The sequence below is a fragment of the Oceanihabitans sp. 2_MG-2023 genome, assembly GCF_030547245.1.
GTDB lineage: Bacteria > Bacteroidota > Bacteroidia > Flavobacteriales > Flavobacteriaceae > Oceanihabitans.
In genome coordinates this window covers 120,344-178,014 of the sequence record NZ_JAUOQT010000004.1, presented here as the reverse complement: position 1 = coordinate 178,014, position 57,671 = coordinate 120,344, and the positions used below count along the sequence as shown (strand labels likewise).

53 protein-coding genes and 1 tRNA gene (2 of these 54 running past the window's edge) are annotated in these 57,671 nt (G+C 31.3%); 26 read left to right on the top strand and 28 right to left on the bottom strand.

What is annotated here, in order from left to right:
• Positions 1–97: the end of a hypothetical protein gene (locus tag Q4512_RS10270; protein ID WP_303424191.1), read on the top strand. Its footprint begins 494 nt before the window's first position; the window shows 97 of its 591 coding nt (coding positions 495–591); its start codon lies beyond the left edge, outside the window; its stop codon occupies positions 95–97.
• Here the strand turns inward: Q4512_RS10270 and Q4512_RS10265 are convergent.
• The 3 genes from Q4512_RS10265 to Q4512_RS10255 form a co-directional block, all read right to left on the bottom strand.
• Positions 92–1,330 carry an alpha/beta hydrolase-fold protein gene (locus Q4512_RS10265; protein WP_303424190.1) on the bottom strand — a complete coding sequence of 413 codons (1,239 nt, stop codon included), beginning with the start codon at positions 1,328–1,330 and terminating at the stop codon, positions 92–94. The two genes, Q4512_RS10270 and Q4512_RS10265, sit on opposite strands and share 6 nt — an antisense overlap.
• A gap of 35 nt (positions 1,331–1,365) precedes the next feature.
• Complete coding sequence (locus Q4512_RS10260) at positions 1,366–1,746, bottom strand: MotA/TolQ/ExbB proton channel family protein (protein WP_303424189.1); 381 nt, start codon at positions 1,744–1,746, stop codon at positions 1,366–1,368.
• A gap of 128 nt (positions 1,747–1,874) precedes the next feature.
• Entirely contained in the window at positions 1,875–3,194 is a 1,320-nt protein-coding gene (locus tag Q4512_RS10255) for a serine hydrolase (protein ID WP_303424188.1), read from the bottom strand.
• Positions 3,195–3,385: 191 nt separating this feature from the next.
• Between Q4512_RS10255 and Q4512_RS10250 the strand changes: the two genes are divergently transcribed.
• Positions 3,386–4,438: a sensor histidine kinase gene (locus Q4512_RS10250; RefSeq protein ID WP_303424187.1), complete on the top strand. Its 1,053-nt coding sequence runs from the start codon at positions 3,386–3,388 to the stop codon at positions 4,436–4,438.
• Complete coding sequence (locus Q4512_RS10245; RefSeq protein WP_303424186.1) at positions 4,439–5,155, top strand: LytTR family DNA-binding domain-containing protein; 717 nt, start codon at positions 4,439–4,441, stop codon at positions 5,153–5,155.
• Positions 5,156–5,565: 410 nt separating this feature from the next.
• On the opposite strand, the gene lpdA is transcribed toward Q4512_RS10245, so the two are convergent.
• The 5 genes from lpdA to Q4512_RS10220 form a co-directional block, all read right to left on the bottom strand.
• On the bottom strand, positions 5,566–6,963 hold the full coding sequence (lpdA, locus tag Q4512_RS10240) for a dihydrolipoyl dehydrogenase (RefSeq protein WP_303424185.1): 1,398 nt from the start codon (positions 6,961–6,963) through the stop codon (positions 5,566–5,568).
• A 269-nt stretch (positions 6,964–7,232) separates the two neighbouring features.
• Positions 7,233–8,003, bottom strand: coding sequence for a LuxR C-terminal-related transcriptional regulator (locus Q4512_RS10235; protein WP_303424184.1), 771 nt, complete (start codon positions 8,001–8,003; stop codon positions 7,233–7,235).
• 52 nt (positions 8,004–8,055) lie between these two features.
• Entirely contained in the window at positions 8,056–8,682 is a 627-nt protein-coding gene (locus Q4512_RS10230; protein WP_303424183.1) for a CPBP family intramembrane glutamic endopeptidase, read from the bottom strand.
• A gap of 11 nt (positions 8,683–8,693) precedes the next feature.
• A complete protein-coding gene (locus Q4512_RS10225; protein ID WP_303424182.1) occupies positions 8,694–10,286 on the bottom strand; it encodes a S41 family peptidase in 1,593 nt (530 codons plus the stop codon).
• A 114-nt stretch (positions 10,287–10,400) separates the two neighbouring features.
• Positions 10,401–10,859: an Lrp/AsnC family transcriptional regulator gene (locus tag Q4512_RS10220; protein WP_303424181.1), complete on the bottom strand. Its 459-nt coding sequence runs from the start codon at positions 10,857–10,859 to the stop codon at positions 10,401–10,403.
• A gap of 165 nt (positions 10,860–11,024) precedes the next feature.
• On the opposite strand from Q4512_RS10220, the gene Q4512_RS10215 reads away from it, so the two are divergent.
• The 6 genes from Q4512_RS10215 (at position 11,025) to Q4512_RS10190 (ending at position 16,459) form a co-directional block, all read left to right on the top strand.
• Positions 11,025–12,239 (top strand): aminotransferase class I/II-fold pyridoxal phosphate-dependent enzyme, encoded by a 1,215-nt coding sequence (locus Q4512_RS10215; RefSeq protein ID WP_303424180.1) that lies wholly within the window; start codon positions 11,025–11,027, stop codon positions 12,237–12,239.
• Positions 12,240–12,350: 111 nt separating this feature from the next.
• Entirely contained in the window at positions 12,351–13,817 is a 1,467-nt protein-coding gene (nhaC, locus tag Q4512_RS10210) for a Na+/H+ antiporter NhaC (protein ID WP_303424179.1), read from the top strand.
• Positions 13,818–13,964: 147 nt separating this feature from the next.
• Positions 13,965–14,609 (top strand): peroxiredoxin, encoded by a 645-nt coding sequence (locus Q4512_RS10205; RefSeq protein ID WP_303424178.1) that lies wholly within the window; start codon positions 13,965–13,967, stop codon positions 14,607–14,609.
• Positions 14,610–14,615: 6 nt separating this feature from the next.
• On the top strand, positions 14,616–14,924 hold the full coding sequence (locus Q4512_RS10200; protein ID WP_303424177.1) for a co-chaperone YbbN: 309 nt from the start codon (positions 14,616–14,618) through the stop codon (positions 14,922–14,924).
• 46 nt (positions 14,925–14,970) lie between these two features.
• Positions 14,971–15,228 (top strand): DUF6952 family protein, encoded by a 258-nt coding sequence (locus Q4512_RS10195; protein WP_303424176.1) that lies wholly within the window; start codon positions 14,971–14,973, stop codon positions 15,226–15,228.
• A gap of 133 nt (positions 15,229–15,361) precedes the next feature.
• Entirely contained in the window at positions 15,362–16,459 is a 1,098-nt protein-coding gene (locus tag Q4512_RS10190; protein ID WP_303424175.1) for a polysaccharide lyase family 7 protein, read from the top strand.
• 85 nt (positions 16,460–16,544) lie between these two features.
• On the opposite strand, the gene Q4512_RS10185 is transcribed toward Q4512_RS10190, so the two are convergent.
• From Q4512_RS10185 to Q4512_RS10175, 3 genes are all read right to left on the bottom strand, one after another.
• Positions 16,545–17,015: an ankyrin repeat domain-containing protein gene (locus Q4512_RS10185; protein ID WP_303424174.1), complete on the bottom strand. Its 471-nt coding sequence runs from the start codon at positions 17,013–17,015 to the stop codon at positions 16,545–16,547.
• Positions 17,016–17,084: 69 nt separating this feature from the next.
• Positions 17,085–19,259 (bottom strand): catalase/peroxidase HPI, encoded by a 2,175-nt coding sequence (gene katG, locus Q4512_RS10180; RefSeq protein WP_303424173.1) that lies wholly within the window; start codon positions 19,257–19,259, stop codon positions 17,085–17,087.
• A gap of 215 nt (positions 19,260–19,474) precedes the next feature.
• Positions 19,475–20,053, bottom strand: coding sequence for a fasciclin domain-containing protein (locus Q4512_RS10175; protein ID WP_303424172.1), 579 nt, complete (start codon positions 20,051–20,053; stop codon positions 19,475–19,477).
• Between the two features lie 233 nt (positions 20,054–20,286).
• Here Q4512_RS10175 and tpx point away from each other — a divergent pair, with 233 nt between their 5' ends.
• The 6 genes from tpx to ribB all read left to right on the top strand — a co-directional run bounded on the left by tpx (position 20,287) and on the right by ribB (position 27,458).
• A complete protein-coding gene (gene tpx / locus Q4512_RS10170; protein ID WP_303424171.1) occupies positions 20,287–20,787 on the top strand; it encodes a thiol peroxidase in 501 nt (166 codons plus the stop codon).
• Positions 20,788–20,826: 39 nt separating this feature from the next.
• Positions 20,827–21,195, top strand: coding sequence for a diacylglycerol kinase (locus Q4512_RS10165; RefSeq protein WP_303424170.1), 369 nt, complete (start codon positions 20,827–20,829; stop codon positions 21,193–21,195).
• A 157-nt stretch (positions 21,196–21,352) separates the two neighbouring features.
• Positions 21,353–23,770, top strand: a complete 2,418-nt coding sequence (locus Q4512_RS10160; RefSeq protein ID WP_303424169.1) for a DNA translocase FtsK — start codon at positions 21,353–21,355, stop codon at positions 23,768–23,770.
• A 25-nt stretch (positions 23,771–23,795) separates the two neighbouring features.
• Positions 23,796–24,431 carry an outer membrane lipoprotein carrier protein LolA gene (locus Q4512_RS10155; RefSeq protein WP_303424168.1) on the top strand — a complete coding sequence of 212 codons (636 nt, stop codon included), beginning with the start codon at positions 23,796–23,798 and terminating at the stop codon, positions 24,429–24,431.
• A gap of 30 nt (positions 24,432–24,461) precedes the next feature.
• A complete protein-coding gene (locus tag Q4512_RS10150) occupies positions 24,462–26,285 on the top strand; it encodes an LptF/LptG family permease (protein WP_368389417.1) in 1,824 nt (607 codons plus the stop codon).
• Between the two features lie 15 nt (positions 26,286–26,300).
• Positions 26,301–27,458 (top strand): 3,4-dihydroxy-2-butanone-4-phosphate synthase, encoded by a 1,158-nt coding sequence (gene ribB, locus Q4512_RS10145; protein WP_303424167.1) that lies wholly within the window; start codon positions 26,301–26,303, stop codon positions 27,456–27,458.
• A gap of 146 nt (positions 27,459–27,604) precedes the next feature.
• Here ribB and Q4512_RS10140 read toward each other — a convergent pair whose 3' ends face one another.
• The 4 genes from Q4512_RS10140 to Q4512_RS10125 form a co-directional block, all read right to left on the bottom strand.
• Positions 27,605–28,357: a hypothetical protein gene (locus tag Q4512_RS10140; protein ID WP_303424166.1), complete on the bottom strand. Its 753-nt coding sequence runs from the start codon at positions 28,355–28,357 to the stop codon at positions 27,605–27,607.
• Between the two features lie 143 nt (positions 28,358–28,500).
• Positions 28,501–29,697, bottom strand: a complete 1,197-nt coding sequence (locus Q4512_RS10135; RefSeq protein WP_303424165.1) for a DegT/DnrJ/EryC1/StrS aminotransferase family protein — start codon at positions 29,695–29,697, stop codon at positions 28,501–28,503.
• A gap of 102 nt (positions 29,698–29,799) precedes the next feature.
• On the bottom strand, positions 29,800–30,261 hold the full coding sequence (locus Q4512_RS10130) for a thioredoxin family protein (RefSeq protein ID WP_303424164.1): 462 nt from the start codon (positions 30,259–30,261) through the stop codon (positions 29,800–29,802).
• Between the two features lie 68 nt (positions 30,262–30,329).
• Positions 30,330–30,965, bottom strand: a complete 636-nt coding sequence (locus Q4512_RS10125) for an NAD(P)H-dependent oxidoreductase (RefSeq protein WP_303424163.1) — start codon at positions 30,963–30,965, stop codon at positions 30,330–30,332.
• 178 nt (positions 30,966–31,143) lie between these two features.
• On the opposite strand from Q4512_RS10125, the gene Q4512_RS10120 reads away from it, so the two are divergent.
• The 11 genes from Q4512_RS10120 to Q4512_RS10070 all read left to right on the top strand — a co-directional run bounded on the left by Q4512_RS10120 (position 31,144) and on the right by Q4512_RS10070 (position 39,216).
• Positions 31,144–31,228 (top strand) — tRNA-Ser (locus tag Q4512_RS10120).
• 288 nt (positions 31,229–31,516) lie between these two features.
• The gene (locus Q4512_RS10115) at positions 31,517–31,684 is read left to right on the top strand and encodes a Lacal_2735 family protein (RefSeq protein ID WP_303424162.1); all 168 of its coding nucleotides are present in this window, start codon (positions 31,517–31,519) and stop codon (positions 31,682–31,684) included.
• A gap of 10 nt (positions 31,685–31,694) precedes the next feature.
• On the top strand, positions 31,695–32,096 hold the full coding sequence (locus tag Q4512_RS10110) for a DUF2452 domain-containing protein (protein WP_303424161.1): 402 nt from the start codon (positions 31,695–31,697) through the stop codon (positions 32,094–32,096).
• Complete coding sequence (locus Q4512_RS10105) at positions 32,097–33,215, top strand: FAD-binding domain-containing protein (protein ID WP_303424160.1); 1,119 nt, start codon at positions 32,097–32,099, stop codon at positions 33,213–33,215.
• The gene (locus Q4512_RS10100) at positions 33,212–34,669 is read left to right on the top strand and encodes a cryptochrome/deoxyribodipyrimidine photo-lyase family protein (RefSeq protein WP_303424159.1); all 1,458 of its coding nucleotides are present in this window, start codon (positions 33,212–33,214) and stop codon (positions 34,667–34,669) included. The genes Q4512_RS10105 and Q4512_RS10100 overlap by 4 nt, the downstream gene beginning before the upstream one ends.
• A gap of 1 nt (position 34,670) precedes the next feature.
• The gene (locus tag Q4512_RS10095) at positions 34,671–35,297 is read left to right on the top strand and encodes a flavin reductase family protein (RefSeq protein WP_303424158.1); all 627 of its coding nucleotides are present in this window, start codon (positions 34,671–34,673) and stop codon (positions 35,295–35,297) included.
• Between the two features lies 1 nt (position 35,298).
• Positions 35,299–35,427 carry a DUF2256 domain-containing protein gene (locus Q4512_RS10090; protein ID WP_303424157.1) on the top strand — a complete coding sequence of 43 codons (129 nt, stop codon included), beginning with the start codon at positions 35,299–35,301 and terminating at the stop codon, positions 35,425–35,427.
• The gene (locus Q4512_RS10085) at positions 35,424–36,905 is read left to right on the top strand and encodes a cryptochrome/photolyase family protein (protein ID WP_303424156.1); all 1,482 of its coding nucleotides are present in this window, start codon (positions 35,424–35,426) and stop codon (positions 36,903–36,905) included. The genes Q4512_RS10090 and Q4512_RS10085 overlap by 4 nt, the downstream gene beginning before the upstream one ends.
• Before the next feature lie 9 nt (positions 36,906–36,914).
• Positions 36,915–37,346: a hypothetical protein gene (locus Q4512_RS10080; protein ID WP_303424155.1), complete on the top strand. Its 432-nt coding sequence runs from the start codon at positions 36,915–36,917 to the stop codon at positions 37,344–37,346.
• Positions 37,336–37,884 carry a CIA30 family protein gene (locus tag Q4512_RS10075; protein WP_303424154.1) on the top strand — a complete coding sequence of 183 codons (549 nt, stop codon included), beginning with the start codon at positions 37,336–37,338 and terminating at the stop codon, positions 37,882–37,884. The genes Q4512_RS10080 and Q4512_RS10075 overlap by 11 nt, the downstream gene beginning before the upstream one ends.
• A gap of 531 nt (positions 37,885–38,415) precedes the next feature.
• Positions 38,416–39,216 carry a hypothetical protein gene (locus tag Q4512_RS10070; RefSeq protein WP_303424153.1) on the top strand — a complete coding sequence of 267 codons (801 nt, stop codon included), beginning with the start codon at positions 38,416–38,418 and terminating at the stop codon, positions 39,214–39,216.
• A 69-nt stretch (positions 39,217–39,285) separates the two neighbouring features.
• On the opposite strand, the gene Q4512_RS10065 is transcribed toward Q4512_RS10070, so the two are convergent.
• The 13 genes from Q4512_RS10065 to Q4512_RS10005 form a co-directional block, all read right to left on the bottom strand.
• Positions 39,286–40,860 (bottom strand): RNA repair transcriptional activator RtcR family protein, encoded by a 1,575-nt coding sequence (locus Q4512_RS10065; RefSeq protein WP_303424152.1) that lies wholly within the window; start codon positions 40,858–40,860, stop codon positions 39,286–39,288.
• Positions 40,857–42,341, bottom strand: coding sequence for a phosphatidylserine/phosphatidylglycerophosphate/cardiolipin synthase family protein (locus tag Q4512_RS10060; protein WP_303424151.1), 1,485 nt, complete (start codon positions 42,339–42,341; stop codon positions 40,857–40,859). Before Q4512_RS10060 ends, Q4512_RS10065 begins: the two co-directional genes overlap by 4 nt.
• 10 nt (positions 42,342–42,351) lie before the next feature.
• Entirely contained in the window at positions 42,352–43,422 is a 1,071-nt protein-coding gene (locus tag Q4512_RS10055; protein ID WP_303424150.1) for a hypothetical protein, read from the bottom strand.
• Positions 43,419–46,262: an AAA domain-containing protein gene (locus tag Q4512_RS10050; protein ID WP_303424149.1), complete on the bottom strand. Its 2,844-nt coding sequence runs from the start codon at positions 46,260–46,262 to the stop codon at positions 43,419–43,421. The genes Q4512_RS10055 and Q4512_RS10050 overlap by 4 nt, the downstream gene beginning before the upstream one ends.
• 2 nt (positions 46,263–46,264) lie before the next feature.
• Entirely contained in the window at positions 46,265–46,555 is a 291-nt protein-coding gene (locus tag Q4512_RS10045; protein WP_303424148.1) for a hypothetical protein, read from the bottom strand.
• Between the two features lie 212 nt (positions 46,556–46,767).
• Positions 46,768–48,729, bottom strand: coding sequence for a P-loop NTPase fold protein (locus tag Q4512_RS10040; RefSeq protein WP_303424147.1), 1,962 nt, complete (start codon positions 48,727–48,729; stop codon positions 46,768–46,770).
• 3 nt (positions 48,730–48,732) lie between these two features.
• A complete protein-coding gene (locus Q4512_RS10035; RefSeq protein ID WP_303424146.1) occupies positions 48,733–49,032 on the bottom strand; it encodes a hypothetical protein in 300 nt (99 codons plus the stop codon).
• Positions 49,033–49,038: 6 nt separating this feature from the next.
• Entirely contained in the window at positions 49,039–49,542 is a 504-nt protein-coding gene (locus tag Q4512_RS10030; protein ID WP_303424145.1) for a hypothetical protein, read from the bottom strand.
• Between the two features lie 15 nt (positions 49,543–49,557).
• A complete protein-coding gene (locus tag Q4512_RS10025) occupies positions 49,558–50,565 on the bottom strand; it encodes a hypothetical protein (protein WP_303424144.1) in 1,008 nt (335 codons plus the stop codon).
• Positions 50,565–52,958 carry an AAA family ATPase gene (locus Q4512_RS10020; protein WP_303424143.1) on the bottom strand — a complete coding sequence of 798 codons (2,394 nt, stop codon included), beginning with the start codon at positions 52,956–52,958 and terminating at the stop codon, positions 50,565–50,567. Before Q4512_RS10020 ends, Q4512_RS10025 begins: the two co-directional genes overlap by 1 nt.
• 3 nt (positions 52,959–52,961) lie before the next feature.
• Positions 52,962–54,389 (bottom strand): restriction endonuclease subunit S, encoded by a 1,428-nt coding sequence (locus Q4512_RS10015; protein WP_303424142.1) that lies wholly within the window; start codon positions 54,387–54,389, stop codon positions 52,962–52,964.
• On the bottom strand, positions 54,390–55,793 hold the full coding sequence (locus Q4512_RS10010) for an N-6 DNA methylase (protein WP_303424141.1): 1,404 nt from the start codon (positions 55,791–55,793) through the stop codon (positions 54,390–54,392).
• A protein-coding gene (locus Q4512_RS10005; RefSeq protein WP_303424140.1) for a DUF262 domain-containing HNH endonuclease family protein crosses the window boundary here: on the bottom strand, positions 55,794–57,671 show its 3' portion. It continues 57 nt past the right edge of the window; the window shows 1,878 of its 1,935 coding nt (coding positions 58–1,935); its start codon lies off the right edge, out of view — the gene reads right to left on this strand; the stop codon is at positions 55,794–55,796.

Genomic DNA, 57,671 nt, shown 5'->3' with positions numbered 1-57,671 from the left:
TAATAAAAGCATAAGCATCTATTGTTTTGTTAGAGATGTAAATGAATATAATTACAATAAACGCTTACGCATTAGAGATTTAATTAAAGAGTTATAATTTTTTAGCATTTAGGGATTCTATTCTTTTTTTATGATAATCGCTTCCACTAATTTCAAAAGCTTTTGTGGCTAGTTCTATTGCTTTATTATAATCTTTTTGTGTTTCGTAATATTCAGAAAAAGAATCATAAGCATTAGCACTATTAGGAAAATATTTAACAGCAAACTCAAAGTACATTTTTGCTTTTTCAATTTGATTCATTTCCATATTCATATAACCAGACATGTTTAAAAGATCTTCTGGATAAGGAGCTTCAAAATACCCGAAATTATTTTTAAGCTTATTTTCTCTATGTTTTATAATACTATACAGTTCTTCCTTTGGTGTATCAAATGAATTTATTCTATCTGTGTCTTCCATCTGAAACCATTCAAAAACAGAAATCAAACCATCTTTTATTGATGGAAGCGGAATAGTACCATGCAAATCATTAGGATAAAACTGCCATTTATGAAACAGTTTACTTTGCTTTGCTTCTTTAATGCTATTAGATAGTAATATATTAGAACGTGCAAAAGCAGTATAATCGGTAGTATCTTGCATGACATTATCAATTGTAATTTCAGAATTTTGCATGTGTAGTTGACCACCTAATGACATATATAAGGCTTTGCCTTCAAAACTATTTGTTGCAAGAGCTTCTTCAGTTTGTTTTACTATTTTTTGATTATCCCAATCTAAACTTGGATCGATTGCTAAATAATTTGCAAATAATTCTGGTTTATTAATTAAAGAATATACTGTAAATAAGCCGCCATAGGAATGGCCAATTAAAGTTCTATAATTGCTAACTGGGTACTTATTTTCTATAAAAGGAATAAGCTCTTCACTTATAAATTTCAAGAAATTATCTGCCTCACCATTTTCTTCATTATAAGGCATACCACGTCTAAAACTAATTTTTGAAATGGTTAAATCTCTTGTTCTATTCTCTGCATTAGAAATACCAATCAATACCATTTCTGGCATAAAACCACCACTGTAATATTCTAGCACATTACGAACTGTTGGTAAAAATACGTCACCATCAATAATATATGCTACAGGATATTTTCTAGTTGTATCAGAAATATAACTTTCTGGTATTTGCACATAAATAGACCTAGTTTCATTTAATATTTTAGAATGTATACTATCTAGTGTACTTCCTTGAAATATAAATCTGCTTTCTTGAGCATTTGCTGCAAGATGACTCATAACAAAGAAAATTATTAATAAAATTGTTCGCATTTTGATTGATGTTTAAAATTAGTTCGTTAAAAAAATTAGTCTTTATGTAATGCTCTTAAAACAAGAATACCAATTCTTGTAATAATAAAAGTAAATAAGCCAAAAGTGGCAGTTAACAAAGAGATTTTAAGTCCTCCTGCAAAAACGGAAGGGTCTGGATTTCCCATAGCTTCAACAGAATCAAAAGCAGTTATTAATCCTAAAACAGAGGCAAAAAAACCAATTACCAAACCTAACAAGCTACTATCTGCAGCAAGTTTTAACATTTTTTTAGATGTTGTAATATCCTTATTAAGATTAATAAACCCTTTAATAATAAAGAATAATGATACTAGTAAGCATATTAAAATAAGTGACATCATAAAGGATCCTCCTTCTTGAAAGCGATCGACAAATTGAAGAGATAAAAATTTCATACGTAATTTGTTTTATAAGTTAGATATATAACAAACTTAAATTAGTTTGTTAATTTAAAAATTAAAATGCGACAAATAACCAATTTAGCTCCTTAAATAACCAAAACTAAAAAATGGCTATTTAGTCTTTACTCTTTTTTTAAGCATTTTTTTGGTGTTTCACCAGATTGCTCAAACAACAATAATTTTTCTTTTACATTAAATTTTAAAACAGCACCTAAATCTAGTTTAAATTGGTCTTTACTAGTAGCATCTAATGTTTTTAAATCTCTTCCTTCTGGACCTCCTTGTAAAGCGGTACCATTAGACTTAAAAACTAAATTAAATGGTAGACCTTCGCAAGTATAAACCCCTTCATATAGTTGTAATTCCTTTTCTGTTAAACTAATAGAATTAAAACTTGGGATAAATAATTCTTCTCCTTGCAATGCTGCCATAGCGTTAAACATTATTGGCATTAAACCAAAATCTAAAGCATTCGCAGTAAATGCTATTGCTGTTTTTGAAGCTGGAATATACATAACCATAGACTTAAAAAAATCGATACTTCCATTATGTGCATAAATGGTTTGCCCTCCTTTTTCTGCACTCATAATTCCGCTTCCATATTCTCCTTTAATAGTTGTCATGGCTTTAAAACTCTTAGAAGACATTAGTTTATTATTAAACAAAGCGTCCATAAAAACCACTAAATCTGTAGTGTTAGAAACAATTGCCCCTGCTCCGCCAGGATTGCTTAAATGCGCTTGTTTGGCCTGGTATAAAGAACCATCTTCTTCGTAAGAATAAGATAGACACTCATTATTTGTAATATCTATCACATCTCCATAATAGGTGTTTTTTAATTGCAGCTTGCTAACAATACGATTTTCTAAAATACTTTTATAAGTTGTTTTATCTATCTTTTCTAAAAGATAACCTAACAAAATATAGTTGGTATTACTATATTCGTTTTTTTCATTTGGTTGAAAATCTACAGCATGCGATTGAATTAGATCTAACATTCCTTTTTGTGTTATAGGTTTGTGTTCATCAAAATTATCGTCTCTAGGAATATTAAATAAGCCACTACTATGATCTAATAAATTTGCAATAGTAATTTTATTAGCATTAGGTATTTTTGGAAAATAATTAGATAATTTTTCATCTAATTCTATCTTACCTTCATCTACTAACTGAAAAATCATAACTGCAGTAAAGGTCTTCGTTACAGAACCAATTCTAAATTTAGATTGGCTTGTTATAGCGGGTTTTTCATTTTCATTTATATACGAATTACCAACCTGTTTATTATAGATAATTTCTCCTTCTTTTAAAATAGATAAACTTCCCATAAATTTATTATTCTTATTTAAAGTATCTAAAAAGGAATCTAACGGTTCCAGGTTTTGAGCTTTAGAAACATTAGAAACTATAAAAACCAGTAATACTAATAGTGTTCTTATCATTTATATTGGTGTTAATTTAAACATGCTACAAACGTAAAAAAGAAAGAACAAGATTGTTTTTTTTTGCGATGAACGACTTGTTTTGCTATTAAAACAACCATAATGTTAAAACAAGCGTTAAAACTGTTATTCGTCTACAAAAAATATAAACGCGCAAAAATTATAGTATTATTGTAAATTAATTACCAGTTATGTTCTCTAGAAAAGACATTTTAAATAAAATAGGACAAATTACACTTCACATTATTTTCTGGTGTGCTGTACTTTTATTTTTTACCTATTTTTTTGGTGTTGGCAGCAAAAATTACAAAGACACTTTAACCTTTGCCTTGTTTTTAATGCCTATTACCATTGCTACTACCTATATTTCTATTTATAAATTAATTCCAGAATATTTAATAAGTAAACAATATTTTAGATTTTGCTTATACAGTTTATATACCATAATAATTTCGGGATATTTAATCATGGTTTCCGTTTTTTTTAGCCTAATTTATTTATCAAATTTTAGCTATGCCGATATGAATCCTTTAACACGGAATATTATCTTAATTACAACAGCTGTATATATTGTAGTGGTTTTGGTTAGTGCTTTTAAGCTTTTAAAACTTCATTTAAAACATGCCGAAAAAACCAAGATATTAGAAACAAGAATTCTAGATGGTCAGTTACAGTTAAAAGAACAAGAATTACATTATTTAAAGATGCAAATTCATCCACATTTCTTGTTTAATACTTTAAATACAATGTATGGTTTTGCTTTAAAAAAAGCAGATGAAACACCAGAAATGATATTAAAGTTATCCAATTTACTTGACTATTTATTGTATCAAGTAGATAAGCCATTTGTATTATTAGTAGACGAAATAAATCACATAAAAGACTATATAGATTTAGAAAAAATGCGATTTAATAACACCTTGGATATTTCGTTTACTAGTGAAGACATAAATGAAACAACACAAGTAGCACCAATGCTTTTACTTCCTTTTATAGAAAATAGTTTTAAACACGGAAGCATAAAAAACGGCGTTTTAAAAATTAAAATTGACGTATCTTCTACCAAAGAAAACATTCTCTTTTCTATTGTAAACACAAGCTCTTTCTCTGAAACATCCAATGAAGGCATAGGTTTGCAAAACATAAAAAAAAGGTTAGATTTACTCTATAAAAATAAATACGACTTAAAGATAGACGCTTCAGAAAATCTTTTTAAAGTAGATTTAAAATTAAATAATAATTAATTGCAAAACACAAAAAACATACACTGTTTAATAATAGATGACGAAGCAATTGCTAGAGAAATTATTGCTACACATCTTTCAAAAATAGACAATATTAATGTTGTAGCTAGTTGCAGTAATGCCATGGAAGCTTTTAATATAATTAGCAACCATACTATTGATTTGGTTTTTCTAGATATTAATATGCCCGAAATTTCAGGCATCTCCTTTGCTAAATCGATAAATAAAGACATTAAAATTATCTTTACCACTGCATATAGAGATTATGCTGTGGAAGGTTTTGAACTGCAAGCTGTAGATTACCTTTTAAAACCGATTTCTTTTGCTCGTTTATTAAAATCGGTAAACACCTATTTTGAAGTATATAGTAATATGAAAACGATTACAACTGAAAAAACTAAAACTGCAGATTTCATGTTTATTCGTTCGGAAAGACGTATGCTTAAAATAGATTTTGAAGCTATATTATATGTAGAAAGTTATAGCGATTATATAAAGATTCATTTGCAAAAGGAAACGATTGTAACTAGAGAAACAATAAGTGCTATTGAAGCAAAGCTACCTTCTAATAAATTTATTAGAATACATAGATCCTTTATTATTTCTATACGTTATATAAGTTCTTTTACCAACGAGTATATTACCATAAACAAAAAAGCATTACCTATAAGTAGGAGCTATAAAAAAGAGGTTTTAAGCGTATTAGATAAATATTAAAAACCCCCTTTCATAAAAAATGAAAAGGGTTTTCTAGTAGCGTGCTTTAAAAAATCCAAGCCCTTTCTAACAAAACTTAATTAACCATAAACACTATTTGTTTAATCTTGAATTTCAATTTCACACGCTACTATATCTTTAACTCATTTAAATATCATTTTTACTGCGCTTACTCCAATATTTAAAACTTCTTAAATTTCGCATATAGACAAATAATCTTGATATTTTAAAAGTAGAAATAAGAAGTAATCGATTAAAAGTAATTATATAAGTTATAATCACTATTCTTGTAAGAAAACACATAAAACAAAAGCGAAACATCTAGTTAGAAATATAACCAAATGTTTCGCTTTTTTATTGAGGCACTTCGACAATAATCGTAGTGTAATATTTTGATTCTCCTTTTAGGATTAGATATGAAGTGCTCTATCATTTGCAGCAAGTGCTGCTTCTTTAATAGCTTCAGTAAATGTTGGGTGTGCATGCGACATACGTGAAACATCTTCTGCAGATGCTCTGTATTCCATTGCTACAACTGCTTCAGCAATCATATCTGCAGCACGAGCACCAACCATGTGCACTCCTAAAATTTCGTCTGTAGTTTTATCTGCAAGAATTTTTACAAATCCGTCTAAATCCATACTAGCTCTACTTCTACCCAAAGCGCGCATTGGAAACTGACCTACTTTGTATGCTACTCCAGCTTCTTTTAATTGCTCTTCGGTTTTACCAACAGCTGCAACTTCTGGCCAAGTATAAACTACTCCAGGAATTAAATTATAATCAATATGTGGTTTTTGTCCTGCTAAAGTTTCGGCAACAAATACACCTTCTTCTTCTGCTTTATGAGCAAGCATTGCTCCTTTTATAACATCCCCTATTGCATAAATATTAGATGCACTTGTTTGTAAATGTTCGTTTACATCTACCAAGCCTCTATCTGTTAATTTCACTCCAGCAGCTTCCGCATTTAAACCGTCTGTATATGCATGACGACCAACCGATACTAAACAATAATCTCCAGTAAAAGTTACTTCTTCTCCTTTTTTGTTATCTGCTTTTACAATAACTTCATCTCCATTTCTTTCTACAGATTTTACTTTATGCGAAGCGTTAATTTTGAATTTTTGCTTCTTTAAAACTTTGTTTAATTCTTTTGAAACTCCAGAATCCATTGTTGGTACAATTCTGTCCATATACTCAACAACAGTTACTTCTGCTCCTAATCTTTTATAAACTTGACCTAGCTCTAAGCCAATAACTCCTCCTCCAATTACAATTAAATGTTTCGGTATTTCTTTAAGTTTTAAAGCTTCGGTAGAAGTAATAACTCGTTCTTTATCTAATGCAATAAATGGTAATGTAGATGGTTTAGATCCTGTAGCAATAATGGTGTTTTTTGCTTCAATCTCTGTAGTTTCATCACCAGTAATAGTAATATGGGTTGCATCTTTAAAACTTCCTACACCAACATAAACATCGATTTTATTTTTCTTCATTAAAAAATCAATTCCTCCAGTCGTTTGGTCTACAACAGATTGTTTTCTTGCAATCATTTGTTTTAAGTTGACTTTAATTTCTCCAGGAATATCAATACCATGCGCTTCAAAATGTTTGATTGCATCTTCGTAATGGTGTGAAGAATCTAAAAGTGCTTTACTTGGTATACAACCTACATTTAAACAAGTTCCGCCAAGTGTAGCATATTTTTCAATAATTGCAGTTTTCATTCCTAATTGTGCGCAACGTATTGCTGCTACATATCCTCCAGGTCCTGAACCTATTACTGCTACATCATATTTACTCATAATAATTTCTTGTTTTTATTTAACAGATCTCCACTTTCGTGGAAACGAAAACAAAAGTACAACTTTGATTTATGTTTTACGAATTACGATTAACGAAATTTAATAGAATTTGATTTTATATAAGAGGAATAGAAACTAAAAAAGCCTATCCCTTAGTTTTAAAAAAAACTTTAGAATAGGCCTATTACCTAAAACTGATTAATAGCAATACAAATTTGAAGGTTTTAACCATAACCTACAATACTCAAATTGAGTAAATTTAAAATATTTTAGATTAAATTTTTATTTGTTTTTAACATTCCTATTAATTCTCCTGTAGAGGATATATTTAATTTTTTAAGAATATTTCTTCGGTGTGTATCAACAGTATGTGAGCTTATACTTAATTTTTCAGAAATTTCTTTACTGGTATTATTTAAAACCAATAATCGAACAACATCTCGTTCTCTTTTACTAATTCCGCCTTCTAATAGTTTTTGAGAGTGGTTATTAAAGTAAATGGTTTCGTATTCATTTTTTGCATTTAACAACTTAGCAGATGCTGTAATTTGCATTTTAATATTAGCATCTAAAACCGTGTAATGTGCTAATCCTATAATAGGTTTCATATCTGAATCGAATGCTAAAGGGGTTGTATTTTGAATAATATTTACATACACATCGTTTGCATTTTTTAATCTATAATTCCATGTATAGTTTGCACTTTGTCTTTTTTCTGCTGGTATTTCGGTTATCGTAAATTCCATTAAACTATTTAAAGCACTTAACCATATATCAATATCATCCGGATGAATTCTACTCCAAAAATATCGCATCCCTTTGACTTTTAATTCGTTTGCATCTAAACCCAAACAGGAATTAAAATTTTTACTTATATATTCAAAAGTAAGATCTTGTGTATTTGTTATGCAAAAAAAGGTAGAACTGTACGGCAAATAAAAGTCTAACTCTATAATTTTTTTGATGTGCGTTTCTAATGTTGGCGTATCATAAGACTCGAAAATAGATTTATACAGTTGTTTAATTTGGGAATATTTCATAAAGATAATTAACTAGGGATTTAATTATAACGTGCAATTTAATTAAAATATTTTATGTAGGAAAACCTAACATTTCTCCCATTCCTACTGTAAACAACCAACAACCATAGATAGCATGTTCTATAGATACTAAAAATGTAGATTTGGTTTTATGAAATGTAAAAGCAAATAATAAACCACCTACAAAAGTGAGTAGAATTACTAAACTGTTTTTAAAAAACAAATGTGCTAACGAAAACACAATAGCATTTACAAGCATTAAAATTTGATGATTAACAAACAAATTTTTGTAGCGCTGAAAATAAAAAGTCCGATAAATCAATTCTTGCGGATAAACCGAGAAAACACTGTAAACAAATAAAATAGCCAACCATAAAAAAGGCTTGTTTAATACCACATTAAAAAGACTATCCTTACTGGTGTACCAAACAAATATTGTGGTTAACACCCCAATGATAATTGTTTTAAAAAAAGTTACTTTCCAAAAGTGTTTCCAATTTAAATTTGGATTTATTTTAAATGTATTCCCTTCTACTTTTAGTAAAATATAAATTACATAAACAAAGCCTATCACTCCTAAAATCAACTTTATAACAAAAGAGTAATTAAAAACAAAACTTACAGGAAGTAATATAAAAAGAATAAAAAACTCGGTATATCTATGTATGTTTGATTCCATATTTATAGCAACTAATTATTTTTATTTTCAATAGTATTTAAAACAAAATTTAGTTCTGGATCGTTGTTTTCTTTTCGATCTTTAATTGTTGGCAATATTATATAATCTGGTTTTACACCATAACCTTCCGGTTTTTGTTTGTGAGGTGTTTCTAATTGCATTACACCTATTCTTATTTTTAACTTAGATTCTGGTAATTCATAGATTTTAAAAATTCCAGCAACAGTAGAATTGTATGCTCCTCCTGTTTCTTCACCTACAAAAACAGCTCTTTTATTGGCTTGTAATTGGTTAGACAAAACAGAAGATGCAGAAAAAGAATGCCCGTTAATTAACACATAAACAGCTCCTTTAAAACTTTTTTCTTTAGGCGTTACTTCTTTAGTTTGTTTAAACTTATAATATAATTTCCCCGCTTCTTTTTTTGTTTTAATCCAATTGTGAGTGATTATAAAAGGAGAAAAAGTACCAAGCAAAATTTTAATTCCTGTAGATTCTGTATTCGACATAAATGCCTTTAAAAAAGGAATTCTACTATTCACTTCTGCTGGCTCTAAAAAACGATATGGTTCTTCTGCTAAATACGAATAGAGTTGAGCAATTTCGGCTAAACTTCCTCCTCCATTGTCTCTTAGATCTATTATAAGATTTTCTGTTTTAGAGGAATCTATCTTTTTAAAAATTTCTTCGTAAAATGTTTTATATCTTCCGCCCATAAAACCTCTTATTTTCATATAAGCAACAGTACTATCTTTTCCTATAAACTCTAAATTTCGAGTATATTCTTTTCTAGATTTCACATAACCATACACTAAATTATGCTTTCTAATTAATTTTTCCTTTTTCTTTTTTGCTTTACGTTCTTCTTTTGAAAGTTTAACAATGATATCTTTTTGTAAACTATCTTTTATTATAGTATCTGCTTGTTTTTCATCTTTTTCAATGCGTTTAAAATTGCGGTTAAAAACAGAATCCTTCTTTTGGAAAGTAATTTGTAAACTATCGATAAAAAATTTATCACTATAGTAATAGTTTGCAAATCTTTTCCCTAAAACTCTATCATACAAGGTTGTATTAAAGCCATCAGAAGCCATTCTAGATTTATACGTATTTATTAATTCGTTAATATCTTGACCGTCTACTTTAATAACTTCACTTCCTATTAAAAAAGAATCTTGAGAACGAATATTAGTTACTATTAACTCCTTTTCAATATAATCAAAATCTAAATCGTTTATCGTAAAATCCTTTTTAATCAATGCTTTATATGCCTTTCTCTTGAACTGTTTTTTTGGTGTATATACATTAATATGCCCTTGTCTTATACTAGCAATAACTGGAGATATTTTAGCGTAAAAAGCATAACTTGTAAGTGGTTTATCTATACTCTTTTTTAAACTATCAAATTTAAAATCTAAACGTTCTTTAGCTATATATAAATTAATATTTGGATGATGTTTTTTTAATTGCGTATATGCTTTATCTACATCTTTTTGCAAAGCTGCAACTGTATGTAAAGATGTTATATGTTCATTATGTTTTTTAACACTAGAACAGGAAGCACAAAATAAAATTAAGAATAAAAGTAGTAGTTGTTTTTTCATAAAAATCATAATTAACTAAATAGCAGCAAGATAAATATTAAAGCATTCTATTTTACTTTAAATATAATATTAATCTATTTCTGCTATCTAGAATTTCAGAAAGATTTATGAAAATTAAATAGTAATTGCCGTAGTATGTTTTACTTCATTAATCATAAACATACTATGCGTACTACCAATATGGTGTATTTTTGTTAGTCTATTTACCATAAACTCTCTAAAAGCCGCCATATCTTTTACTAGCACTTTTAAAAGGTAATCATAGTCTCCACTTATATGATAACACTCTAAAACCTCTTGTAAATTAGCCACCTCGTTTTCAAACTTAATCACATAATCTTGGGAATGCTGAATAAGCTTTACATGACAAAAAGCTACAAAAGATTTAGCTACTTTTTCTTTATTAACCAAAGCTACATACTTATTTATAACGCCCTGATTTTCTAGTTTTTTAATTCTTTCATAAACCGCAGTAACAGAAAGGTTTAATTTATTAGATAATGCTTTATTGGTTTGCTTACTATCCGCTTGTAAAAGTTGAAGTAGTTTTTGGTCTATTACATCAAAAGTCATATCGAAAAATTTTCAGTAAAAATAGAAATAACCTAAAATTATACCATTATTGAACTGCTAATTTAAATAAATACAGAAAAAATATCTAAATATTACAACATATATTGATTATTAATCTAATACTTCTGAAATTTACATCAAAATAAACTAATTCCATATACAACTATGTCTTTTAAACCAGCAAACAACATTCAAGATTTACAATATTTTGGAGAATTTGGAGGTGTGAATCCTTCCATTTCCGATTCGTCTACATACACCTTTCTTTCTGCTAAAACCATGTTTGATACTTTTGAAGGTAATGCAGATGGATGCTACTTATATTCACGCCATTCTACACCTTCTAATTTATATTTAGGTGAAGCGCTTGCGGCAATGGAAGGCACAGAAACTGCGAATGTAACTGCTTCTGGAATGGGAGCTATTACTCCAGTAATTATGCAACTTTGTGGTACTGGAGATCATATTGTTTCTAGTAGAACCATTTATGGAGGAACCTACGCGTTCTTAAAAAATTTCACACCTCGCTTTAATATTACAACTTCTTTTGTAGATATTACAAAAATGGATGTAGTTGAAGCTGCTATTACTCCAAACACAAAAGTTATATACTGCGAGTCTGTTAGCAACCCCTTATTAGAAGTTGCAGATATTAAAGGCTTAGCAAAACTAGCAAAAAAATACAATCTTAAATTGATTGTTGATAATACGTTTTCCCCATTATCTATTTCTCCTGCGCAATTAGGTGCAGATGTAGTGATACATAGTTTAACCAAATTTATTAATGGTTCTAGTGACACGGTTGGTGGTGTAATTTGTGGTACTCAAGAGTTTATTAATGATTTACGAAATGTAAACGATGGTGCTTGTATGCTTTTAGGAAGCACAATGGATAGTTTACGAGCTGCTTCGGTATTAAAAAATTTAAGAACACTTCATATTAGAATGCAACAACATAGTTTGAATGCAACTTACTTAGCCGAAAAATTTGAAAACTTAGGGCTTAAAACAGTATATCCAGGTTTAACTTCGCATCCTTCGCATCACATCTTTAAAAGTATGATGAACAATAAATATGGTTTTGGTGGCATGTTAACTATTGATGTTGGTGCTTTAGATAAAGCCAATGCCTTAATGGAAATGATGCAAGAAAAAAACTTGGGTTATTTAGCAGTAAGTTTAGGCTTTTATAAAACATTATTCTCTGCTCCAGGAAGCTCTACATCTTCTGAAATCCCAGAAGAAGAACAAGCAGCAATGGGATTGAGTGATGGACTTATTCGATTTTCAATAGGATTAGATGCAGATATTGAACGTACTTTCAATACGATGAAATCTTGTATGGAAGCACTAGGTATTCTAAAACAGGAAATCGCATAATTACATTTGTTTTAATAAAGGAAAAGGTCTGAAAAAAAATTCAGACCTTTTTGGCATTTGCATACTTTTAATGAAAATCGTAACATTACATTTCTAAAACCAACTACATTCATGCAAGAAAACGATAATCTTTCCGAAATTAACATTCAAGATCAAAAAATAATAGATAATAAAGAACTTAATATTTGGGAGGCTCTTATTCCTGTAGTTATTTTAATGGGACTATTGGCATACAACATATTTTTTGCTGATGGTGCAATGTTTGGAGATTATTCTAATCAAATCATTTTATTAATTGGTGGTTTTGTTGCTTTTATGGATGGTTTATTTAATAAAGTTACTCCATTAACAATGTTTAAAGAAGTTTTAGAAAACCTTAAAAGTGTTTTTGTTCCCATCATGATACTTTTTCTTGTTGGTGCATTAGCAGGAACTTGGCTAGTTAGTGGCGTGATTCCTGCAATGGTTTATTATGGTTTACAAGTATTAAGTCCTGCTATATTTTTACCAGCCTCGGTAATTATTTGTGCAATCATTTCTATTGCTACTGGTAGTTCATGGACCACCTCTGCAACCGTTGGTATTGCACTAATTGGTATTGGTTCTGCTCTTGGTATAAACCCAGGAATGATTGCTGGAGCCGTAATTTCTGGGGCGTATTTTGGAGATAAAATGTCACCGCTTAGTGATACAACAAACCTTGCTCCTGCAATGGCTGGAACCGATTTGTTTACTCATATTAGATACATGACCTTTACAACTATACCAACCGTAATCATTACACTAATAGCGTTTGCTATTATGAGTGCTACAATTGATACTAGTGGTAGTGCAGATATAAGTGGTTTATTAACTAGCATAAAAAGTACTTTTAATATTACTCCATTATTATTTATTGTTCCTGTTGGAGTAATTGCACTTATATTATTAAAAACAAAACCTTTAATAGCTTTAACTTCCGGTGTTTTACTTGCCGCTGTTTTTGCTTTTATTTTTCAATCGGATGTCCTAAAAGCTTTATCAGATTCCAGTTTTACAGCAATAATTAATTCTGTTTTTACAGACACACAAATTTCTACAGACAATGAAAAACTAAACGATTTGTTTTCTGCTGGTGGCATGAAAGGTATGCTATGGACCATCTATTTAATTTGTTGTGCCATGGTATTTGGTGGTATTATGGATGCCATTGGTGCCTTATCTAGAATTACGAAAGAACTTTTAAAATTAGCGACAACTGTATTTGGTTTATTTGCAAGTACCGTAATTAGTTGTTTAGGTTTAAATGCAATTGCATCCGACCAATATTTAGCATTAGTAATTCCTGGGAAAATGTTTAAAAAAGCATATGAAGATAAAGGTCTTGCTCCAGAAAATTTAAGTCGAACATTAGAAGATTCTGGTACAGTAACCTCTGTTCTTATCCCTTGGAATACTTGTGGTGCATACCAATCTGGTGTTTTAGGTGTTGGCGTTGGTGAATATTTTGTTTACGCTATATTTAATTGGCTCAGTCCTTTTACAACCTTATTTTTTGCTGCACTTAATATTAAAATAAGACAACTCAAATCGAAATAACAATAAATAATTCCTTTTTCTATTTACTATAACAAAAATTTATAGCCTAATAAGATTTTAAAATTTTATTAGGCTTGTTTTTTTGTTGTTCCAATGTATCTTTGCACACTGAAAAAACAATATAATAATTATAAAATTTTTAAAGTAATGGCTATAGTAGGAAAACAATTTCCAGATTTAAATGTAGATGCAATGAACGAAATGGGGGACACCTTTAAATTAAACGTTCTTGAAGAAGCAAAAAACAACAAGAAAAAAGTATTATTATTCTGGTATCCAAAAGATTTTACTTTTGTTTGTCCAACAGAACTTCATGCTTTTGAAGCTGCTAAAGCAGAATTTGAAAAAAGAAACACTATCGTAATTGGTGCATCATGTGATACTCCTGAAGTACACTTTGCATGGTTAAACACACCTAAAGATAATGGCGGAATCGAAGGTGTTACTTACCCTATTCTTGCAGATTCTAATCGTAATCTTGCTTCTACTCTAGGAATTTTAGATATCACAAACGAAAAATATAACGAAGAAACAGGTGTTGTAACTGTTGAAGGAGACAACGTAACCTATAGAGCTACTTACGTTATTGACGAAGATGGTGTAGTACAACACGAAGGTGTAAACAATATGCCAATTGGTAGAAACGTAAACGAGTTTTTACGTATTATCGATGCATTAACGCACGTACAAGAAAAAGGAGAAGTTTGTCCTGCAAACTGGGAAGAAGGTAAAGATGCTATGAGCGCTAACCGTATTGGTACTGCAGCATATTTAGCAAATCACGTAAACTAATACATCATGGTGCAAGAATTAAGTCAAGATAATCTAAACGAAATTATTGCTGCTAACGAAACCGTTGTTGTGCAATATTCAGCAACTTGGTGTGGTAACTGTCGTATTATGAAACCAAAAGTTAAGAAATTAGCTGGCGAGTTAGAAAATATTACGTTTGTTATCGCTGACGCGGAAAAATTTCCGGAATCTAGAAAATTAGCTACAGTAGATAATTTACCAACATTTGCAACTTTTAAAAAAGGTGATTTTGTGAATCAAGTTCAGACTAACAAATTCGACGTTTTAAAAGAATTAGTAAACGAAGTAGTATAACAACTTAATTAGGTTCCGTTTTCACGGAAACAAAAATAAATTATCAATGAAATTACCAGTAATAAAACACTTAGCGCAATTTATAGAAGACAATGACGAAGACTATATTGTAGAAACCATTGAAACGCTAGAAGCATTAACCGAAGTTTCCTCTTTAAAGGATGAAGAACTAGATGTTATTGGAGAATTAATCTCTAATATGTATGGCGCAATAGAAGTAAACAAAATGATTAAAGAAGGAACTCCTAAAAAAGAGGCCGTTAATTCTTTTATGAAACGTGTTTTAGGATCCATTGATAAATAAGCATAAGAAAAAGAAAATTAGTTCAAAAAAACCACTTTATGAAAATTAGGTGGTTTTTTTATGTCTAAAAATTAATTGGTTAACCAATTTTTATATACCTTACATTCTATTAAAAAATAAAAAACCATAAATCATGATCAAAAAACGCTTGTCATTTCTTTCAACTTGCTTTGTACTTAGTTTATTTATTGTATTAAATAGCTGTAAAAGCGAAACTAAAAACTCGAAACAAAAAGAAGAAATTGTAACCTCTAAAACCGTTTACGCTAATGACGTTATTCCATTTTTTGACCAATGGAAATTAATCTTAGGAGATGGTTCAAATGCTGGTATTGTAAATAATTTTGAGAATAAAGATTTCTTTTACACTACCAATGATGGCACCAATGATTGGGTTGTTTTTAAAGCCCCAAATGGAGGAGACACACACGGAACTTCAAACAATACAAGAACCGAGTTAGCGCAAACCAAAAAATGGTATCCAAAAACGGCGAACGATAAATTAACAGCTACACTTAAAGTAATGAATGTATCTGCAACTGGTGATGCGCGAGTAGCAGCATCTCATGCTGTTGTTGTAGGTCAGATTCATAGTGCTGATGCATTTGAAAATGAGCCGCTTAAAATATTTTACAAAAAATTCCCTGGGCACAGTAAAGGTTCTGTTTTCTGGCATTATGAAATTAATACAGCTGGAGACGATAACGCAAAACGTTGGGACTATTCTTCCGCCGTATGGGGTAACGACTTTTCTGTGGTTGGTAGTGATGCAAACACCTATCCTGAAGAAGCTAAAGATGGTATAAAGTTAGGCGAAGAGTTTAGCTATTCTGTGGAAGTAAAAGACGGAATTATGAACTTAATTTTTACTAGTCCAGGACATGAGACAAAAACGTTTACTAAAAACTTAGTAGTGTCGGAATACGCTAAAAAAGCAAACATACCAGAACAAACACAAAAATTATTTTTCCCTATTGGTCAAGATGGTGTAGAGCGTCCGGAAGCCTATACAGGAGAAGGTTGTTTTTTTAAACTTGGTTGCTATAACCAAACCAATGGGAAATCTCCAGACGTGAACAAAAACTGGTGCTCAGGCGCAGAAACACATGGTGGTGATATTCAAAAACAATATGCAGATGGAAACTATGCAGAAGTTTGGTTTAAAAAGGGAAGTATTTCTGTAAGTGAAGCTGCTGTTTCTAACGAAGGTTATTTCACAAAAAATGATTAACTAAAATTATACCTAATATTAAAAACCACTTTGTTCTTTCAAAGTGGTTTTTAAGTATAATAGCAGCTTGTGTTTAATAAAACAACTACATTAACAAAGAAATAATCTCACTAAATCCTTTCGCTTTAGCATATTCTAAAGCTGTTTTACCTTCGTTATCTTTAATGGTTACATCTGCTTTCTGTTCTAAAAGCAACTTCACAAGAGCTACTTTATTATATTGAGTAGCAAAGGTCAAAGCAGTCGTTCCATGGTTATTTACAGCATTTATATCTGCTCCGTTTTCTATTAAATACTTCGCAAAAGGAGCATTCCCTTTAAAACTTACACCAATTAATGCGGTATTTCCGGAGGCATCTTTATCATTTATAGGTGCATTATTCTCAACTAAGATTTTAGTAGCAGCTTCGTTATCAAAATAGGTGGCCAAAATTAATGGTGTAAATCCACGTTGATCTTTAGCTTCAGCCAACCTAGAATTTTCAGACAACAATGCATTTAAAGTGCTATTATCGTTATTTTTTATGCTTTCAAAAATCTGATCTATATTTTTCATGCTATACTTTTTCAATAAAAAAGGAATGAATTTTTAAATCCATCCCTTTAAAATCTATATGTTTTATTATTATTTTAAATCAAAACGGTTTGCATTCATTACTTTAGTCCAAGCTGCAACAAAGTCAGTTACAAACTTCTCTTTACTATCGTCTTGTGCGTATACTTCTGCATAAGCACGTAAAATAGAGTTCGATCCAAACACTAAATCTACCCGAGTTGCTGTGAATTTAACAGCTCCTGTTTTGCGATTTATAATTTCATAAATACCGTTATCAAGATGCTTCCATTCGTAAATCATATCGGTAAGATTTACAAAGAAATCATTAGTTAAAGCGCCTTCATTTTCGGTAAACACACCATGTTTTGTTCCTCCATAATTGGTTCCCAATACACGCATTCCTCCCACTAAAACTGTCATTTCGGCTGCTGTTAAACCCATTAATTGTGTACGATCTAAAAGCATTTCTTCTGGACTAACCACATATTCTTTCTTCTGCCAGTTTCTATAACCATCTGCTAAAGGCTCTAAAGGCTCAAAAGATTCTACATCTGTCATTTCTTGTGTAGCATCTCCTCTACCTGGAGCAAAAGGTACACTAACATGCATTCCTGCATTTTTAATTGCTTTTTCTACTCCAACATTACCAGCTAACACAATAGTATCCGCAAGGCTAATACCAAAGTCTATAGCGATAGGTTGCAAAACAGCGAGTACTTTTTGTAATTTTTCTGGTTCGTTACCTTGCCATTTATTTTGTGGTTCTAATTGAATACGCGCGCCATTTGTACCACCTCTAAAATCAGATCCTCTGTAGGTTCTAGCACTATCCCAAGCAGTGGTAACCAATTCTGAAATACTTAAATCTGTACTTGCTATTGTATTTTTAACAGCTTCTGCATCATAATCGTAATTTCCTTTTGGCACTGGATCTTGCCAAATTAAATCTTCTTGAGGTACATCTGGTCCAAACCAACGATCTTTTGGCCCCATATCACGATGCGTTAATTTAAACCAAGCACGAGCAAAAGCATCCGAAAATGCGTCAAAATCATTCTTGAATTTTAAAGAAATCTCTTTATATATAGGATCCATTTTCATGGCCATATCTGCATCCGTCATCATAGGGTTATGCTTAGTAGTCATATCCTCAACATCTACAGGCATGTCTTCTTCTGCAATACTTACTGGTTCCCATTGTAAGGCTCCTGCTGGACTTTTACGTAGTTCCCACTCATGGTTAAATAACATTTCGAAAAAACCATTATCCCATTTTGTTGGGTGTGTTGTCCATGCTCCTTCTAAACCACTAGTAACCGTATATCTACCTTTACCAGATTTTGTTGGGTTAGACCAACCTAAACCTTGTGCATCTACATCTGCACTCTCAGGGTCTGGTCCCAAAATACTTGCATCCCCATTACCATGTGTTTTCCCAACAGTATGTCCGCCAGCAGTTAAAGCAACCGTTTCTTCATCATTCATTGCCATACGCTTAAATGTTTCTCTAACTTGTAGCGCTGTTTTTAAAGGATCTGGTTTCCCATTTACACCTTCTGGATTCACATAAATTAACCCCATTTGTACTGCAGCTAATGGGTTTTCCATTGTTGCAGGATTCTCCACATTTCCATAACGTTCATCACTAGGTGCTAACCATTCTTTTTCTGCTCCCCAATACACATCTTTTTCTGGATGCCATATATCTTGACGTCCAAATGCAAATCCATAGGTTTTTAGCCCCATACTTTCATAAGCAATAGTACCTGCAAGAATTATAAGATCTGCCCAACTTACTTTATTTCCATATTTTTTCTTAATTGGCCAAAGCAAACGTCTGGCTTTGTCTAAACTAACATTATCTGGCCAAGAATTTAGTGGAGCAAAACGCTGGTTTCCTGTACCTCCACCTCCACGTCCATCGGGTAATCTGTAGGAACCGGCAGCATGCCAAGCCATTCTAATCATTAATCCTCCATAATGTCCCCAATCGGCAGGCCACCAATCTTGACTGTCTGTCATAAATACATGAAGATCTTTTTTAAGCGCATCAACATCTAATTTTTTTAATTCTTCGTGGTAATCAAAGTCCGCACCAAGTGGATTTGTTTTGGTATCCTGCTGGTGTAGAATCTCTAAATTTAAGGTGTTTGGCCACCAATCTGTTACAGTTTTTTCGGTTGTAGTAATAGCACCTTGCATAAAAGGGCATTTACTAGCATCGCCATTATTAGTATGATCCATATTTTATATTTTTTTAAATTAACATTTTAAATCGAAAATAAAATTAGTTATTTATCCTCTAAAATTAAGATATAAAAAATTGATTGTCCCTATTTACCGATAGCTTAAAACTATTGTTTTTCATTTACCCATAAACACACACTATGTTTAAATATAAAAAAGCCACTTCAAAAGAAGTAGCTTTTCATTAACCAAACTTAATTAATCCCCAAAAACTAAGATTTTGGTAATAATACGGTATCAACGACATGAATAACGCCATTAGATTGATTTACATCGGCAATTGTAATTTTTGCTGAATTTCCATTTGCATCAGTAACATAAACGTCTTTTCCTTTTAACCAAGCGGTAATCATACCACCACTAACGGTTTCAATTACAGCTTTTCCTTTTCCTTTTTTAATCAGCTCTAATACATCTTCTGCATTCCATTTTCCAGCAACTACGTGATAGGTTAATACGGTTTGTAGTGTTTTTTTGTTTTCTTTCATTAATAATGTTTCTACTGTACCTTTTGGTAATTTTGCAAAAGCTTCATTTGTAGGAGCAAATACTGTAAAAGGCCCTTCACTAGATAATACATCTACTAACTCTGCAGCTTTTACTGCTGCAACTAAAGTGGTATGGTCTTTAGAATTTACTGCGTTTTCTACTATGTTTTTACTTGGATACATTGCCGCACCACCAACCATAACACTTTTCTCTTTCTTCATTTTTTCTTGCGAAAAACCACTAATAGAAGTAAATAATACTATTGTAAATAATGTGGACTTTAATACTTTTGAAATTTTCATAATTTTTGGTTTTTAATACTTGTTATTTTATTGTTTACAGTTATATAAACGAAGATTAATAAAAGCCGGTTTTTTAAATAGCACGGCTTTAACAAGAAATTAACGAGCCTCTTATTGCTAAACACATTAAATTCAAGCAGTTGATAATTTCAAAAAAAATAAAAAAAAAAGGAACTAGATAGCATTAGCAGGTAATTATTCTTAATTTTATACTTTAATAAAAAAACTTGAAAATGGCTAAAATAACATTAGGTGGTGCACCTGTAGAAACGAGTGGTAGTTTACCAACAGTTGGAGACAAAGCTCCAGAATTTACATTAACAGTAAGTGATTTATCTTCGCAAAAACTTTCAGATTTAAAAGGAAATAAAGTCGTATTAAATATTTTTCCTAGTGTAGATACAGGTACTTGTGCTACATCTGTACGTACTTTTAATAAAGAAGCTTCCGAAGTCGAAAACACTAAAATTCTTTGTATATCTAGAGATTTACCTTTTGCTCAAGCACGTTTTTGTGGAGCTGAAGGTATAGAAAACGTTATCATGTTATCCGATTTCAATACAGGACAGTTTGGTAAAGACTATGGTTTAGAATTTGCTACTGGAAAATTTGAAGGATTACATTCTAGATGTGTCGTAGTTTTAGATGAAAACGGAGTAGTAAAATACACTGAGCAAGTACAAGAAGTTGCTGATGAGCCAAATTATAAAGCTGCACTAGAAGCATTAAAATAATTTGATCTATAATAAGGAGGCAGTTTTAAAAGTTTTAAAATGACCAAAAAAGAATCTTTTCTTGTAAACAGACTTAAAAGTGTAAAATATGCTTTTAAAGGTGCCTTTTTATTAATAACTACAGAAAACAGTATTAAAGTACAATTTTGTATTGGTACTATTATGACCATTCTTGGATTTTATTACCAACTTTCTGCAACCGAATGGATTATTCAAATATTTTGCATTGCCCTTATTATGGCTTTTGAAGGGTTAAATACTGCTATTGAAGAAATTGCAAATTTTATTCATCCAGAATACCACAGCAAAATAGGACTCATTAAAGATCTAGCAGCAGGGGCTGTTTTTATTTTTGCTATTGCAGCATCTATTATTGGTTGTATTATTTATTTACCAAAAATTTTTTAATACCTCCTTCCGAATTCATTTTCTTGAAAACATTGTTTACAATTTTTTAGAATAAAGTTTCGTTACCATTTGTAATTTGTATTTTTGTTTTCCATCTATACAAAATATATAGATCACAATTAGAAATTAAAGATTTTCACTTTCGCGGAAAATAAATATGGCAAAAAAGAAAACGAAGACGACAAAAGCTACAACCAAAAAGACTAAAACTTTAAAAGCACCAAGTTTTGAACTTTCTAACCAACAAAAATTGGTTTTAGGAAGCTTATTAATTATACTTGGCTTATTACTTTTTATCGCTTTTTTATCTTTCTTTTTTACAGGAAAAGCAGACCAAAGTACATTAACCGAGTTTGGATCAAGAAACGTAGAAACTCAAAACTGGCTTAGTAAATCTGGAGTTTGGTTAAGCGACTTTTTTATCCAGCGTGGTTTTGGTATTGCTTCCTTTATATTTTCTGGCCTCATCTTTCTTTCTGGCGTTTACGTTTTACTAAACCTAAAAAAAGAAAAACTAGGAAAACATTGGTTTTGGGGAACTTTAATAGTGATTTGGTTATCTATTCTCTTCGGATTTTTTGCGCATAAAAATGATATATTAGGAGGTGTTATTGGTTTTGAAATTAATTCCTTTCTACAAGATTATATTGGTAAAATTGGAACCATACTTTTACTTGTTTTTGGGCTAATCACCTATTTAGCGACACGTTTTAAAATGACTGTAGAAACTTTTGCTAAAGTCTTCAAAAAAGCAAAAAAAGAAATTAATGAAGAAATAGACGATTTTAAAGAAGAGTTTATTCCTTTAGATAATGATTTAACAGCAGAAGCGGAAGAAATTAAAGCAGCGCATCAAGTTAATGTCCAAAAAGAAGCACCTATTGTAGTTCAACAAGAGATTAAACCAGAAATAAAAAAAGAACCTAAAACCAAGATTAAAACAGACGACTTTAAAGTAGAGATAGCAAAAGAAGAAGAGGAAGAAGAAGTTGCTATGGAAGTAGAAAAAGTAGCTGAAGAAATTTCGGAAACCGACAATCTAGCGAACAAACTCGTAGAAGATTTTGGTCAATTCGATCCAACCTTAGAACTTGGTAATTACCAGTTTCCTCCTTTAGACTTATTAAAAAAATACGACAACGAAGGTATTTCTATAAACCAAGAGGAGCTAGAAGAAAATAAAAACAGAATTGTTGAAACCTTAAACAATTATAAAATTGGAATTTCTAGTATCAAGGCTACCATTGGTCCTACAGTCACACTTTACGAAATTGTTCCAGAAGCAGGAGTACGTATCTCAAAAATTAAAAACCTAGAAGACGATATTGCCCTATCTCTTTCTGCTTTAGGTATTCGTATTATTGCGCCAATTCCTGGAAAAGGAACTATTGGTATAGAGGTGCCAAACAAAAGTTCTACTATTGTTTCTATGCGATCGGTAATTGCTTCGCAAAAATTTCAAAAATCGGAAATGCAACTACCTATTGCATTTGGTAAAACCATTAGCAACGAAACCTTTGTTGTCGATCTAGCAAAAATGCCACACATGCTTATGGCTGGAGCGACAGGACAAGGTAAATCGGTAGGTTTAAATGCAGTCCTTACTTCCTTACTATATAAAAAACACCCTGCAGAAGTGAAGTTTGTTTTGGTAGATCCTAAAAAAGTAGAACTTACATTATTCAATAAAATAGAACGTCATTATTTAGCAAAATTACCAGACGAAGCAGAAGCAATTATTACTGATAACACCAAAGTAATTAACACCCTTAACTCGCTTTGTATAGAAATGGACAATCGTTACGAAATGCTTAAAAATGCACTTTGTCGTAACATTGTAGAGTATAATACTAAATTTAAAGCACGTAAATTAAATCCTAATGATGGCCATGCCTTTTTACCATATATTGTTTTAGTGGTAGATGAGTTTGCTGATTTAATTATGACTGCTGGTAAAGAAGTCGAAACTCCGGTTGCCCGTTTAGCACAATTAGCTCGTGCAATTGGTATTCATTTAATTATAGCAACACAAAGACCATCTGTAAATGTAATTACAGGTATTATTAAAGCCAATTTCCCAGCAAGAATCGCATTTAGAGTAACGAGTAAAATTGATTCGAGAACTATTTTAGATGGCTCTGGAGCAGACCAACTTATTGGTCGTGGAGATATGCTTTATACACAAGGAAACGAGTTAGTGCGTATACAATGTGCTTTTGTAGATACTCCCGAAGTAGAAAGAATTGTAGATTTTATTGGTGCGCAAAAGGCTTATCCAGATGCACATTTACTTCCAGAATATGTTGGTGAAGAAAGTGGCACAAGTCTTGATATAGATATAAGCGATAGAGACAAACTATTTCGCGAAGCGGCCGAACTTATTGTAATTGCACAACAAGGATCTGCTTCCTTATTACAGCGTAAACTAAAATTAGGATACAATCGTGCAGGACGATTAATCGATCAATTAGAAGCTGCTGGAATTGTAGGTGGGTTTGAAGGTAGTAAAGCAAGACAAGTTTTGGTTCCAGATTTAGTTGCTCTAGATCAATTATTAGAAAACGAAAGTTTATAACAAAAAAGAAAAACAAGTATTTATTATGAAGAAGTTAATTTTCATATTCACCATTTTATTAAGTATTACAAGCTTTGCTCAAAATGAAGCTAAAACCTTATTGGACGAAGTTTCCCAAAAAGTAAAAAGCTATGATAATATAGCTATAGACTTTAAATATATGCTACATAATACTGCCGAGAATATTAAACAAGAAACACGTGGTGATGTAGTAATGCAAGGTGAAAAATTCAAACTAAACATTCTTGGTATAACCAGAATATATAACGGAAAAACACTGTACAGCATAAGTCCTGAAGACGAACAAGTAACTATTTCTTCGGAAAGTATGGACGACGAAGGAAGCATAACACCAAGTAAAATGTTATCTTTTTATGAAGACGGATTCACCTATGTTATGGACATCGTTCAAAATGTACAAGGAAGAAAAATACAATATGTAAAATTGACTCCTATCGATTCAAATTCGGAAATAAAATCAGTGCTTTTAGGAATAGATGCGCAAACAAAACATATTTACAATTTAATTGAAACAGGAAAAAACGGAACAAAAACTACTTTAACCGTTAATTCTTTTAAAACAAACGAGACTATTTCAAAAACCTTATTTACCTTTGACGAAAGTAAGTTTAAAGACTACTATATAGAAAAGTTAGATTAGTACATTAAAAAATAGTAATACAATTAAAGTGTGAAAATATTAGACAGATACATTTTAAACACTTACCTAAAGACCTTTATCAGCGTGTTTTTAATACTCATGCTGATTTTTGTTTTACAAACAATTTGGCTATTTATTAAAGAATTAGCGGGTAAAGACTTAGACCTAATTGTCGTTTTAAAGTTCTTACTTTATTATTCACCAAAGCTAATTCCTTTAGTATTACCACTAACTATACTACTTGCGTCTATAATGGTATTTGGTAATTTTGCCGAAAACTATGAGTTTGCAGCCATGAAATCTACTGGTATCTCATTACAACGTGCCATGGCTGGTTTAGGTATATTTATTGGTATACTTGGTGTTACCACATTCTTTTTTAGTAACAGCGTAATACCTTGGGGAGAATACAATTCTTATAACCTTAGAAAAAATATTCAAAAATTAAAACCTGCAATGGCTATTGCAGAAGGGCAATTTAACGATGTTGGCAACTTTAATATTAAGGTGGAAGAAAAAAGTGGCTTAAATGGCAAAGACCTTAAAGGTGTTGTAATACATGTAAAAAGCAGCTCGACAAGAGGAAATAAAAATTATAGAACAATTGTTTCAAAATCTGGAGAACTTATTGGTAACGAAAAATCTAGTGTATTAAAACTAATATTGCATGATGGCTACTTTTATGATGATACGCCTCCTAACAACTTTAAAGAAAGAGAAAAAAATCCTCTAGTAAAGAGTGCCTTTAAAAAATACACCGTCAACATAGATTTATCGGAAGAAAATAGTCAAGATTTAGACGAAAAAAATGTATCCGACAAATACAGCATGCTTAATATTGCAGATTTAAACTATACCATAGACTCACTAACCGTAGAAAATAAAAAAGACTTTGATATCTTTTCTGAAGATTTATACAACAGATCTCAAGTAGCCTCACTTGATAATGGTTTACGCTTAAAAAAGGACACCATTTTTAATGGAGATGTATTAAGTTTATATGAAACTAAAAAGAAAATTCAACTAATAGATTTAGCATTAAACAGCACGAACAGTACGAAGCAAATGATGAATACTAAAGTGAAATTTATTGCAAACAAACAAACCAATTACAATAAGCATATTGTAGCATTTCATGAAAAATTTGCTTTAGGTTTTGCCTGTATCATTCTATTTTTTGTAGGTGCGCCACTAGGGGCATTAATTAGAAAAGGAGGAATAGGCTTACCAATGGTTATTGCTATTTTATTATTTTTAACCTATCACTTTATTGGTATTTTCGCAAAAAATAGTGCAAACGACGGAAGTATAAACCCAATGATTGCACCTTGGATTTCCACAATGATCATGTTTCCTCTTGGCGTTTTCCTAACGAAAAGAGCAACTGCTGATAGAGGTTTATTTGAGTTTGATCATATTATTGAACCAATAAAAAAAGTATTTAAAATACAGTCGGATACTGAAAAAGATTCGGTAACTGAAGAATATGAAGTAAAACCGGAAAATAAAGAGAAAGTAAAATCGATGTTTAAAAACTATAGTTTTCATTCTAAAACGGCATTAATTTTTTATATCTCTGGACTCCTTTTAATTATTTTATACCTCGTTTTTAAAAACAATAAACTTCCTAATTTTGCTTCCGCAGCAGTACAATTAAGTATCATCTCTTTTGCAATGACACTTATCTACTATGTAAAATCATTTTTAAACACCAATGCTCTTTATGCTTTATTAGAGAAGAAAACAAATTCTAAAAACCCAATAATATTACTTCTTGGTTTCGTTTTTTATCCTTTAACACACTTTTTAAAACGAAATAAAATTAATGAAGACTTTTCAAATACATTAAAATAAGAATATCTTTGCAACATGATAACAAAAGTAGAAAACAGCAATAAAAAAAGTTATAAACTAAACACTATTGAAGATGCCATTAATGACATTAAAAATGGAAAAGTAATTATTGTTGTAGACGATGAAGATAGAGAAAATGAAGGCGATTTTTTAGCTGCAGCAGAATTAGTAAGCCCTGAAATGATAAACTTTATGGCTACACATGGTCGTGGTTTAATTTGTGCACCTTTAACAGAAGACCGTTGTAAAGAATTAGGGTTACACATGATGGTAACCAATAATACAGATCCTATGGAAACTGCATTTACAGTTTCGGTAGACCTAAAAGGTCAAGGAGTAACTACTGGGATCTCTGCTAGCGATCGTGCTTTAACTATTAAATCTTTAGTACAAAAGGACACGAAACCTTTCGACCTAGCAAGACCTGGACATATTTTTCCTCTTGTCGCAAAAGAAGGTGGTGTTTTACGTAGAACAGGCCATACAGAAGCTGCTATCGATTTTGCTCGTTTAGCTGGGTTACAACCTGCTGGAGTTATTGTAGAAATAATGAACGAAGATGGAACCATGGCACGTTTACCACAACTTTTTGAGGTAGCTGAAAAATTTGATTTGAAAATTGTTTCTATTGAAGACCTAGTCGCTTATAGAATGGATCACGATTCTTTAATAGAGAAAAAAGAAGACTTTAACATTGAAACTCGTTTTGGTAGTTTTAGATTACGAGCATACCAACAAACAACAAACGATCAAGTTCATATTGCACTTACTAAAGGAGATTGGACAACAAATGAACCTGTTTTAACAAGAGTAAATTCAACACTAATAAACAATGATATTCTTGGTACGTTAACTAATAATGCAGATGAGAAGCTAGACGATATGTTTCGTGTTATAAATCAAGAAGGAAAAGGTGCCATCTTATTTATTAACCAACAATCGCAATCTTTAAATTTATTAAAACGTCTAACGTTACTAAAAGAAAATCAAACCGAAGGATCCATAGCTAAAGCTCCGGCAATAGCAATGGATAATAAAGATTTTGGTATTGGAGCTCAAATACTACATGATTTAAACATTCATAAACTTAAATTAATATCTAACACACAACAAACAAAACGTGTTGGTATGATTGGTTATGGATTAGAAATTGTAGAATACGTAGGCTATTAATAACAATCTATAGCATACGAAAAGAGAAACCATCTAGCCTTAGCTTAGGGTTTCTCTTAACATCGATTAATAGCATCTTTACTATTTTACCAAAAAATAAATATGCGATGTATTTCTCGGTTTATTGTATTTTATGTAGCTCTTGATTATTGTCTTACCCACTTCTGAATATTACCAGAACCATTATAACCAACTGAAATGCTTAAAGTATCTGCAACTCCAAGTTCCATAAATGAATTATAGTAATTATAATCGCTACCAAGCTCTTCGTAAATAAAACTATTAGCATCAATTGCATATATATCTTTCCACTTAACATCTCCAATATTAAATCCAGATAATGCCGCATCCGTTATAGTACCAGTTGTATTAGTTACAGCTATTACAAGATCATTATTTGTTGTATTGTTACCTCCTACTCGAATCCAACTTCCTTCAAGTACTTCTAAAAAAACACTTTGTGGAGTATAATTGGATTCTCTAACCCATTTTTGAATATTCCCAGCACCAGAATGGTTTACATCTACACGCAAAGTATCGTCTACTCCATATTTTATGGTAGCTGGATAATAGTTGTAATCACTACCCAACTCTTCATGTGTATATTCTCCAGCGCCTAATCCAAAAATATCTATCCACTTTTCATCCCCAATAGCATAACCAGATTGTTGCGGGTCTGTTATCTTTCCAATATTGTTATCGACATGTATTTTTACACCATTATTAATTGGGTTATTGCCACCAACTCGTATCCAGTTTCCCTGTAAGTCATTTAAAGAAGTAGATTGTTGTTGCTGTTGTTCGTTATCTTCTAATCCATCTATGCTACAAGACACAGATACAATAGCAAGAATTGTAAAAAGAAAAAAATTTTGGTTAATTGTTTGTAATAATTTCATGATTAATAGACTTTTAAATAATTAGATTTTAACATTTATACTCTAAAAATCAAAAAGGTTAACATTATGAAAATAATTTTTTAAGCAAAAAAAATCCCTTTTAAGCATTTGCTAAAAAGAGATTTTTTACATTTTATTTTTTTCTACAGAATTGCTGTTCTTATAACTTGTTGCATTTTCTTTGCTCGTTCTTTAACCTCAGCCTCTGTCCAAGATAGTTTTATTAAACAAGATATATTTCTAGCAATAAAAGCATCAGACACAGAATAATCTGCTTTTTCCAGATATTTTAATCCTTCTTTTACTTCGGCAGGAATAGGATACAATGTCTTTAAATCTTTAAGGTGTTGCCATTTTCTAATATAATGCCATTGGTTATCATAATAATGAAAACAGGCATCGATACCATTTTCTTTTAGTGCAGTCGAAGCTTTTCTAGACGTTTCTAAATCTGGCAAAAAGAAACTTAAAAACGAATAACTTTCCACTCCTCCTTCTGGAACGGTTCTAAAAGTAACTTCTGGTATTTGTGATAAAGCATCTTGAAGTATGCTATAGTTTTTTTTCTGTATCGCAACAAACTCATCCAATCTATTTATTTGTGCTAAACCAACTGCTGCATGTAATTCGGAAATTCTAAAGTTGTAGCCTAAAAAAGGATGTGTTTCTGCACCTCTATCGTTTCCTTTATGATCGTGACCATGATCACTAAAATGATCGGCATGTAATGCGTATTTAGGATTGTTGGTAAGTACAGCTCCTCCTTCGCCAGCAGTAATAATTTTCACAAAATCTAAAGACAAGCAACCTAAATCACCAATACTACCAAGTGGTTTTCCTTTGTACGTTGCACCAGTTGCTTGCGAAGAATCTTCAATTAAGATTAAATCATTAGCATCACAAATTCCTTTTAAGGCATCTAAATCGGCCATACTTCCGCACATATGCACAGGCATAATTGCTTTTGTATTTGGTGTAATTGCTTTTTTTACTGCTTCAGGATTTAAAGTAAGTGTATCGTCAATATCTACTAAAACCGGAACAGCGCCAAGCATCATAATCGCTTCAAAACTTGCAACAAAAGTAAATGTTGGCATAATCACCTCATCTCCTGCTCCAATTCCTGCAGCAGCTAATGCAATAGAAACTGCAGCTGTACCACTTGATACTAATTGTGCGTGTTGTACTTGTAGTTTGTCTTGTAAGGCTTGTTCTAGTTCTTTTGCTTTCCAATGTCCATTTCGCATGGCATCGAATCCATAACGCATGAGCACGCCGTTTTCTAATACGTCGTTTACTTCTTTACGTTCTTTATCTCCAAAAAGTTCAAATCCTGGCATATACTTATATCGTTATTAAAAAGCAAATTTACGATTAATCTTAGGAATAAAAAAAGCGCTAAAACTATAAGTTTTAACGCTTTTTAATAGGTTTACATTTTATTAGTAATTCTCTAAAACAGAATCTACAAATGCATTGTGTCTATCGGTTTCACGCAAGAAAGTATATCCTGAAATTTCACCAATTACATTCCCCTTATCGTTTAAAGCTACAATATTAGGATAGCCTCCACTTTTATTATATTTATTAACTAATGCTGTGTTTTTTTTCTTTTGTTCTGGAGTAATAATATCCACTCTTCTTGGCATATCTACCATTAATAAAACCATATTATTTGCTTTTTCTTCAAACTCTGGAGTATTAAAAAAATCCTCCTTTAACATCTTACATGGAGGACACCAATCGCTTCCTGTAAAATATACTAAAATGGGTTTCTTTTCTTTAGATGAAATAGATTTTGCTTGGTTAAAATCTGTTAACCAATTAAGATTAGATATTGCTTCTTCTTGAGCAAACACAGTGCTTACAAAGGCAAAAGCTATTATTAAGATTAGATTTTTCATTTTGGGATTTGGTTTTGTGGGTTTTACAAATGTATCTATTTTTTTAATATAACAACAATCTTGCCAGTTTATTGTTTGTGTATAATTACGGATTCTGAAACTTTTTTTCTTACTTTTTTAAATCCTGCAAATATATCATCTTCTGCTCTGTAACCAATTGGCATTATTAATACCGATTTTAAACCTTTCGTTTTTAAGTCTAAAATTTCGTCGTATTTATTAGGATTAAAGCCTTCCATTGGACAAGCATCTACTCCTTGCGTAGCACAAACGGTTAGCATGTTTCCCATAGCAAGATACGCTTGCTTGGTTGCCCAATCTTCGATAGCTTCTTGTTGTTTATTAGAAAAATCTTCGATTAAGAAATCTCTAAAAGGTTGTAAAATCGCATCTGGAGTGTTTCTTAATTGTTTCACTCTATTAAAATAATTTAGAATAAATGCTTTATCAATATTGGTTTCAATACAAAATACGAATACATGCGAAGCTTGTGCTACTTGCTGTTGATTCATAGAATGTGTAACCAAACTAGCCTGTAATTTTTTATCTTGAATTACCACCAACTTTATAGGTTGCAAGCCATACGATGTTGCAGTTAGGTTAAAAGCATCACACAAAATTTGCAAAGATTCTGGGTTTATTAACTGCGATTCATTGAAGTTTTTGGTTGCATATCGCCAAGATAGATGGTCTATTATATTCATTTTAAGTATTTATTTTCGCAAAAGTACTATTTGTAACGCGTTAATTACCAAGTTGTCTCTAAATATTATTTCGTATTGCTAAAAAAAAAGAAATAAAACTTCATTTTTTTATTGGTAAGAAGCAAAAAGGATTATATATTTGCACTCGCATTTGGAGAATATCCAATGAGGCACTCAAGGAGAAATGGCAGAGTGGTCGAATGCGGCAGTCTTGAAAACTGTTGAGGGTCACACCTCCGGGGGTTCGAATCCCTCTTTCTCCGCAAAAAGCCCTGTAAACGCAATGTTTATAGGGCTTTGTTTTTTTAGGTGTCAGCCATTTGATATTTTCTCAATCTCTTCTCAAACTATCTACGACGTACTAAACGCTTTTAAAATCTTAAGATCTAATTAAACATCTCACTATTTAAATCCTTTCTTATAACATAAAATCAACAAAATGCTGGCCTTTACAAAGTGTTAGTATTGTTTTTTGTCTAATTATTTTAAAAAATAGTTAGACATTTTGTATCTTTATAAAAATTTAGTGATAAAATAGATACCAAATACACATGTTCGGAGTATTCAAAAAGAAATCAGAGAAAGAAAAACTAAAAGAACAATATGCTAAACTCCTAGAAGAGGCATATACACTTTCTACAACCAATAGAAAAAAAAGTGATCAAAAAACATTTGAAGCTGAAGAAGTAATGAAGAAACTAGCAAAATTAAACCTATAAACGCACTTTGATGATAAAAAAAAAGAAACCGGACAATGTTGTTTTTAATGAAGATACACAAAGATATGATGCAGCTATTAAACCTTATGCAACTTCTGTAGGCGCACCTAAAATTACTACCACAGATACCATTGCTTGGAAAAACAGAAGCATCCATAAAATTAACCACAAAGTAGAAACCAAATATTTGGAGCTTAAATCTGCCTATGAAAAGTTAATGCAAGAATTTGAATACAACAAACTTATTTTTGAAGCTACATTTTCTTTTGAACCTATTATTGGGCAAGTATATCACCTATACAAAAGAGACAACAACGAAACTTTTCTTTCTATTATAGCACCTGAAGAATGTAATTTTAATGCACTAGGAAGCTTTTATTTAAATGCAGAACAAATTTGGGAAAAAGTATAAATGGCCTCAGTAAAACAACAAAACATATTATTTCCTATTTCTTACACAGAAATACTTGAACGTATTCGTACTATAGACCCCATTAAATATACCACAACAAGAAATTATACAAATGGTGCTGTTAGCTACTTATCACCTTATATTTCAAGAGGTGTGATTTCTACAAAATTGATACTTTCAGAAATATTACAAAGCGGTTATCCACCCATACAAATAGAAAAATTCATTCAAGAACTAGCATGGAGAGAGTATTGGCAACAGGTTTGGATTGCAAAAGGAGATAGTATTAATGAAGACATGAAACAAAAACAAACACCCGTTTTAAATAAAGGAATTCCAACGGCTATTTTAAATGCGAATACTGGTATTGAAGCCATAGATAAAGCGATTGTAAATTTTTATGCTACAGGATATATACATAACCACGTACGCATGTATATTGCTGCTTTAACTTGTAACATAGCGCAAAGTCACTGGAAACTTCCAGCACAATGGATGTATTATCATCTATTAGATGCAGATTGGGCTAGTAATGCACTAAGTTGGCAATGGGTTGCTGGAACTAATGCAAATAAAAAGTATGTTGCAAATCAAGACAACATTAATAAATATTGTTTTACAGACCAAAAAAACACGTATTTAGATGTCAGTTATACGCATCTTCCTTTGTCTACTATCCCCTCGAAATTGCAAGACATTTCAAGCTTAAGCTTAAAAACAATACTACCAAAACAGAAAGGTATTACCATAAATAAAAACCTTCCTACTTGTATTTATAATTTTTATAATCTAGATCCTAATTGGAAAAAAGAAATTAAAGCAAATAGAGTTTTATTATTAGAGCCTTCGCATTTTGAAAAATACCCAATAGCACAGAAAACTTTAGATTTCATTCTTGTAATTTCTAAAGAAAACATTACAGATATACAAATCTACATAGGAGAGTTTGATGCGTTTACTACCAAACACCCTTCTACAAATGTCTATTTTAAAGAACACCCACTACAAACACATTACAAAGGCACAGAAGTACCTAGAGATTGGATGTTTACAGTAGATGGCTACTACCCTTCTTTTTTTAGTTTCTGGAAAAAATGTAAAAAACAGCTAGATTATTGAAAAAACAGGTTATAAATATAGTTTGGTTAAAGCGAGATATACGCTCTCAAGATCACGAACCTTTATTTAAGGCTGAAGCAGATGGTACGCCATATTTTATTGTTTATTTATTTGAACCTTCTTTAATTAGGCATCCAGACACAAGCTTAAGACATTTACAATTTGTATATAATTCTATATTAGAATTAAATAAAACGCTTGCTCCTTTTAATAGAAAGGTTGAAGTGTTTTATCAGGAAGCTATTGAAGTATTTAGATATCTGCATCAAAAATTTGAAATTAAAAACCTATTTAGTTATCAAGAAAGCGGAATACAAATTACATGGCAAAGAGATAAATTATTAAAGACATTCTGTAAAACAAAACATATTATTTGGAAAGAATTTCAAAGAGATGGTATTATACGTGGCATTAAAAATAGAGATACTTGGAATACGCTATGGGGTAAAACAATGCATACAGCTATTTGTGTAAACACCTATTCGGTTAATCAAATGGATGCATATACACATCCTTTTATACTTCCTCAAAAACTAGAAAAAAAACTACAAGCATACCCTAAACAGTATCAACCTGCTGGAGAACGTAATGCATGGCGTTACCTCAAGAGCTTTACAGAACAAAGGGGCTTTAACTACCAAAAACACATTTCAAAACCTACACAAAGCAGAAAGTCCTGTAGTAGGCTATCGCCTTACTTGGCCTGGGGCAACATAAGTATTAAACAAGTTTTTCAATTTGTGGGTACACATCCTAACGGTACTAAAAACAGCAATGCATTTTCTGCTATGTTAACTAGGTTACATTGGCATTGTCATTTTATACAAAAGTTTGAAACCGCTTGTAGCTATGAAACGGCTTGTATTAATAGTGGTTACGAATTACTAGCACACACTAGAAACAATGCTTTTTTAAAAGCCTGGAAAACAGGAACTACAGGTTACCCTTTAATTGATGCCTGCATGCGAGCAGTAAAAGAAACAGGATGGATTAACTTTAGAATGCGTGCAATGGTCGTTTCTTTTTTAACATTAAATCTAGACCAAGACTGGAGAGACGGCACGTATTATTTAGCCAAACAATTTTTAGATTATGAACCTGGTATTCATTATCCGCAATTTCAAATGCAAGCTGGTACAACTGGAATAAACACGGTTCGTTTGTATAACCCCATAAAAAATTCTAAAGCGCATGATCCTGAGGGTGTATTCATAAAAAAATGGGTTCCTGAACTCACTAACGTGCCTATTCCACATATTCATGAACCCTGGAAAATGACCGTAATGGAACAAACCTTTTACAATTTTACGCTTGGCAAAGATTACCCTTTTCCTATTGTAGATTTACAAGAAAGCGCCAAACAAGCACGAGATAAAATCTGGGGACATAAAAAACACCCTGTAGTAGAACGAGAAAAGAAACGATTACTAAATACACTGGTTAACAAAAAATAATATGATTTACACAAAAAAAGACATACAAGAACTTGACCGTATTAACCGATTAAAAATCATCAATTCGGTAACCGGCATTAAACCTGCTAACCTTGTTGGCACAATAGATAAAGAGGAAAACACAAACCTCGCTGTATTTAGCTCTGTAGTACATTTAGGAAGTCATCCTGCATTAATAGGAATGATTTGCAGACCTAAAACCACAGCTTTTAGTCATACATACAAGAACATTCAACAAAATGGGTATTATACTATTAATCATATTCATCCTGAGTTTATTAAAAATGCACATTATACTTCAGCAAAATTTGATGCTACGGTTTCCGAATTTGAGCGTTGCAATCTTACAGAAGAATTTAGTGCTGGTTTTAAAGCGCCATTTGTAAAAGAGAGCACTTTTAAAATGGGTTTACAATTTAAAGAAGCCATAGATATAAAGTGCAACGGAACCATATTAGTTATTGGAGAAATTGAACACCTCATCCTACCTGATACTGCTATTGTTGATCAAGATCTTGATTTAGAGGCTACCAATAGCGTTGGTATTTCTGGGTTAAACACGTATTATGCTTTGCGAAAAATAGAAAAACATCCCTACGTGAGAGTAACTGAAGTTCCTGAATTTTAAAATGAAAAAACAACACCTTCCTGAAAAAATTTGCATCGTTTGCAATCGTCCGTTTACTTGGCGCAAAAAATGGGCAAAGCATTGGGAAGCTGTAAAATATTGCAGTGTACGCTGCAGAAAGAACAAATGAAAAACATAAACCTTGTATTTCCGCATCAGTTATTTGAAGCCTCTCCGCTATTTAAAAACGATGCTCCTTTTTATATTGTGGAAGCGTATTTATTTTTTAAACAATATGCTTTTCACAAACAAAAAATTGCCTTCCATAGAGCGACTATGCAGCGGTATGCCGATTTTCTTCGGGAGGAGAAAAATGCAGTAGTATATTATGTAGAGGCTATAGCGCCTATTTCTGATATACGCATCCTGCTTCCTGAATTAAAACGCCAAGGGGTTTCGCATATTTACTATATAGATCCTACCGATAATTGGTTGCAAAAAAGATTGGATTTGGGTTTCCGCGAAAGCGCTATTTCTAGCACCCAATATGCGTCTCCATTGTTTTTAAATACTACAGAAGATTTAAGTGCATTTTTTAAGGTTGATAAAAAGAAATACCACCAAACTTCTTTTTATACAGCACAGCGAAAAAAACGCAATATTCTTATTGATTCTGACGGAAAACCTACAGGTGGGAAATGGACTTTTGACAGTGAAAACAGAAAAAAATATCCTGCTAAAAAAACAGCTCCTGTTATTTTTTACCCCGATACAGACAAGTATTATGAAGAGGCTAAAACCTATGTAGAAAAGCATTTTCATTCGCATTTAGGTACACTAAGTGCTTTGCCCTTATACCCTACTAGTTTTGAAGCTTCTCGCGTATGGTTACAGCAGTTTTTTGAACAGCGTTTTATGGAGTTTGGTACGTATGAAGATGCTATTGTTGCAGAAAGTACCATACTAAACCATAGTGTATTAACCCCCATGCTTAACGTTGGTTTGATTAGCGTTTCTGAAGTTATAGATTCTTGTTTAATCTATGCGGAAGCTAATACTATCCCTATTAATTCTACCGAAGGTTTTGTTAGACAGATTATAGGTTGGAGGGAATTTATTAGAGGAATGTATGCCTCTAGAGGAAGCGATGCACGAACTAGTAATTTTTGGCAGTTTAAAAAGAAAATACCTGCATCCTTTTATACTGGTACTACAGGGATTGTTCCTATTGATAAAACCATAAAAAAAATATTGCAAACGGGTTACTGCCACCATATTGAGCGCTTAATGGTTTTGGGTAACTTTATGCTGCTTTGCGAATTTGATCCAGACGAAGTATATAAGTGGTTTATGGAACTTTTTATTGATGCCTATGATTGGGTAATGGTACCCAATGTTTATGGCATGAGTCAATTTGCAGATGGAGGCTTAATGGCTAGTAAGCCTTATATAAGTGGTAGTAATTACCTTATAAAAATGAGCAACTACAAAAAAGGTACTTGGCAAGCAACTTGGGATGGTCTTTTTTGGAGGTTTATGCATACCCATAGAGCATTCTTTTTATCTAACCCAAGATTAGGAATGCTGATACGTATGTTTGATAATATGCCTGCCGAAAAACAACAAATGCACTTAAAAAATGCAAATAACTATTTACAATCTTTATAAGTTATTATTATGGCTACACTTTTTTTTAATACCAGTTATAAGAATGAAAAATACACCAAAACTTGTACTGAAACTCTAGGTCCTTCGTTTAGCTTTCTAGAAAAAATAAAAATGGGAGGTGTTGGCTCTAGTAGGTTTATCCTTTCTGAAATTAGCACAACACTTTGTTCGTTAGAAACAACTGCTTCTATTAAATATTCTAATATAGAATTAAGACCTAAAGGTATTATAGTACACTTTACTAATAATTTAGATCGGTATTCTTGGGTTATCCCCTACTATAGATTAGTACTATACAGTACACAAACTTTTAGTATTCACGCCAATGGGCATTTTATACGGTTTCGGAAAAACAAAAACTATAAAAACAATATTCGGTTTATTGCTAAAATGACTGCCTTAAAAAACACCTTTCTAGACTTGCGTTATTATGATTATTAACCTAAATACCACTGTACAACTACTAATTTTACTTATTGTAACCATGGAACAACCTATACTTCTTTTTGACTTTAAAACGAATAGCAACACCAAAGAATGGCAGGTTGTGGACGATGTAGTAATGGGAGGCAAATCTTCTGGGCATTTTTATGTTGCCCCTACAGGTCATGGTGTGTTTGAAGGACATGTTTCTTTAGAAAACAATGGTGGATTTTCTATGTTGCGGTATCGTTTTGACAAAATAAACACCCATACTGTTTCTAAACTTATTTTAAGGGTACAAGGGGATGGAAAAAGGTATCAATTTAGAATAAAAAGAAAGTCTTCTGACTACTACTCTTATGTCACTTATTTTGACACCACAAAGGAGTGGCAAGATATTAGTATAAGGTTATTAGACCTCTACCCTACGTTTAGGGGGCGCAAGCTGGATATGCCAAATTATGACGGATCTGCTATTGAAGAAATTGCTTTTTTAATTGCTAACCAAAAGGCAGAAACCTTTGTACTGAAAATAGATGCTCTTTTTTTACATTAAAAACGGTTTGTAATCATTGTAGTTGCGCTTTAACATGTGCTGTATCTGTTTTTATCTACACCCGACGCATATCCGACGTATATCCGAAGGAGCACCGAGGGAGCACCCGAGGAGATACTAGTACGCAGTTCTTGTATTTTTGTTTGTTGTGCTTTTTTGTTGTTATATTTTTTACTTCTAGTTTTCATTTTTATGAGATTCTTAATTGCCTTTCGGGTATTTGTAAGAATTTTAAAATTTATCTGCTATAATTCGTTAGTTATTAAAAGACTGAGAAAATTTTCTATATTTTGTTGCGAATGCCTGATTTGGATACGCTTTTGAATACGAAAATATTTTATATGTTTGATTTACAGTTAATTGTATTAGGTGTTTATTTACTATCTATATAATACCGGTTTTATAGAGAACTACAAAAAACCCTTTTTATTTATACACCCATATTTGGCCATACTTGGGTATTTTGTTTAACTAGATGCGTTATGTAGCTTTCGTATGCCATAAGCTACATGCATCATAAATTTTAATAATATGGCAAAGAACAATTCATTTATTCGTTTGGAAGGGACCTTAGATGGTTTAACCTTTTTTAGAAAGAACGGCGACAATTTTGTGAAAACCAAAAGTAACGTTAGTAAAAAACGCATATTAAACGACCCTGCGTACAAGCGTACGCGAGAAAATATGCAAGAATTTGGAGGTGCAGCGCGATGCGGTAAAGCCTTTAGAGAAAGCTTTTCTGGAATTGCCAGATTGGTTGGTGATAATTATTTAAGCGCACGAATTACGGGTATTATGCGTAACGTAGTATCGAATGGTATTGGTACTCGTGGTTCTCGCAGCATTAATGTGGTAGATAATAGCGCTACTTTTTTTGGTTTTAACTTTGATAAGACCAAGCCTTTTGACAGTCAGTTTAACGCTCCTAATGTAGGGCCAACTATTAATGCCAGTCGGGATACCGTAACTTGGTCTATTCCTGATTTTAATACAGAAACGTATATTAATATACCAGAAGGTGCCACCCATTGTAAACTAGCATTAGCCGCTGGTTATACCAGTAATTATGAATGGGAACCTGCTCTAAAATCTTATGAGCCTGTAGAAGAAAATGCTAATGGACATGGCGATGTAAGCTATAGCGATGCTATTGCTTTAAGTGGTATGGTTGGTGCAGCAACCGATTTAACAGTAGACTTAACGGCTTATGCGCCTATACCCGCAACTACATCTTTATTTGCAGGAACTGCTATTGTGTTTTACCAAATGGTAAATGGCGAATTGTATGCCCTTGCACAAGGGCATTGTATGCAAATAGCTGCTGCTGGTTAACTTTTTAACAAGGTAGTAGAAACATCCCATATGGCTTTGCTGTATGGGATTTTTTGGTTCTTTTCATATCTACTTTAGTCTATCCATTTTTAAATCTTTAGACAACATACTCTCTGAACGATTTAAGACACCTGAAGCCTTCTTTTTATTTCCATAATTATTGATAGACCACTCTGCTAATTCTTTATTAAATTTTGCTACCATTTCATTATATGTTTTACCTTCAACAAAATAGGACTTATCTGAACTCGCCTTCTCAACATTCCATTTTTCAAATTCTTTAATTGCTTTATCAACAGCAACATCTTTTTTGTGACTTTCAAAATAAAAAGCCAAAATATAAGATGCTAACTTTTGCATATCTCTATAATTACCATATAATTTTTTAGATTTTAAAAACCCATGTATTTTATCATTCCATATTACACTTGGCGCATCTTCAAAACTAGAGATATCATTCCAAACATTTTGCCAATTAATAACAAAATCTTCTTGACATTCTCTCAAAGAAGGAATCTGCACTATAAACCTAGAAATTCTATCAAAAAAATCATAGTCTAACATATTACTTGTTAAGTCACTAAAAGAAATATTACTTGCCGCTATTAATCTAAAGTTTGTTTTTTCTGGTTGATCTGCTCCTAATGGAAAGTAATTACCTGTTTGTAAAACTTGAATTAATTGCCGTTGTAGCGATTTAGACAAATCTTGTATTTCATCCAGAAATAACACCCCACCTTTTGTAAATTTTGACAATATCCCTTCTTTATCTTTTACAGCTCCTGTAAATGCACCTTTCTTATATCCAAAAAGCTCCGATTTCATCAACTCTTCTGAAAAAGTACCGCATGCTAATTCTGAAAATGGATAATCTTTATTATATTTTTTAACAATCAACTCTCTAACATAAGTAGATTTACCTGTCCCTCTTTCACCCAACAATAAAATAGAAGCATTTGGAATATGAGAAAACAACGCTAATCTACTTTCTGCTGCTTTCCTTTTTTGGGATTTTGTCTCGTTTGGATTTAACCTATGTGCATTATTTAAATATTTTTTATTTAATAATTCACTTAAAAATATATTAGGTGTAAAACGAACCTCTTCTAAATATGTTTTCTTTTTGGTCTTATCATATTGACTAGACCACAAAGTAGTATTTGCAGGTAAATAACCTGCAGAATTCAACATTAACCAAACCACATGCATTTGTGGTGTACCTGGAGAAATATTTATATGTAAATCAATATTTTCTCTATCATAAATTTTATCTTTTAAAAAAGTTATTAAACTATCATAAATAGATTGATAATTAGTTACACCATTGATTGAAACTCTCTTATTTTGAAATTTAGGAAGCACTTCCGTTTCTAATTTTAGAGATTCACTAATTGCACGGTTTTCTTTTATTCTATCAATAATTCTTTCATCATCAAACTTCTTTAAAACCTCACCGTATTTCTTTCTTTCAAAAAAGACATCAATTTCTGCTAAATTTTCATCGGATAATTCCTGATTTTGCAAATAATAAATGAAATCAATTGAAACTTTTTTTTCTAGTAATAAAGATTTCAAAACTTTTGCAGTTACCACAAAACCATTATTAAAAGCATCCCATGTTAATAGTATTTGCTTGTTTTTCATTTTGCATAAATTTTAAAATTTTTATAGTCTTTTGCTAAATCTGGTAATAAACTGATAATACGATCTTCTTCTTTAACATCAAACAATAATACTTTTTCTGTTTTATTTTTCTTACTACGTCCTATTTGGATCTCTACTAACTCTGCTACTTTACTAATAACTTTAACTTTAGTATACTTTTCTAGTGTATCTAACTTAGCTACCACTTCTACATGTTCTATTTTTAACAGAGAATCTTTTGGTTCGTTTATTGAGAAAAAAGCTAACAATTCATTTAGTGTTTTTGCGTGTTGCTTTTTAGCAACAAAACGTTCTTCTTCGATTTTAATAATAGACTTCAACCTACTTTCTCTATCTAGTACTTGATAACTATCTATTTCTGTTAGTTTTCTTTCATTAAAGTATTCATACGGAAACGTATTTTTCCAATTATCATATATTTTTAATAAATCATTTCTTTGCTTCATTATTAATTTCAACCCAACTTCAAAACCTGTATCCATACCATACTCTTCAAAATTAGCTGAAAAAACATAAGCTTCTGTATTATCCACAACTATAGATTTAGCATGAATTAGCGGGTGACAAAACACCTTTGCCCCATGTTTTGCCAAAATTTCAATATGTCCATTTATAGTTTTTAATCTTGGTCTACAAAAAACAGTAACTTTTACTCCTTCTTTAAGCTTATCTAAAATACCCTGTGATAGTTCATGATTAATATCTAAACCAAATGTAGAAACCTGGATCTCTTTTTCTGCTTTTAATATTACTTCTAATAAAGTCGTTTTTAAGTTACACAAATCTTTATTTGGAGAGGTGAGTAAAATCTGTTTTAAAACAACTGTTTCAAATTTATTAATAGGCTTTACCTTATCAAAATGAGAGGATTGCGTTTGTTCATCTGTTGTATGATTCCAAAAATGATGCACAAATACCTGAAAGAGTTCTTTTGTTTTAGCCATTGAGAGTTGTATAGCTAATTCTGGATTTTCATAAAAAGGTTTTAAGTTAAAGTTTCCTGTAAAAAGATATCCTTTTGGATTTGTTTTGGGGTCTATTAAAATAAATTTTGCGTGTAGATTTCCTGCTTGTCTGTGCACGAAGTTGTTTTTAAACTTCTCCTCCAACATTGTTTTATATCCTTTTGTTATAAAACTATCTTCTTCTCCATAAGGGTTCGCTTCTAGCTTTGCTTCTGCACAGCCCATAACAAAAATCTTAACACCTCTTTCTTGCTTCGCTTTTAATAAAGCATCTATTATTTTAGTGTCTTGAATTAAAAAGGATTGTAGACATATCATTACTTGAGCATTATGGATATCTGCAATTATTTTATTAAATAACACACCATTTTTTCCAGATTCTATTATTGATAAATCATCATTTTCTGTACTTATCCATTCTTTATTTGTAGGAACAAAAACATTATGAAGCACCTTTTTATTTTCGAAACTCTTTTTATAAACTAATTCTTTCATTGCTTTCTCCTTAATAATTTAAATAATCTATAGTTTCTAATTTTGCCTTTTTATAAAAATCTTCTTCCCCTATCAGTTCTAATAATTGTTGCCTGCTTATGGTATTTGATAACTCTTTTTTAAACAACTGAAATTCGTTGGCTATTTCATTTTCATATTTTCTAAACTCCTCATCAGACACAAAATACTTGTTAATTCCTTGCTTTAGCTTAGCTTGAAACCAGCTTTTAGCTTCCTTTCTATTTTTAGGGCTTACTGTTACATTAGGAATAGTGATGGCATTAAAAAAGGTTTCTTTAAAAACGGGTCTTTCTATTTTATGATCCCCAACTAATGAAAGATTATTATTCTTAAAGTCAGTTAAAACAATATGTTCTTGCTGTAAATAATTAGATCTAAACTCACTTTTTAAAATAGAAGCTATAGCTTTTTGTTTTTCTTCTTCAATGTACTGCGAAAAATTAGCCAATTGAATCATATAATTACTCTCTTCAAATACAACTGTTAAAACCTCTTTATTCGAACTAAAAAATTTAACCTGAGATTCTATTTTATCAATAGTAAATGCATCATTTTTAAGCTTAATAACTTGTGTCTTTTTTATTAAAGATAATAATTCATTAGTAATATATTGAGTTTCCTGTTCTTTGTCTTCATCATATCTCAATTCTACAATTTTCACAATTTTAGTTGTAAATGCATTATCCTCTGCTATCCAAATTTCTAAAAGACCATTTCTTGTGTCATAGAACTCTTTAGTATCAATGGATTGGAATCCAAATGGAGTTAATTGATAAAAATCATTTTTATTTTCAGCTAACCATTCGTTTTCATCACCTTCAATAATCCCATTAAAACCTTTTTCAAAATACCCCATAGAAACAAGCCTAATCAATAAGTTCTCACATGCTTTTACAGATAAAGGTTTCATTAACTTTTCATAAAGAATTTCTGCAGTCAATTCACCTAATTCTTCTTTTGCTAACTGTAAAACGGACATAAAAGGAGATTTTTTCACTTTTACTTTATAGTCTGCTAGTACTCTGTATTTATTTATATTTATATCTTTATTTAATATCATTCTCTTATTTGTTTAATATTACCTACTGAACTCGCAATTGCTCTAAGTGCTTCCAGCTGAGCATTCCTTGATAACCAATTTTGATTACCATAAAGCATCAACTTATAACGCGCTCGTGTTAGCGCTACATTTAATCTATTCGGACTATTATAAAAAGCCTTTTTTGTTGCTTTTGTAAATGACAACAACACCATATCTGCTTCATCCCCTTGAAACTTATCAACAGTACTCAATGTTATTTCAACATTACCCGTAGTAAAAAACTTGTGTTTATTCCTTTGATTTGTAAGTTGTCGTAGTTCTGTTTTCAGCTCTATAACTTGTGCTCTATAAAAAGTTAAAACAGCTATTTCATACTTCTCATTATTACTTTTTGGATTTAATTTTGCTTGTTTAATAAATTGCTCCAACTCACTTATTATTTGTTTAACTTCTGTTGGGTTTATATTTTTTGATTCCCCTTTTTTATTGCGTTTTCTAAATGTCTCATCCTTATTAGTTACCCAAATCACTTTATCCTCATTGGACTTAAACCACGCAATAGGACTCCTCCTTTTAACAACTGTATTTGCAGTATATAAATTATCATTATTATAAAAATGCTCTCTAGAAAGGTTAGCTATTTCCTCTTCCATTCTATGTTGATAAGATAAGGTTTGAAACTTATTTTCTTTTATCCTTGAAAAATGATTGAATCCTTTATAAATCAACTTATCCTCTACATATCGCTCACCATTTTTTGTTTCTCTAGATTTTTCTCCAACTCCGATTTGCAACAACTCCAATATAGAGGGCAAGGCAACTCTTCTAATTTTTTCAATATTTTCTTGATATACTTCTGGCACCAGTACATCAAACGCATTAGCTAATTCCTTATTTAAATCAGGATCAAATCGATATTGATACATCTGACTTAAATTACTACCAACCAACTCTTTCCACTCTTCATTTTTACCCGTTATAAACTCATAAGGATAAAATGACTTATTATTATAACGCTTCTTCTTTTTATGAAAAGAAACTTGTCTATTTTTAAAAGCGATTTCATCTATTTTATCTTCAAATAATTGCGCTTTTACAAATAGATTATTTGCAATGATTTTTTTATGCTTTTTAGTAGGTTCACTAATAACTAAATCAACACTATTTAGTTTTAATATATTCGCTTCTGTATTTTCAAAGCTTGATGGTATTTTAAAAACTTCATGATTTTCAAAATCGCTTTCATTATGATTTTTAGAAAATAAAACCTTCACACTTTTTTTATTCCATATTTCATTTGAAAGTAATTTTTTATTTACTTCATAAGCAGAAACAAGTTTTTTCTTATCTTCTTTATTTTTTATAACAGCATCAATATTTTCATTAATAAAGTCATCTTCGGTATATGGAGACAATTGCTTTACATCACCAACTAGTATCCATTTCTTAGCATACAATGCAGGAACTATAAAATCTAGAAAAGTAACCTTAGAACTTTCATCTACTATCATTACATCAAACATTTCTTGAATACCTCCTTTTTTAATATCGGGATGCTTTAGAATTCCAATCATAGTTCCTCCAACTAAATTTGCTGATTTTAGGATGACATCATCAAAGCTGGATTCTGATTTTGTTATACTTTCTAATAATGTTTTACCACTTTCCTTAACATTTTTTGACCTTATATTTCTAGCTATTTCAACTTTTGTTGTATCTATAAAACTATTCAACTCATAAGGCTCTACACTTTCTTTTCTAATACTATCTACATCTGAAGCAATTCTAATTGGGACAACCAAGCCTTGACATTGTTCTTTATACGTAGTAAGAATGCGATGTATTACATTATCTACAGCAACATGTGTTGCTGACACTAACAAAACACGTTTATTTTGCTTTATTAGTTGAATAATTAACTCAATAATAGCAGTAGTTTTACCTGAACCAGGAGGGCCTTCTAATAAAGCAAAATCTTTAGTTCTTAAAGCCTTTTTCACAAAATTTTGTTGCTCAATGGTACCATCAAATTCATCAGGCTTATTTAAAATTTGAAATTTCAGCTCTCGATTATCATATTCCATATTTTCTTCGAAAAAAGATTTTGCCTTATAAGATAAATCAAAGAGCTTTTGCAAAGGAGTATGTTCTAATCTAGGTTTATTTTTTAAATTACGAATAGCCTTTAATTGCATTTGTAATTGATAATCATCTGCTTTTAAGTACACATATTCAATTTCCTCCGATTCATCTAAAACTATATACTTTTCAGGTTCATTACGTGATTTCACATAAACAGCATTAGCTTTATTACTTCTTACATTAGCACCTGGCTGTTCTGTATAAACAGTTTTAACTCCTCTTTCAAATAATTCGGACTCCACTTTTTTCGCATCCCTTTCTTTAAGGTCATCTAAACCAACAGCATAAACTATTGCCATTTTTAATGATAGAGAAATAGATTTAGAAGATAATTTTAATGTTATTGTATTAACATGAGTATTTGTTTTTACTACTATATATTTTTCTTTATCACTTACATGACTAATTTGAACTGCTTTTTCTGAATTATTTATTAATACCTTCTTTATTTTTTTTGTGAATATTGTGTTTTTAATTGCTTCTGAATCTTCGGTAGAAAAATCATTGAATAGTATATAATACCTTTTTTCTTTTAATTTTAAAGGTATTTTAATAGCTCTATCTTTTTGTATAACACGTATACTATTATTAAGATAGTTTTCATAATCCCTTAATCCATAACTAACACCATCTAAAATCTTTCCTTTTGAAAAATCATTATCATCAGTTACTACAGAGTTAGCATAGTGCAAGTTTGCTTTATTTTCTTCACTCATAATTAATTACTTATCCCTGTATCGCCAAACTTAGCAAATGTGGTTATTAATATATTTTTTCTCACTACTACCGTTAAACTTGTTATACCAAGACAATCTCTAGCCAACATATAACCTTGTGCTATAGCTTGCTTAATAGCATCTTTAGAAAGTGTAAATTCTATTTTATTTTTTTTCATCATCTTAATATCCCCTTTAACAAGACACATAGAGACCAAAAAAGGATCTATTTGTCTTTGGTTTAATCTTTCTTCAAAATGATGTGTTAACTTGTAATTAAGAATGTTTTTCATTGTATATGTTTTTAAATTCACACACCATAAACCAATCCTCATACCATTTTAAAAAACACCTAATTACCAATACAATAACAATATAATTTTTTAATCATTAAGTAATATATTACATTTTAAATAATTTATTACTTAAGTGTATTATTTAAAATAAAAAAAGCAAAATATTTCATAGAAAATATTCTGCTTGTTTTTTTATAATTGAAACCTACTTAACTATTACCAATCTTTATATCTCTAACAGCTTCTAAAAACTTTATTATTTTATCTAAGTAGATGTCTAGCTCTTGTTGATCTTTAATAAAAGCCCATGCGTTTGGTGTTTTCACATTCATGGTAGCCACAACCGTATTGTGTTTATCGTTTGTTAATACATTATGATTAAGCTCGTAATTTTCAGGGAGTTCTTTATTAAGTTCTTCCATCTTAAGTAGCATGCCTTCAAAGCGTTCTTTTGCATTTAATTCCTTTGCTTCGGGCTCTTCTAGGTTTTTGTAAAAATCGTTATGTATGGCTTTTACAAAATACCAACTACCGTAACGTGCTAGTATACTATATTCTTTAGCACTGGTATGCACCGAGAAATCTAAACGATACCTGTGTTTTCCTTTTTGTATCAAGAAAGTCAAGTTAGATTTCACAGCCTTTTGTTGGTATAGAATCTCTATATTTTTAGATGCCGCTTGTTGCATTAAATTATTTTTAATGCGTTCTCTTAAACCTTTTAAAAATCCAGATTTATGTATTTCTTTTGCCTTTGGCTCTTCAATATTGTTATCATAACTAGTAACGGATGCTATTTGAATGGCATTAGTCATTACATCTAGTAAAGTAACATCCTGTGATTCGGTCTGATCCGTATCATTAGAAACATTGGTAGCATTGAGTTCTATACGATTTTTTAAGGTGTTAAAAAGCCTAGAAATTTGCATTGCGCGATTACTTAAAAACGTTTCGCGCTGACACAATTGATACAACACCTGTTCCCACTCTTCATCAAAATATTCATTCTGCGACAGTTTTTCTTTTAAACTAGCGTCTATAGTTTTTAACTTAAAGGTTTCCACAACCTCATCATTCCAAGCCGTAAAATCTGGAAACCGTTCTAATACTTTAAAGATTAAAGGGTATGCAATTTGAATGCTAAAGACACCTATATTTATAAGCTGCTCAAAGGCTGAAGGCTTACTATCTTTCTCTACAGCAATCATAATACTTCGTACTAAAGATAAACTGTTTAGTAAACGCTTAATAGCCCTTGGATTAGAACCCACGGTAAGATTACTAATATCTACAATAACATCTGAAATATCTGGTGTAAGCTCCCCTTCGTTAAAATATTGCAGTTGCTTTAAATTATCAATAATTAAATCGTTAACACGATATTGACCAATAGGCATGGTAAAAGGTAACTGGATAATTTTTTCAAAGAAAGATCGAAACTCGCGTTCATTCTCAGCTGTTTTTTTACCAAATTTTGGTTCCAAACCTTTAACAACCACATCATAATCTATGGCTAACATAAAAATACAATTCTCTAAATCGAAGATATTTTTTAGCAGCTCTAGTATTTGCACTGCTACAGGTGGATTGATACGATCTAAATCATCTATAAAAAACAAGAACCCTTTGGCGTTCTCATTGTGCTCAATAGTTTGGTTAATTTGCTTCTGTAACTCGGTGTGTAACTCGCGCAAAGACGATTGTTTATCTGCAGCTTCAAAAAAAGCATCGGTAGCATCTCCTGCAATACCAGCGGTTGCTGCATTAGCTCCCATTTTTGCGGCACTACGTGCTGCGGCTTTAAAAAAGCCAACAGCTTTTTTCTTTAAATCTTCTAGGTTTTGGTTCTTATCCTTTTCCAAAACCTGTATAACCGAAGAAATAATACCTTGAATAATATTCGTCATCGTGGTATACTCGTCTGTAAGCAACGAATATTCCCAAGTGTTTATCCAAATACCAAAAAAGCTATTTTCATTTTCACACAAATCATGCCTTATAGCATTCATTAGTGAAGTTTTCCCACTACCCCATTCTCCTTGTATGGCAATAGTGAGTGGTGTTTGCGCTGTATTTATAAAACCTGTTAAACCGTTTTTGTAGGCATCTATACCTAATTGATCTTTATCTTGTGCTTTTTTAGGCACGTCTATAATACTGGATGTACTCATTCTTTATTTTGAATAATTTCTACTGATTCGTTTTCCTTTAGCATCATACGTTTCTGCATAGTTTCCATTTTGAATAGAAAAAGTGTCTCCAGAAACAGCCAAAAATTGGTCTGCTTTTATGTAGCTACGCGATAATCTTTTTAAGTCTGCATTTAAAACCTCTATATAATTACCATCTTTAACTACCACAATATCACTAGAGTTGCCTAAAAAATCAGCCTTACAATACGCTCGTTTAATTCTCCGACCTTTTTCATCTAGCGTTTCTAAATAATTACCATCTACTTTTACACGTGCCACCATAGTGCTTTATATTAAATTATACTTTTCAATTTGCTCTATTGGAAACAATGTTCCTGCTAAAGCAAACAAACCATTTTCTTTAAACATATTTCTACTAAACCTTGGTTCTAAACTTTGGTTTTTTCTTTTTTGCTCTTCTACAAAAGCGTCTTTGGTTATCAGTCCAAAATTTTTAACTTTTAAATTATCTCCTAACTCTATACCAATTAACTCATCCCATTTATGATTAATTTTAGAGGTATAACCACCTTCGTTTTCCGATGTAATCATTTTAACTGATATTCTAGCGTTGTCATGTTCACAAATAATATCATAACCTTTATTAGATTGATTTTTTACAACTTTAGGTCTTCTTCCCATTTGCTCTAAAAAGGAATACGAAATAGCTTCTCCTATTCTTCCAATAATATTATCATTACCATGTAATACCTCATCTTTATTCGCTACTTCTAAAAAATCTTGTCTTGCTTTTAAATAGTTAAGACATAGTTGTTTTCTTTGGTTATTCATAAGACATATCGTATTCTATTTTATTGATAAAAGTTCACTAATAATATCTCCTTTAAACTTGCTAAATATGCGTTTGTGATGATTTTCTTCATCTAACTCAATTCCAAAAATTAGCCTATAACGTTCTTCTTTTGATATTTGTAAATCTCCAAAAGTATCTTCCAAAAGTATATTGAGATAATTATCAGAATATTTATACCTCAAATCAATTAAATCTTGTAACTCTTTGCCTGAATGCCCTTTATATATTAAAGGTAAATTGAGCGCGTTCACTGTATCTAATCCTTTACTATTAAACAAAGAGCTGTTTTTAAGTATTATTCTATTATCTATGTTTGTAATAGGCAAATAGCTAAATTCATAGGTGCTTGAAATATTTGAATCTACGTAAGGATGTAAATGATCTGTTAAGTTTAAATCCGTTGATGATTTAATGGTATTGCAAGTGGCACATGATGGAATTAGATTGTAAAATGAAATAGCCAAAAGAGGATAATCTGTTTTTGCAAACCAGTGATCAAACTGTGGCACCATGCCTTTACCACTGCCAGATGGGTTTCTATAAACAAAAACATATTCTCTGTTACAATACGTACAAGTGTGTTTATCCAACAGACGTGCTAATCGGTAATTCCACTTTTCTCCTACCGTTTCATCTTTAGAAAACCAGCCTGTAAATCCTGAAATAAGACATAGTTTTTTTGCATTAGCTTTAAAATCTTTAACTGTTCTACCTGTGGCTGCAATAAATTTTGTTTGTAGACTATTATTAATTTCAATAAGCCTGTGAGGTTTTGCTTCTATTAATTCCTTAATGGTAGCATCTGTAAATAGATCTCTAAAGCCTTGATTTATCTTACTTCTAATATTACTATGATTACATGGGTAACAAGCTGAATCTCCACAACTATAACCATGACTATTTGACGTAGTTAATCTGCCTTTAAGCTTTACACCTAACCAGCATACAGCCTCTTTACTATAGGCATTTAAAGCATCTATTTGATCACCTAAATAAATCATTAGCTATCTTCATTTAAATCCTTAATATTTAAACCTGCATCACCAAGAATCCTCTTTGCTCTTTTTATGGCCTCATTCTTATCTATTTCATTAGGAAAAGCTTGATAATACATTTCATCCATCTTATACTTTAAAATAGGCTCATCTACTATGTCGATTATAGATTTTAAATACTGTTTTTCTTTATATAAAAACTTTCCTTCTAAATCACTATGATATTCTTGTTTAGCTTTTATCAAATCCTTATTTAAATCCTCTGAATTACTCCGTAATTCTTCTATCTCTTTGCTTAAAATGATGAAGCTCAAATTATCTAATACCTGCTGGATTTTTTCTTTTGCAAATTCACCGATAAAGCCATCTTTTAAAAAAAAGCTGTGTGCAAGTAAGTCGTGAACGTTGGCGCCAAAAGATTGTTTTGGTTTAGAATTATCATTTAGCAGATGTATAACATTGGATTTATCATTATCGATACGATCTATATAAACAATATTATAATTTGGAATATCTGATAGCGTTAATGGATCATGTGTAGAAATTATAATTTGAATTTTTCTTGTATTTAATTCTGGATGTTTTGAATTATCAATATCTATGTTCAATCTCTCAAAAATCACAGGTATAACTTTAGTGATTGCACTAACAAATCTCTTTTTCCATAAAGGATGAAATCCTAAATCAGCTTCATCTAATAATAAAATGTAGTTTTCTTTTCTTCTTAAATAGTGATGCTTTCTAATTGTAAATTCATAAAAACTGCTAAACAAATTCAGTAAGGACTTTTCACCATATGAAAATCTTTTATCTGGCCTGAATTCAAGAATTTGCGCATTGATTAAAGAATTGCCATTAAACTCTTCTAAAACCATTCTGTAATTTTGCATTAACTTTTTAAAATCTGCAAAATCTATTATTCTTAGATTGATATTTAATTTGCCATTAATTAGCTCTGCACCATCTTTTTTTGCAAACTCGGTGGCTACAATATAAAAGCTCTGTATAGCAGTAAAGAGTTTAATAGCCTTTTGAACCCCTCCCTTTAATTGGTCAATAATTTCATATCTCGCATTATAGATTGTATCGAAGGACATACCTATACCAATTTCCACTTCTTTAAGGCTATTTTTAATTCGCTTTAGTAAATCATCATTTCCACTTTCAATTAATGCATTAATATATTCACTAAATTTTACTAAATTATCTCTTAAATTTTCAAATTCATTCCCTTTTAATTCTTCATTAATCACCCCCTCAATCCTTCTATTAAGTTCAACTCTGAAATTTTCTATTTCATTTCCTTCTAAAAAAGGTTTCAAACTTTCAATTGACTTCATTAATATATTCTGCTTATCTTTTAGAATTTCATCAAAATTTGTAGTCTCAAAATGAAAAAGCAATATATGATAATCATCATTCACCATTGCCTCCTTTAAATGATAGTATATATACTTATCAATATGCGCAATCTTATGAAAAAAAAGTTGTTTTAATTTTACTAAAAAATTATCTTCTTTTATGATATCAAAATAGCTAATATTATGAAATCCATTAAACGCAGTTTCCGTTGAAGTTGCATCAATTATTAAATAAGATAAAATATTGACTTCTATATTTTTAAAAAAATTAGAGCTATCGTGAGTTAAATGTTCTTTATCTTTATTACTAGATGGGTAACTTTCCCATAATTTCTCAAAGGCTTCTTTCTGAGTTTTTTCGATAGAACCAGTAACTTTAAATCCACCATGTGTATTCCTTAAATCTCTTTTGTATAAAGGTTTAGCTGACAAGCTCAAATAATTATATAAAGGTAATTCTGGATAAACTTTTTTTATCTCATCTACAATATCATCCGTCATTAACATAGTAGAGCGCTCAATATTATCTAGATGATATTCAATTAAGGTAGACTTAAAATGTGAAGTTTTTGAAATTGATGAACTAAAATCACTTAAATCTTCATCAGGAATAGGGGAAAAATATAATACAGGGATGTCAATATTTGGAACAGAATTAACCCTAAGCTTTTCAAAGTATACAGCAACCTGATGTGTTTCAGTAAAATCACCATTTTCGTTTAACTTTCCTGTTCTATTTACTATTTTTATTTCACCATTTCTATTCTCATAAATAAAAATTGCTCTTGTTGTATCGCGGTTTTTATTAATTATTGAAAAAAGTGTTGTTTTGCCACTACCATTAGCTCCTACTATTGCAGATAACTCATTGATATTATTAGAATGTAAATTATAAACATATTTATCATTCTTAATTCTATTAATGGTTATTTTTTCATATTCGTGGTTAATACTATAGAAATAATTTCCAACCAAATTTATAACTTGAGGTTCGTCAAAAAGATAATGCTCTAATATATATACTGCCGCTAATCTCATAAATTATTTCTTTGTTTTCTTAACAGGCTTCAACTCTGCCTTCAACTTCTGTATCTCCTCCAACAAAACCTCAGCACTACCATCACTCTCCAACTGCTCAACCAACTCGCCTTTAAAGGCTTTGGCTAAAATAGCTTGTGGCAAACTATCTATTTTTGTTTTTAGAGTTTGGTATTGTGCTTCTATAGCATCTGCTTTAGCAAATAAATGTTCTACGCGTTTTACGATTTCGGTTTGTTCTTCTATTGGTGGAAGTAAAAGCCTAAACTGTTTTAAAGCTGGCATATAAATAGTTTTGACTGTAGTTCCTTTACCTGAAGCTATTAAATAATCTTTTGCAGAAATAAAAGCGTATAATAAATATTTATTGTATAACTTTTCTTTACAAATCCAATTCGCAAAATGTTGAGTTGTTGCCATCTCCTTACCCATAATTGTAGTAAAACCTACAGAGATATCGCGTGAAAAGCATACCGTTCCTTTAGGAAGTAATCTGGCACTAGAATTATTAATCCCCACCATGTTTGGTTTAAACTTTGTATCACTTATTACTGTTCCGTGTGCAGCTCGAATATCTTGTAATGAAATCCAAGGAACATTACCATTAATCCAATATTCTTCCTTACTTTTCCTTGGTGTATGCCCCGATTCCAATTTTGCAAGATCTATCAAATTACTCCAGACCCATTTTTTTGGTTTTTCCTGAAACTCGTCACCAATCGTAATTGGCGAAACTACTTTTACAGATTTCGAACCACGCCATTCCTCAGTAATCTTACCTGTTACCGCTTGGGTTAACACCGCTTGTCTAAAGTTTTTAAGGATTTGTGGGATGTGGTTTAAACGGGTTTTAAGACTGTCTAGATGCCCAAATAACTCGTCTAACTTGGTAACAATGCGTTGTTGTTCTGCTAGTGGTGGAAGTGGGATTTTAATAGTTTCAAATTCCTTGTATTTTAAATTTCTTAGATTGTTACTTCCTCCTTGATATTTCAGAATTTCTCCAGACAAATAAAAAGAATCCAAATAATGCTTGATAAATTTCTTATCTAAATTATCATAAAGTCGAACCATTCTTAAAAAGTTAGTACAGACTTTTTTACAATCAATATTTACATCTAAAGCTTCTTCATCTATATAAATTGTTCGTCCAACTGGCTGATCTGGTCCTCCTCCTGAGATTTCTAATAAAATATCCCCTTCAACTAAAGCTCTTTTTTCTAAACTTGCTGATTTAATTTTTCTTATCGAAGCTGTACTTCCCTTATCTCGTTCCCAATTTTTTATTTCGCTTCCTCTAATGCAAGAAACAATTTCAGAATCAACATCAAATTCAAATTCTAAATCTTTTCCCCAATCTCCACCAATAACAAAAGCTGTAAGCTCTTTAAATTCAGTTTCAACCCAATTCTTTGGCAATTTATTCTCCATCTAGTTTAACGCTTTAATTATGGCATTCAACTCCTTGGTAATGCTGGTTAATTCGGTTAAAGCTTCTTTAGCAATATCTATAGGTTCGCCAATGTCTTCGGCTTTGGTAATGCTATCGTCTGCTATTAATCCTAAATCTAAAGAGTCGTTCTTTTTGGCAATAGTTTCTCTAGTTATGCAGCTAAAACGTTCGTCTTTAATTTTGTTGCGATCATTGGCGGTGTAGGCTTTTTCAAAATCGGCAAAATAGCTTTCGGTAAATGGCGTGCGCTTTCCAAAGTTGGGCATATTGGTACGCATATCGTAAAACCACACGTTTTTGGTATTGGCTTTATCTGCGGTACCACGCTCAAAGAATAACACGTTGGTTTTTACACCTGCGGCGTAAAAAATACCGGTTGGCAAACGCAAAATGGTGTGTAGGTTGCATTTTTCCATGAGGTCTTTACGTACGTTTTGTCCGTCGCCATCTTCAAACAATACATTATCTGGTAAAACTACTGCTGCACGTGCGCCACCACGTGTGTGTAAACTGCGGTAAATACCTTGTAAAAAGTTGAGTTGCTTGTTTGAGGTTGGATAGACTAAGTCGGTTCTGGTTGGTCGGTCGCCACCTTTTTTAGTTCCAAATGGTGGGTTTGCCAGGACTAAGTCCATGTTTTTAATGCTTTCACCATAACTACTTAAAGAATCGCCTAGAGCAATGTTTCCGCCCATACCATGTAAAAAAGCATTCATCATGGCTAAACGATGGGTATCGCCTACCAACTCGCAACCACTGTATTGCTCGGTTTGTAAGTGGTTGTTTTCGGCATCGCCGAGTGTGTAAATATCGTTATGTTTTAAAATATAATGGTGTGCGGCAATCATAAACCCATAGGTTCCACAGGCAGGATCGTTAAGGCGCTCGCCTACTTTAGGTTCCATTAAACGTACCATCACGTTAATTAATGGTCGCGGTGTAAAATATTGTCCTGCTCCAGATTTTTTTTCACTCGCATTTTTTTCTAACAAGCCTTCGTACATTTCGCCTAGACCTTCGTCTTTGGCTTCAAACCAATCGAGCTCGTCGATGTGCTTTATAATTTTACGTAAGTTGGCTGGTTCTTGTATACTAGTTTGTGCGTTGTTGTATATTTTCTGAATATTGCCTGTGCTTTCCGTTCCTAATTTTAATAGTAACTGACGGTAAAAGGTGGCGAGTTCTACGCCTTCTTTTTGTTTTAGGTCTTCCCAACGGTAGCCTTCTGGTAGCTTATCGTTATAGTCCGTTTCTTCTGCCATTTTAAGGAACAGAATAAAGGTGAGCTCGTTTAGGTATTGGTGGTAGGTGATACCATCATCTCGTAATACGTTACAAAGGTTCCAGAGTTTGTTTACTATTTCTTGGGTTGTTAATGCCATTTATTTTCTTGTTGTTAAAAGTATTTTTGTCATTTTTTCTGCGTGTTGCTCAATTTCAATTTCCTGCCAATGCTTTTCTTGCATCATAATTTGTTGTTTTATGCTTTCTATACTACCTCGTTTTGCATAATGTTCTTTTTTAGCAGTTGGCATGTAGTTACTTAATTTAGAGTTTTTATTTCTACTTATTAAGCATAAATTTCCAAAACTATCTAAAGCACTAGTGTCTAACCTTTCTTGTCCTTCCATTGGATTTTGAGGATAGTAATGTTCTACAGAGGTACGGAAAGAAAAACTAAAATCGGAAAATTGTTTATTTTCTTTTTCTTGATCTTGTTTCCAAAGTAAATAATCTAATCTGTTAAATATAAAATTCTCTACGCTTGTACCTTGATTTAGTTTAGTTTTATCTAAGTCATCCATATTTGCAGTAGAATAAGCATCATTTATATAAATTATATTAAAGTAATCATTTTCTTGTTTAGCAAGAAAACGATCGTATAAATACGCATCGCTTAAATCTTCTAAATAGCAGATATAATCTTCTCCATCTATTCTGTCTTTACCATCATCTAGCACATAATTTAAGGCAGCATTTAACCAATGTTTATAGATTAAAGTTGGTGCAGACACATGAAACATTGATAATAACATTAAAATTGACTTATTATTAGTACCTAAACTGTTTATATATTGATGCGATGCTTTTTTATTATAATATTCTACTTTAAGGTATTTTAAACTCCATTTATCATCTTTTAAATTACGTTTAATGATGTACTTGTCGTAGTAGTGTTTTCCTTTTAATAACAGAAAAGCAAAGTCTTTCACAAATGCTTTTTTCTTGTTTTTGTCTTCTACGTTTAAGAAAAAATCAAAAGTTTCCATTAGCCTTTTATCGTCTAAAGGAATATTTTTTTTATCCTCAGAAAGCAATTCATAATTAGGATTACTATTAACCAATATTCTTAAAATATGTAATAAGAAATTAGAAAAGTTTATTACAGAATTAAAGCGTTCTGGAGCATCATCTTCCTCTTCCTTATTTATTTCTATTTGCTGTTTATCTTTTAATAAAGCCTCTATAGTTAATGCAGTATTATCTACCTTAATTTTAGTGCTAAAACTAGTGATAACATCTTCAAAAACTTCTGCTTCAAAATGATTCCAATCTTTACCAAAAAGAGCAGAACGTACCTCTGTATTAAAACCATGTTGAACATATTTCTCCATATTAGCAGAGGCTTCCCAAATGGTATTAAAAACGTGGCTTTCCTTTTTTTCTTTACTAAAGACCTTTAGCATTTTAGCTTTTAAGACTTCATGTTTTTCTAACTGTTCTCCACGATTATTCATTATCTCGAAATAATGATTTAAATCTGTATCCTTAGGTACAGGAACCCTTAAAATAATAACATTTGCCTTTAAATAATTAACAAACTGTTCTAAATGATTGGCCTTTTTTATCTTATTTAATTCCTTTTTAGCAATGGTATAGGCATCAGTAATTCTAACATTTAATTTTTTTTCTGACTTGTTTACATCTTCCTTTTTAGTCTTATTATAAAGGTGCTCTAAAGTATAAGAAGACATAGGTCTACTATCAAAATGAAGATTTGTTTTATAGTTATTAATATGAATATCAAATTCATTTTTTAAAATCGAAAACAAGATGTTTAGCGTTGTTAAACGTTGCTGACCATCAATTGTTTCATAAACAATTCCGTCTTCCGTTTTACGCTCAAAAACCACTAAACTACCTATATAATACTTTTGTGTAGTTGTTTTATCATATTTAGCATAGTCATAAACATCTTGAATAAGCTGTTTTATTTGTGCTTCTTTCCAAGCATAATTGCGTTGATATATTGGAATTGC

Excerpts from the sequence above, each read along its gene's own strand:
- Q4512_RS10265 (WP_303424190.1), bottom strand. The coding sequence starts at position 1,330 with ATGCGAACAATTTTATTAATAATTTTCTTTGTTATGAGTCATCTTGCA.
- Q4512_RS10260 (WP_303424189.1), bottom strand. The coding sequence starts at position 1,746 with ATGAAATTTTTATCTCTTCAATTTGTCGATCGCTTTCAAGAAGGAGGA.
- Q4512_RS10255 (WP_303424188.1), bottom strand. The coding sequence starts at position 3,194 with ATGATAAGAACACTATTAGTATTACTGGTTTTTATAGTTTCTAATGTT.
- Q4512_RS10250 (WP_303424187.1), top strand. The coding sequence starts at position 3,386 with ATGTTCTCTAGAAAAGACATTTTAAATAAAATAGGACAAATTACACTT.
- lpdA (WP_303424185.1), bottom strand. The coding sequence starts at position 6,963 with ATGAGTAAATATGATGTAGCAGTAATAGGTTCAGGACCTGGAGGATAT.
- Q4512_RS10235 (WP_303424184.1), bottom strand. The coding sequence starts at position 8,003 with ATGAAATATTCCCAAATTAAACAACTGTATAAATCTATTTTCGAGTCT.
- Q4512_RS10230 (WP_303424183.1), bottom strand. The coding sequence starts at position 8,682 with ATGGAATCAAACATACATAGATATACCGAGTTTTTTATTCTTTTTATA.
- Q4512_RS10225 (WP_303424182.1), bottom strand. The coding sequence starts at position 10,286 with ATGAAAAAACAACTACTACTTTTATTCTTAATTTTATTTTGTGCTTCC.
- Q4512_RS10220 (WP_303424181.1), bottom strand. The coding sequence starts at position 10,859 with ATGACTTTTGATGTAATAGACCAAAAACTACTTCAACTTTTACAAGCG.
- Q4512_RS10215 (WP_303424180.1), top strand. The coding sequence starts at position 11,025 with ATGTCTTTTAAACCAGCAAACAACATTCAAGATTTACAATATTTTGGA.
- nhaC (WP_303424179.1), top strand. The coding sequence starts at position 12,351 with ATGCAAGAAAACGATAATCTTTCCGAAATTAACATTCAAGATCAAAAA.
- Q4512_RS10205 (WP_303424178.1), top strand. The coding sequence starts at position 13,965 with ATGGCTATAGTAGGAAAACAATTTCCAGATTTAAATGTAGATGCAATG.
- Q4512_RS10200 (WP_303424177.1), top strand. The coding sequence starts at position 14,616 with ATGGTGCAAGAATTAAGTCAAGATAATCTAAACGAAATTATTGCTGCT.
- Q4512_RS10195 (WP_303424176.1), top strand. The coding sequence starts at position 14,971 with ATGAAATTACCAGTAATAAAACACTTAGCGCAATTTATAGAAGACAAT.
- Q4512_RS10190 (WP_303424175.1), top strand. The coding sequence starts at position 15,362 with ATGATCAAAAAACGCTTGTCATTTCTTTCAACTTGCTTTGTACTTAGT.
- Q4512_RS10185 (WP_303424174.1), bottom strand. The coding sequence starts at position 17,015 with ATGAAAAATATAGATCAGATTTTTGAAAGCATAAAAAATAACGATAAT.
- katG (WP_303424173.1), bottom strand. The coding sequence starts at position 19,259 with ATGGATCATACTAATAATGGCGATGCTAGTAAATGCCCTTTTATGCAA.
- Q4512_RS10175 (WP_303424172.1), bottom strand. The coding sequence starts at position 20,053 with ATGAAAATTTCAAAAGTATTAAAGTCCACATTATTTACAATAGTATTA.
- tpx (WP_303424171.1), top strand. The coding sequence starts at position 20,287 with ATGGCTAAAATAACATTAGGTGGTGCACCTGTAGAAACGAGTGGTAGT.
- Q4512_RS10165 (WP_303424170.1), top strand. The coding sequence starts at position 20,827 with ATGACCAAAAAAGAATCTTTTCTTGTAAACAGACTTAAAAGTGTAAAA.
- Q4512_RS10160 (WP_303424169.1), top strand. The coding sequence starts at position 21,353 with ATGGCAAAAAAGAAAACGAAGACGACAAAAGCTACAACCAAAAAGACT.
- Q4512_RS10155 (WP_303424168.1), top strand. The coding sequence starts at position 23,796 with ATGAAGAAGTTAATTTTCATATTCACCATTTTATTAAGTATTACAAGC.
- ribB (WP_303424167.1), top strand. The coding sequence starts at position 26,301 with ATGATAACAAAAGTAGAAAACAGCAATAAAAAAAGTTATAAACTAAAC.
- Q4512_RS10140 (WP_303424166.1), bottom strand. The coding sequence starts at position 28,357 with ATGAAATTATTACAAACAATTAACCAAAATTTTTTTCTTTTTACAATT.
- Q4512_RS10135 (WP_303424165.1), bottom strand. The coding sequence starts at position 29,697 with ATGCCAGGATTTGAACTTTTTGGAGATAAAGAACGTAAAGAAGTAAAC.
- Q4512_RS10130 (WP_303424164.1), bottom strand. The coding sequence starts at position 30,261 with ATGAAAAATCTAATCTTAATAATAGCTTTTGCCTTTGTAAGCACTGTG.
- Q4512_RS10125 (WP_303424163.1), bottom strand. The coding sequence starts at position 30,965 with ATGAATATAATAGACCATCTATCTTGGCGATATGCAACCAAAAACTTC.
- Q4512_RS10115 (WP_303424162.1), top strand. The coding sequence starts at position 31,517 with ATGTTCGGAGTATTCAAAAAGAAATCAGAGAAAGAAAAACTAAAAGAA.
- Q4512_RS10110 (WP_303424161.1), top strand. The coding sequence starts at position 31,695 with ATGATAAAAAAAAAGAAACCGGACAATGTTGTTTTTAATGAAGATACA.
- Q4512_RS10105 (WP_303424160.1), top strand. The coding sequence starts at position 32,097 with ATGGCCTCAGTAAAACAACAAAACATATTATTTCCTATTTCTTACACA.
- Q4512_RS10095 (WP_303424158.1), top strand. The coding sequence starts at position 34,671 with ATGATTTACACAAAAAAAGACATACAAGAACTTGACCGTATTAACCGA.
- Q4512_RS10090 (WP_303424157.1), top strand. The coding sequence starts at position 35,299 with ATGAAAAAACAACACCTTCCTGAAAAAATTTGCATCGTTTGCAATCGT.
- Q4512_RS10085 (WP_303424156.1), top strand. The coding sequence starts at position 35,424 with ATGAAAAACATAAACCTTGTATTTCCGCATCAGTTATTTGAAGCCTCT.
- Q4512_RS10080 (WP_303424155.1), top strand. The coding sequence starts at position 36,915 with ATGGCTACACTTTTTTTTAATACCAGTTATAAGAATGAAAAATACACC.
- Q4512_RS10075 (WP_303424154.1), top strand. The coding sequence starts at position 37,336 with ATGATTATTAACCTAAATACCACTGTACAACTACTAATTTTACTTATT.
- Q4512_RS10070 (WP_303424153.1), top strand. The coding sequence starts at position 38,416 with ATGGCAAAGAACAATTCATTTATTCGTTTGGAAGGGACCTTAGATGGT.
- Q4512_RS10065 (WP_303424152.1), bottom strand. The coding sequence starts at position 40,860 with ATGAAAAACAAGCAAATACTATTAACATGGGATGCTTTTAATAATGGT.
- Q4512_RS10060 (WP_303424151.1), bottom strand. The coding sequence starts at position 42,341 with ATGAAAGAATTAGTTTATAAAAAGAGTTTCGAAAATAAAAAGGTGCTT.
- Q4512_RS10055 (WP_303424150.1), bottom strand. The coding sequence starts at position 43,422 with ATGATATTAAATAAAGATATAAATATAAATAAATACAGAGTACTAGCA.
- Q4512_RS10050 (WP_303424149.1), bottom strand. The coding sequence starts at position 46,262 with ATGAGTGAAGAAAATAAAGCAAACTTGCACTATGCTAACTCTGTAGTA.
- Q4512_RS10045 (WP_303424148.1), bottom strand. The coding sequence starts at position 46,555 with ATGAAAAACATTCTTAATTACAAGTTAACACATCATTTTGAAGAAAGA.
- Q4512_RS10040 (WP_303424147.1), bottom strand. The coding sequence starts at position 48,729 with ATGAGTACATCCAGTATTATAGACGTGCCTAAAAAAGCACAAGATAAA.
- Q4512_RS10035 (WP_303424146.1), bottom strand. The coding sequence starts at position 49,032 with ATGGTGGCACGTGTAAAAGTAGATGGTAATTATTTAGAAACGCTAGAT.
- Q4512_RS10030 (WP_303424145.1), bottom strand. The coding sequence starts at position 49,542 with ATGAATAACCAAAGAAAACAACTATGTCTTAACTATTTAAAAGCAAGA.
- Q4512_RS10025 (WP_303424144.1), bottom strand. The coding sequence starts at position 50,565 with ATGATTTATTTAGGTGATCAAATAGATGCTTTAAATGCCTATAGTAAA.
- Q4512_RS10020 (WP_303424143.1), bottom strand. The coding sequence starts at position 52,958 with ATGAGATTAGCGGCAGTATATATATTAGAGCATTATCTTTTTGACGAA.
- Q4512_RS10015 (WP_303424142.1), bottom strand. The coding sequence starts at position 54,389 with ATGGAGAATAAATTGCCAAAGAATTGGGTTGAAACTGAATTTAAAGAG.
- Q4512_RS10010 (WP_303424141.1), bottom strand. The coding sequence starts at position 55,793 with ATGGCATTAACAACCCAAGAAATAGTAAACAAACTCTGGAACCTTTGT.